The sequence below is a fragment of the Streptomyces sp. NPDC028991 genome, from assembly GCF_055564775.1.
This window is the reverse complement of sequence record NZ_JBVHVP010000028.1, coordinates 1-57,671: the sequence shown is the minus strand read 5'-3', so window position 1 is coordinate 57,671 and position 57,671 is coordinate 1. Positions and strand designations below refer to the sequence as shown.

48 protein-coding genes (1 of these 48 running past the window's edge) are annotated in these 57,671 nt (G+C 72.4%); 35 read left to right on the top strand and 13 right to left on the bottom strand.

Features of this window, described 5'->3' with window-relative positions; genetic code table 11:
- From ACZ4V1_RS32125 to ACZ4V1_RS32085, 9 genes are all read left to right on the top strand, one after another.
- Positions 1-99, top strand: the 3' portion of a protein-coding gene (locus ACZ4V1_RS32125) for a class I adenylate-forming enzyme family protein (protein WP_468343395.1). Its footprint begins 1,389 nt before the window's first position; 99 of the gene's 1,488 nt are visible here — the last part of the coding sequence; its start codon lies beyond the left edge, outside the window; its stop codon occupies positions 97-99.
- A 1-nt stretch (position 100) separates the two neighbouring features.
- Entirely contained in the window at positions 101-1,996 is a 1,896-nt protein-coding gene (locus ACZ4V1_RS32120) for a non-ribosomal peptide synthetase (RefSeq protein WP_468343392.1), read from the top strand.
- 56 nt (positions 1,997-2,052) lie between these two features.
- Complete coding sequence (locus ACZ4V1_RS32115) at positions 2,053-3,411, top strand: cytochrome P450 (protein ID WP_468343389.1); 1,359 nt, start codon at positions 2,053-2,055, stop codon at positions 3,409-3,411.
- Between the two features lie 54 nt (positions 3,412-3,465).
- A complete protein-coding gene (locus ACZ4V1_RS32110) occupies positions 3,466-3,678 on the top strand; it encodes an MbtH family protein (RefSeq protein ID WP_468343386.1) in 213 nt (70 codons plus the stop codon).
- The gene (fabG, locus tag ACZ4V1_RS32105) at positions 3,675-4,442 is read left to right on the top strand and encodes a 3-oxoacyl-ACP reductase FabG (RefSeq protein WP_468343383.1); all 768 of its coding nucleotides are present in this window, start codon (positions 3,675-3,677) and stop codon (positions 4,440-4,442) included. Before ACZ4V1_RS32110 ends, fabG begins: the two co-directional genes overlap by 4 nt.
- 134 nt (positions 4,443-4,576) lie before the next feature.
- On the top strand, positions 4,577-5,734 hold the full coding sequence (locus ACZ4V1_RS32100; RefSeq protein WP_468343380.1) for an acyl-CoA dehydrogenase family protein: 1,158 nt from the start codon (positions 4,577-4,579) through the stop codon (positions 5,732-5,734).
- Positions 5,735-5,768: 34 nt separating this feature from the next.
- Positions 5,769-7,379, top strand: coding sequence for a carboxyl transferase domain-containing protein (locus ACZ4V1_RS32095; protein ID WP_468343377.1), 1,611 nt, complete (start codon positions 5,769-5,771; stop codon positions 7,377-7,379).
- A 14-nt stretch (positions 7,380-7,393) separates the two neighbouring features.
- Positions 7,394-9,466, top strand: coding sequence for an acetyl/propionyl/methylcrotonyl-CoA carboxylase subunit alpha (locus ACZ4V1_RS32090; protein ID WP_468343375.1), 2,073 nt, complete (start codon positions 7,394-7,396; stop codon positions 9,464-9,466).
- 64 nt (positions 9,467-9,530) lie between these two features.
- A complete protein-coding gene (locus ACZ4V1_RS32085) occupies positions 9,531-10,328 on the top strand; it encodes a putative protein N(5)-glutamine methyltransferase (RefSeq protein WP_468343428.1) in 798 nt (265 codons plus the stop codon).
- 104 nt (positions 10,329-10,432) lie between these two features.
- Here ACZ4V1_RS32085 and ACZ4V1_RS32080 read toward each other — a convergent pair whose 3' ends face one another.
- A complete protein-coding gene (locus ACZ4V1_RS32080; protein WP_468343372.1) occupies positions 10,433-11,071 on the bottom strand; it encodes an FMN-dependent NADH-azoreductase in 639 nt (212 codons plus the stop codon).
- 164 nt (positions 11,072-11,235) lie between these two features.
- Here ACZ4V1_RS32080 and ACZ4V1_RS32075 point away from each other — a divergent pair, with 164 nt between their 5' ends.
- The 4 genes from ACZ4V1_RS32075 (at position 11,236) to ACZ4V1_RS32060 (ending at position 14,201) form a co-directional block, all read left to right on the top strand.
- The gene (locus ACZ4V1_RS32075; RefSeq protein WP_468343369.1) at positions 11,236-12,084 is read left to right on the top strand and encodes a shikimate dehydrogenase family protein; all 849 of its coding nucleotides are present in this window, start codon (positions 11,236-11,238) and stop codon (positions 12,082-12,084) included.
- Positions 12,085-12,539: 455 nt separating this feature from the next.
- Positions 12,540-12,959, top strand: coding sequence for an aspartate 1-decarboxylase (gene panD, locus ACZ4V1_RS32070; RefSeq protein WP_468343366.1), 420 nt, complete (start codon positions 12,540-12,542; stop codon positions 12,957-12,959).
- Positions 12,960-12,995: 36 nt separating this feature from the next.
- Positions 12,996-13,340 (top strand): GNAT family N-acetyltransferase, encoded by a 345-nt coding sequence (locus ACZ4V1_RS32065; protein ID WP_468343363.1) that lies wholly within the window; start codon positions 12,996-12,998, stop codon positions 13,338-13,340.
- A 222-nt stretch (positions 13,341-13,562) separates the two neighbouring features.
- A complete protein-coding gene (locus ACZ4V1_RS32060) occupies positions 13,563-14,201 on the top strand; it encodes an aspartate/glutamate racemase family protein (protein WP_468343425.1) in 639 nt (212 codons plus the stop codon).
- 687 nt (positions 14,202-14,888) lie between these two features.
- Here the strand turns inward: ACZ4V1_RS32060 and gndA are convergent.
- Complete coding sequence (gene gndA, locus ACZ4V1_RS32055; RefSeq protein ID WP_468343361.1) at positions 14,889-16,328, bottom strand: NADP-dependent phosphogluconate dehydrogenase; 1,440 nt, start codon at positions 16,326-16,328, stop codon at positions 14,889-14,891.
- A 334-nt stretch (positions 16,329-16,662) separates the two neighbouring features.
- Between gndA and ACZ4V1_RS32050 the strand changes: the two genes are divergently transcribed.
- A complete protein-coding gene (locus ACZ4V1_RS32050; protein WP_468343358.1) occupies positions 16,663-17,982 on the top strand; it encodes a transglycosylase family protein in 1,320 nt (439 codons plus the stop codon).
- A gap of 6 nt (positions 17,983-17,988) precedes the next feature.
- Here ACZ4V1_RS32050 and ACZ4V1_RS32045 read toward each other — a convergent pair whose 3' ends face one another.
- A complete protein-coding gene (locus ACZ4V1_RS32045) occupies positions 17,989-19,215 on the bottom strand; it encodes a DMT family transporter (protein ID WP_468343355.1) in 1,227 nt (408 codons plus the stop codon).
- A 227-nt stretch (positions 19,216-19,442) separates the two neighbouring features.
- Between ACZ4V1_RS32045 and ACZ4V1_RS32040 the strand changes: the two genes are divergently transcribed.
- The 6 genes from ACZ4V1_RS32040 to ACZ4V1_RS32015 all read left to right on the top strand — a co-directional run bounded on the left by ACZ4V1_RS32040 (position 19,443) and on the right by ACZ4V1_RS32015 (position 29,088).
- Positions 19,443-20,441: an IucA/IucC family C-terminal-domain containing protein gene (locus ACZ4V1_RS32040; protein WP_468343352.1), complete on the top strand. Its 999-nt coding sequence runs from the start codon at positions 19,443-19,445 to the stop codon at positions 20,439-20,441.
- A gap of 38 nt (positions 20,442-20,479) precedes the next feature.
- Positions 20,480-21,655, top strand: coding sequence for a glycogen synthase (gene glgA, locus ACZ4V1_RS32035; RefSeq protein ID WP_468343422.1), 1,176 nt, complete (start codon positions 20,480-20,482; stop codon positions 21,653-21,655).
- A gap of 77 nt (positions 21,656-21,732) precedes the next feature.
- The gene (gene glgC / locus ACZ4V1_RS32030) at positions 21,733-22,953 is read left to right on the top strand and encodes a glucose-1-phosphate adenylyltransferase (RefSeq protein ID WP_468343349.1); all 1,221 of its coding nucleotides are present in this window, start codon (positions 21,733-21,735) and stop codon (positions 22,951-22,953) included.
- Between the two features lie 181 nt (positions 22,954-23,134).
- Positions 23,135-25,747 carry a PA14 domain-containing protein gene (locus ACZ4V1_RS32025; protein WP_468343346.1) on the top strand — a complete coding sequence of 871 codons (2,613 nt, stop codon included), beginning with the start codon at positions 23,135-23,137 and terminating at the stop codon, positions 25,745-25,747.
- Positions 25,748-26,125: 378 nt separating this feature from the next.
- A complete protein-coding gene (locus ACZ4V1_RS32020; protein WP_468343343.1) occupies positions 26,126-27,466 on the top strand; it encodes a wax ester/triacylglycerol synthase family O-acyltransferase in 1,341 nt (446 codons plus the stop codon).
- Positions 27,467-27,570: 104 nt separating this feature from the next.
- Positions 27,571-29,088: an SDR family NAD(P)-dependent oxidoreductase gene (locus tag ACZ4V1_RS32015; RefSeq protein WP_468343340.1), complete on the top strand. Its 1,518-nt coding sequence runs from the start codon at positions 27,571-27,573 to the stop codon at positions 29,086-29,088.
- A gap of 392 nt (positions 29,089-29,480) precedes the next feature.
- Here the strand turns inward: ACZ4V1_RS32015 and ACZ4V1_RS32010 are convergent, their stop codons facing one another.
- Positions 29,481-29,924, bottom strand: a complete 444-nt coding sequence (locus tag ACZ4V1_RS32010) for a hypothetical protein (protein ID WP_468343337.1) — start codon at positions 29,922-29,924, stop codon at positions 29,481-29,483.
- 486 nt (positions 29,925-30,410) lie between these two features.
- On the opposite strand from ACZ4V1_RS32010, the gene ACZ4V1_RS32005 reads away from it, so the two are divergent.
- Entirely contained in the window at positions 30,411-30,587 is a 177-nt protein-coding gene (locus tag ACZ4V1_RS32005; RefSeq protein WP_468343334.1) for a hypothetical protein, read from the top strand.
- 56 nt (positions 30,588-30,643) lie between these two features.
- Positions 30,644-31,126, top strand: a complete 483-nt coding sequence (locus ACZ4V1_RS32000) for a GNAT family N-acetyltransferase (RefSeq protein WP_468343331.1) — start codon at positions 30,644-30,646, stop codon at positions 31,124-31,126.
- Positions 31,127-31,133: 7 nt separating this feature from the next.
- On the opposite strand, the gene ACZ4V1_RS31995 is transcribed toward ACZ4V1_RS32000, so the two are convergent.
- Entirely contained in the window at positions 31,134-32,477 is a 1,344-nt protein-coding gene (locus ACZ4V1_RS31995; RefSeq protein WP_468343328.1) for an amidase, read from the bottom strand.
- A 381-nt stretch (positions 32,478-32,858) separates the two neighbouring features.
- Positions 32,859-33,905 (bottom strand): LacI family DNA-binding transcriptional regulator, encoded by a 1,047-nt coding sequence (locus ACZ4V1_RS31990; protein ID WP_468343325.1) that lies wholly within the window; start codon positions 33,903-33,905, stop codon positions 32,859-32,861.
- A 230-nt stretch (positions 33,906-34,135) separates the two neighbouring features.
- On the opposite strand from ACZ4V1_RS31990, the gene ACZ4V1_RS31985 reads away from it, so the two are divergent.
- The 6 genes from ACZ4V1_RS31985 to ACZ4V1_RS31960 are packed head-to-tail and all read left to right on the top strand — an operon-like array spanning position 34,136 to position 43,707.
- Positions 34,136-35,425, top strand: coding sequence for an extracellular solute-binding protein (locus tag ACZ4V1_RS31985; RefSeq protein ID WP_468343322.1), 1,290 nt, complete (start codon positions 34,136-34,138; stop codon positions 35,423-35,425).
- 5 nt (positions 35,426-35,430) lie between these two features.
- Entirely contained in the window at positions 35,431-36,336 is a 906-nt protein-coding gene (locus ACZ4V1_RS31980; RefSeq protein WP_468343319.1) for a carbohydrate ABC transporter permease, read from the top strand.
- Positions 36,333-37,247, top strand: coding sequence for a carbohydrate ABC transporter permease (locus tag ACZ4V1_RS31975; RefSeq protein WP_468343316.1), 915 nt, complete (start codon positions 36,333-36,335; stop codon positions 37,245-37,247). Before ACZ4V1_RS31980 ends, ACZ4V1_RS31975 begins: the two co-directional genes overlap by 4 nt.
- Positions 37,248-37,305: 58 nt before the next feature.
- Entirely contained in the window at positions 37,306-38,601 is a 1,296-nt protein-coding gene (locus ACZ4V1_RS31970; protein ID WP_468343313.1) for a glycoside hydrolase 5 family protein, read from the top strand.
- Complete coding sequence (locus ACZ4V1_RS31965) at positions 38,598-40,652, top strand: endo-beta-N-acetylglucosaminidase (RefSeq protein WP_468343310.1); 2,055 nt, start codon at positions 38,598-38,600, stop codon at positions 40,650-40,652. Before ACZ4V1_RS31970 ends, ACZ4V1_RS31965 begins: the two co-directional genes overlap by 4 nt.
- A gap of 31 nt (positions 40,653-40,683) precedes the next feature.
- Positions 40,684-43,707, top strand: coding sequence for an alpha-mannosidase (locus ACZ4V1_RS31960; RefSeq protein WP_468343307.1), 3,024 nt, complete (start codon positions 40,684-40,686; stop codon positions 43,705-43,707).
- A gap of 48 nt (positions 43,708-43,755) precedes the next feature.
- On the opposite strand, the gene ACZ4V1_RS31955 is transcribed toward ACZ4V1_RS31960, so the two are convergent.
- Positions 43,756-45,177 (bottom strand): lipase maturation factor family protein, encoded by a 1,422-nt coding sequence (locus ACZ4V1_RS31955; RefSeq protein WP_468343304.1) that lies wholly within the window; start codon positions 45,175-45,177, stop codon positions 43,756-43,758.
- Positions 45,178-45,358: 181 nt separating this feature from the next.
- Here ACZ4V1_RS31955 and ACZ4V1_RS31950 point away from each other — a divergent pair, with 181 nt between their 5' ends.
- From ACZ4V1_RS31950 to ACZ4V1_RS31940, 3 genes are read left to right on the top strand one after another with little or no spacing between them, the layout of a single operon-like run.
- Positions 45,359-46,471, top strand: a complete 1,113-nt coding sequence (locus ACZ4V1_RS31950) for a DUF6777 domain-containing protein (protein ID WP_468343301.1) — start codon at positions 45,359-45,361, stop codon at positions 46,469-46,471.
- A 58-nt stretch (positions 46,472-46,529) separates the two neighbouring features.
- Complete coding sequence (locus ACZ4V1_RS31945; protein ID WP_468343298.1) at positions 46,530-48,620, top strand: SpoIIE family protein phosphatase; 2,091 nt, start codon at positions 46,530-46,532, stop codon at positions 48,618-48,620.
- Between the two features lie 41 nt (positions 48,621-48,661).
- Entirely contained in the window at positions 48,662-49,525 is an 864-nt protein-coding gene (locus tag ACZ4V1_RS31940; protein ID WP_468343295.1) for an Fpg/Nei family DNA glycosylase, read from the top strand.
- Positions 49,526-49,559: 34 nt separating this feature from the next.
- Here ACZ4V1_RS31940 and ACZ4V1_RS31935 read toward each other — a convergent pair whose 3' ends face one another.
- The 3 genes from ACZ4V1_RS31935 to ACZ4V1_RS31925 all read right to left on the bottom strand — a co-directional run bounded on the left by ACZ4V1_RS31935 (position 49,560) and on the right by ACZ4V1_RS31925 (position 51,607).
- Positions 49,560-50,210: a zf-HC2 domain-containing protein gene (locus ACZ4V1_RS31935; RefSeq protein ID WP_468343292.1), complete on the bottom strand. Its 651-nt coding sequence runs from the start codon at positions 50,208-50,210 to the stop codon at positions 49,560-49,562.
- Positions 50,211-50,398: 188 nt separating this feature from the next.
- Complete coding sequence (locus tag ACZ4V1_RS31930) at positions 50,399-50,911, bottom strand: hypothetical protein (RefSeq protein ID WP_468343289.1); 513 nt, start codon at positions 50,909-50,911, stop codon at positions 50,399-50,401.
- A 141-nt stretch (positions 50,912-51,052) separates the two neighbouring features.
- Positions 51,053-51,607, bottom strand: a complete 555-nt coding sequence (locus tag ACZ4V1_RS31925; protein WP_468343286.1) for a sigma-70 family RNA polymerase sigma factor — start codon at positions 51,605-51,607, stop codon at positions 51,053-51,055.
- A gap of 232 nt (positions 51,608-51,839) precedes the next feature.
- Here ACZ4V1_RS31925 and ACZ4V1_RS31920 point away from each other — a divergent pair, with 232 nt between their 5' ends.
- A complete protein-coding gene (locus tag ACZ4V1_RS31920) occupies positions 51,840-52,994 on the top strand; it encodes a CapA family protein (RefSeq protein WP_468343283.1) in 1,155 nt (384 codons plus the stop codon).
- An 18-nt stretch (positions 52,995-53,012) separates the two neighbouring features.
- On the opposite strand, the gene ACZ4V1_RS31915 is transcribed toward ACZ4V1_RS31920, so the two are convergent.
- Entirely contained in the window at positions 53,013-53,486 is a 474-nt protein-coding gene (locus ACZ4V1_RS31915; protein ID WP_468343280.1) for a MarR family winged helix-turn-helix transcriptional regulator, read from the bottom strand.
- Positions 53,487-53,543: 57 nt separating this feature from the next.
- Between ACZ4V1_RS31915 and ACZ4V1_RS31910 the strand changes: the two genes are divergently transcribed.
- Positions 53,544-54,359, top strand: coding sequence for an alpha/beta fold hydrolase (locus ACZ4V1_RS31910; protein ID WP_468343277.1), 816 nt, complete (start codon positions 53,544-53,546; stop codon positions 54,357-54,359).
- A gap of 101 nt (positions 54,360-54,460) precedes the next feature.
- On the opposite strand, the gene ACZ4V1_RS31905 is transcribed toward ACZ4V1_RS31910, so the two are convergent.
- Positions 54,461-54,922: a universal stress protein gene (locus ACZ4V1_RS31905; protein WP_468343274.1), complete on the bottom strand. Its 462-nt coding sequence runs from the start codon at positions 54,920-54,922 to the stop codon at positions 54,461-54,463.
- A gap of 109 nt (positions 54,923-55,031) precedes the next feature.
- On the opposite strand from ACZ4V1_RS31905, the gene ACZ4V1_RS31900 reads away from it, so the two are divergent.
- Complete coding sequence (locus tag ACZ4V1_RS31900; protein WP_468343271.1) at positions 55,032-55,868, top strand: polysaccharide deacetylase family protein; 837 nt, start codon at positions 55,032-55,034, stop codon at positions 55,866-55,868.
- Between the two features lie 102 nt (positions 55,869-55,970).
- On the opposite strand, the gene ACZ4V1_RS31895 is transcribed toward ACZ4V1_RS31900, so the two are convergent.
- On the bottom strand, positions 55,971-56,636 hold the full coding sequence (locus tag ACZ4V1_RS31895) for a class F sortase (protein WP_468343268.1): 666 nt from the start codon (positions 56,634-56,636) through the stop codon (positions 55,971-55,973).
- A gap of 332 nt (positions 56,637-56,968) precedes the next feature.
- Between ACZ4V1_RS31895 and ACZ4V1_RS31890 the strand changes: the two genes are divergently transcribed.
- Positions 56,969-57,463 carry a hypothetical protein gene (locus ACZ4V1_RS31890; protein ID WP_468343265.1) on the top strand — a complete coding sequence of 165 codons (495 nt, stop codon included), beginning with the start codon at positions 56,969-56,971 and terminating at the stop codon, positions 57,461-57,463.
- Positions 57,464-57,671 lie beyond the last annotated feature (208 nt).

Sequence of the window (57,671 nt, the reverse complement as noted above, 5' to 3'; positions counted from 1 at the left end):
CTGCCGGCGCTCGCCCTCGGCAAGCCCGACCGGCTGCGGCTGCGCGCCGAGGCCCGGGAGCGGCTCGCGGTCACCGACGCCCGATGGCCGGTGGCCTGACATGACGAAGCCGAACACGACGACGGGCGGCACGGCCGCGCCGTTCGGGACCGCCCCCGAGGAGAAGGACGGCATGGCCACCACCACACACGGCACGGAGCACGACAGCGGCCCCCACCAGGCCCCGGTCACCCCCGCCGAACTGCTGGAGCGGCGGGCCAAGGACCGTCCCGACGCCACCGCACTCGCCTCCGCCGAGGAGACCCTCACCTACGAGGAGTTCAACCGACGCGCCAACCGGCTCGCCCACCTCCTCCTCGCCCACGGCGCGGGCCCCGAGAAGCTGGTCGCCCTCGCCCTGCCGCGCTCGGTCGACATGGTCGTCGCCACTCTGGCGGTCGCCAAGACCGGCGCCGCGTTCCTGCCGGTCGACCCCGCCTACCCGGCCGACCGCATCGCCTTCGTCCTCAAGGACGCGGCCCCCGCACTGGTGGTCACCGCCCGCGCCTCGGCCGACCGGATCCCGCCCGGCCCCGGCGCCGGCCGCCTCGTCATCGACGAGCCGGACACCGCCGACCGGATCGCCGCGGCTCCGGACGCGAACCCGGCGCTCGTCGAGCTGGACGCGTCCCTCACGGCGGCCGGCCTCGCCTACGTCATCTACACCTCCGGCACCACCGGCACGCCCAAGGGCGTCGCCGTCACGCACGCCGGCCTCGCCGGTCTCGCCACCGCAACCGTCGAGCGGATGGCCGTCGACGCCGACAGCCGACTGCTCCAGTTCGCCTCGCCGAGCTTCGACGCGTACGTGTTCGAGCTGCTGGCCGCCCTCGAAGCGGGCGCCACCCTCGTCGTCCCGCCGCCCGGCACCCTCGCCGGCGAGACCCTGACCGAGGTCCTCACCACACTGGCCGTCAGCCACGCCGTGCTCCCGCCGGTCGCCGCCGGCGGCGTCCCCGCGGCGGAACTCGGCGCGGTACGCAGCCTGCTCGTCGCGGGCGAGGCGTGCACCGCCGAACTCGTCGAGCGCTGGACAGCACGGGACCGCCGCATGGTCAACGCGTACGGCCCGACCGAGGTGACCGTCTGCGCCACCATGACCGGACCGCTGACCGCGGCCGGGACCCCCTCGCTCGGTACCGCGATCCCCGGCGCCCGGACCCACGTCCTGGACGCCGAACTGCGCCCCGTGGCCATAGGGGAGACCGGCGAACTCTACGTCAGCGGCGACGGCCTGGCCCGCGGCTACCTGCGCCGCCCCGGTCTCACCGCCGAACGATTCGTCGCCGACCCCTTCGCGGCCGACGGATCCCGCATGTACCGCACCGGCGACCTGGTCTCCCCGCGGCCCGACGGCGGCCTCGACTTCCACGGCCGCGCCGACGACCAGGTCAAGCTCCGCGGGTTCCGCATCGAGCTCGGCGAGGTGTCGAGTGTCCTGACCGGGCACCCCTCGGTCGACCAGGCCGTGGCCGTCGTCCGCGAGGACCAGCCGGGAAGCCGGCAGCTCGTCGCGTACGTGATCGTCGGCCGGACCTACGGCAAGCCCGCCCCGACCGCCGCCGAACTGCGCGAGTTCGCGGCCCGCAGCCTGCCGGACCACATGGTGCCCGCCGCCTGCGTCACCGTCACGGCCTTCCCGACGACCCCCAACGGCAAGCTCGACCGCCAGGCCCTGCCGGCGCCCCAGACCACGGCCGACACGGCCGGAAGGGCGCCCGGCACCCCGGCGGAATCGGCCTTCGCAGCCATCTTCGGTGAGCTGCTCGGCGTGTCCGAGGTCAAGGCCGACAGCAACTTCTTCGCGCTCGGCGGCGACAGCATGCTCGCCATCACCGTCATCCTCAAGGCGCGGGAAGCGGGCTACTCCATCTCCCCCCGCGAAGTGATCAGCAACCCGACCGTCGAGGCACTCGCCGCGGTCGCGAGCGGCGCCGACACCGCGACGGACCGCTGAGGGCGACGCCCGGCCCCGCCGAACCCGCATACGCGCAACGCGGACTGGAGACCCCGATGACCGAGACCCCGACGACCGAGGCACCGATGACGACGACCGAGGCACCGAAGACCGCGGCACCCAGGACCGAGACCCCGAGGGCCGGAAACCTGACGCCCGTCCCCCCGCACCAGAGCAAGCCGATGGCCGACCCGGCCGAGCTGGAGAGCCTCGACCTCGCCGACCCCGTCCTCCACGCGGAACGGGACCTGACCGAGGTGTGGAGCCACCTCCGCGCCGAACGCCCCGTGTACTGGCAGGAGGCGCGCGGCTCCCAGCCCGGCTTCTGGGTGGTCAGCCGGCACCAGGACGCCATGGCCGTCTACCGCGACAAGGAGCACTTCACCACCGAGGGCGGCAACGCCCTGGGCACGCTGCTGACCGGCGGCGACTCCGCGGCCGGGACGATGCTGGCCGTGACCGACGGCGTCCGCCACTCCCAGATCCGCAACATCCTGATGAAGGCCTTCTCGCCGCGGATGCTGCACGACATCCGGGAAGGCCTGCGCGAGACCGTCGACGGCCTCCTCGTCGCCGCCATCGAGAAGGGCGAGTGCGACTTCGCGGAGGACGTCTCGGGCAGCGTCCCGCTCGGCGCGATCTGCGACCTGCTCGGCGTGCCGCGCTCGGACCGCAAGTACCTCCTCGGCCTCACCTCCCGCGCCTGGAGCTCCGACCACGCCGACGCCCCGCCGGAGGACAGCTGGACAGCCAAGAGCGAGATCCTGCTGTACTTCGCGGACCTGGCCGCCACCCGCAAGCACAGCGACCACGACGACGTCGTCAGCCTCCTCGCCAACAGCCAGATCGACGGCGAACGCCTCAGTGACGCCGAACTCATGGCGAACTGCTACGGACTGATGATCGGCGGCGACGAGACCGGCCGCCACGCCATCACCGGCGGCCTGCTCGCGCTGAAGCAGTACCCCGAGCAGTGGAAGGCGCTGCGCAGCGGCGAGGCCAAGCTCGACACCGCCGTCGAGGAGATCCTGCGCTGGACCGTGCCGTCCATCCACGGCGGCCGCGCCGCCACCGGCGACGTCGTCGTGAACGGACAGCTGATCAAGGCCGGCGACGTCGTCAGCGTCTGGATCTCCTCGGGCAACTTCGACGGCGACGTCTTCGCCGACCCGTACCGATTCGACCTGAACCGCACGCCCAACAAGCACCTCACCTTCGCCCACGGCGCGCACTTCTGCCTGGGGCACTACCTCGCCCGCATGGAGATCGAGGCGGTCCTCGACGGCCTCCGCCGCATGGTCACCGACATCGAGCAGACCGGCCCGGAGAGCTGGATCTACTCCACGATCCTGCACGGCATGCACTCCCTGCCGGTCTCCCTCAAGCCCGACCCCAACGGCATGCCCAAGGGCTGACCCGCCCGCCCCCTCGCGGCTCCCACCGCGACGCAGCCCCCGAAAGGCGCACTCATGACCCACCCCTTCGAAGACCCGGACGGCAGCTACCTCGTCCTCGCCAACGAGGAGGAGCAGTACTCCCTCTGGCCCGCGTCCGCCGCCGTACCGGCCGGCTGGCGCGGCGTCATGGGGCCGGCGGCCCGGGCGGCATGCCTGGACCACGTCGAGTCCGTGTGGCTCGACATGCGCCCCAAGAGCCTGATCGGGTCGATGGAGGGCGCGTGACCTCGGGCACCCCCCGTTCCGGTGGCGTGGCGGTCGTCACCGGAGCGGGCCGGGGCATCGGCGCCGCCACGGCGAAGCGCCTCGCGGCCGACGGCTCGGCCGTCGTCGCCCTCGACCTCACCGAGGGCCATGCGGCCGGCACCGTCGCCGCGATCCGCGCGGCGGGCGGGCGTGCCACGGCCGCCGGATGCGACGTCACGGACTCCGGTCAGGCCGACGCCGCGATCGATCGTGCGGTCGCGGAGTACGGACGGCTGGACGTCCTCGTCAACAACGCCGGCGTTCTGCGCGACAACATGCTGTTCATGATGAGCGACGACGACTGGGACACCGTCATCGACGTCCATCTGAGGGGCGCCTTCGTGTGCTCACGCGCCGCACAGCGGCACATGAGGCGACAGGCGTCGGGGAAGATCGTCAACCTGAGCTCGGTCGCCGCCGACGGCAACCGCGGCCAGGCCAACTACGCGACGGCCAAGGCGGGTGTGCAGGGTCTCACCCGCACCCTGGCGATCGAGCTGGGCCCGTACGGGATCAACGTCAACGCCGTCGCTCCCGGCTTCGTGGCCACGGCCATGACGGACGAGACCGCACGCCGCACGGGCGCCGATCCAGAGGTGTTCCGGCGGGCGGCGGCCGCCAGGTCGCCGCTGCGCAGGGTCGGCTCACCCGAGGACATCGCCGCGGTGGTGTCGTTCCTCGCCGGCGAGGACGCCGCCTACGTCACGGGCCAGACGCTCCACGTGGACGGCGGGCCCCAGTAGCCCGCCCCTGCGCGGGGCCGGCGTCCGCACCCGCCCACGTCGGCACCGCCACGCCCGCCACCCAGCCACACCTCCCCCCGAACGCCCGCCATCCCCGCGCCCGGCACTTCCGGCCAGGCCCCAGGAGGACCCCCATGCTTGATCACCGGCTCTCTTCCGAGTACGAGGACCTTCGCCACACCGTCGCCGCGTTCGCCCGGGACGTGGTCGCCCCGGAGATCGGCGCCTACTACGAGGAACGGCGGTTCCCGTACGAGATCATCGCGGAGATGGGCCGCATGGGCCTGTTCGGGCTGCCCTTCCCCGAGGAGTACGGCGGCATGGGCGGGGACTACTTCGCCCTCTGTATCGCCCTGGAGGAGCTCGCCCGCGTCGACTCCTCGGTGGCCATCACCCTGGAGGCGGCGGTCTCGCTCGGCGCGATGCCGGTCTACCGCTTCGGTACGGAGGAGCAGAAGCGGGAGTGGCTGCCGAAGCTCTGCTCCGGTGACGTGCTCGGCGCGTTCGGCCTGACGGAACCGGGCGCCGGTTCGGACGCGGGCGGGACGCGGACGACGGCCGTACGGGACGGCGATCACTGGGTCGTCAACGGGTCCAAGTGCTTCATCACCAACTCCGGTACGGACATCACGGGTCTGGTGACGGTCACGGCGGTCACCGGCCGCAAGCCGGACGGCCGTCCGCTGATCTCCACCATCGTCGTCCCGTCCGGCACCCCGGGCTTCACGGTCGCCGCCCCCTACTCCAAGGTCGGCTGGAACGCCTCCGACACCCACGAGCTCTCCTTCGACGACGTCCGCGTCCCGGTGGAGAACCTCCTCGGCGAAGAGGGCCGGGGCTACGCCCAGTTCCTCCGCATCCTCGACGAGGGCCGCATCGCGATCGCCGCCCTCGGGACGGGCCTGGCCCAGGGCTGCGTCGACGAGTCGCTCGCGTACGCGCGGACCCGCCAGGCGTTCGGCCGCCCGATCGGCGCCAACCAGGTCATCCAGTTCAAGATCGCCGACATGGAGACCCGGGCCCATATGTCGCGCCTGGCCTGGCGGGACGCGGCCTCCAGGCTGCTCCACGGTGAGCCCTTCAAGAAGGAGGCGGCGATCGCCAAGCTCTACTCCTCCGAGAGTGCGGTCGACAACGCCCGTGAGGCGACGCAGATCCACGGCGGATACGGCTACATGAACGAGTCGGCGGTGGGCCGGTTCTGGCGGGACTGCAAGATCCTCGAGATCGGCGAGGGCACGTCGGAGGTCCAGCGGATGCTGATCGCGCGGGAACTCGGAATGACGTCATGAGGAGGCGGACACCGACGGGCCGGGGCCGTACGCGATGACACACCGGGCACCTGTGTTGAAAAGTGCGGTGGACCCCGCGTCGGCGGCCTGGCAGGCGAACGAGGCAGCCCATCGCGAGCTGGCCGCGACCCTGCGCGACAAGCTCGCCGCGGCCGCGCTCGGCGGCGGCGAGAAGGCCCGCGCCCGGCACACCGCCCGCGGCAAGCTGCTGCCGCGCGACCGTGTGGACACCCTCCTCGACCCGGGCTCGCCCTTCCTGGAGCTGGCCCCGCTCGCGGCGAACGGGATGTACGGGGACGCGGCGCCGGCGGCCGGGGTCGTCGCGGGTATCGGGCGGGTCTCGGGCCGGGAGTGTGTGATCGTCGCCAACGACGCCACCGTCAAGGGCGGCACGTACTACCCGATGACGGTGAAGAAGCACCTGCGGGCGCAGGAGGTGGCGCTGGAGAACCGGCTGCCGTGTCTGTACCTCGTCGACTCGGGCGGCGCCTTCCTGCCGATGCAGGACGAGGTCTTCCCGGACCGGGAGCACTTCGGGCGGATCTTCTACAACCAGGCCCGGATGTCCGGCGCCGGCATCCCGCAGATCGCCGCCGTCCTCGGCTCCTGCACGGCGGGCGGCGCGTACGTCCCGGCGATGAGCGACGAGGCGGTGATCGTCCGAGGGCAGGGGACGATCTTCCTGGGCGGCCCGCCGCTGGTGAAGGCGGCCACCGGTGAGGTGGTCACGGCGGAGGAGCTGGGCGGCGGCGAGGTCCACTCCCGGATCTCCGGCGTCACCGACCACCTGGCCGAGGACGACGCGCACGCCCTGCGGATCGTGCGGAACATCGTGGCGACGCTGCCCGGGCGCGGCCCGCTGCCCTGGTCGGTGGAGCCGGCCGAGGAGCCGGCGGCCGACCCCGCCGGTCTGTACGGGGCGGTGCCGGTGGACTCCCGCACGCCCTACGACGTCCGCGAGATCATCGCGCGGATCGTGGACGGCTCCCGCTTCCAGGAGTTCAAGTCCGAGTACGGGCAGACGCTGGTCACCGGCTTCGCCCGCATCCACGGCCACCCGGTCGGCATCGTCGCCAACAACGGCATCCTGTTCGCCGAATCGGCCCAGAAGGGCGCCCACTTCATCGAGCTGTGCGACCAGCGCGGCATCCCGCTGGTCTTCCTGCAGAACATCAGCGGCTTCATGGTCGGCAAGGCGTACGAGCACGGCGGCATCGCCAAGCACGGCGCCAAGATGGTGACGGCGGTGGCGTGCACGCGGGTGCCGAAGCTGACGGTCGTCGTCGGCGGGTCCTACGGCGCGGGCAACTACTCGATGTGCGGGCGGGCGTACTCGCCCCGCTTCCTGTGGATGTGGCCGGGCGCCACGATCTCCGTCATGGGCGGCGAACAGGCCGCCTCCGTCCTCGCCACGGTCAAGCGCGGCCAGCTCGGTGACGCGTGGAGCACCGAGGAGGAGGAGCGCTTCAAGGATCCGGTCCGCGCCCAGTACGAGACGCAGGGCGACGCTTACTACGCGACGGCCCGGCTGTGGGACGACGGGGTCGTCGACCCGATGGAGACCCGGCAGGTCCTCGGGCTGGCACTGACCGCGTGCGCCAACGCGCCCCTGGGAGACCCCCAGTTCGGCGTCTTCCGGATGTGAGGGTGAGGACGTCCATGTTCGACACAGTGCTCGTCGCGAACCGAGGTGAGATCGCGGTCCGCGTCATCCGCACGCTGCGCGCGCTCGGCGTGCGTTCGGCCGCGGTGTACAGCGAGGCGGACGCCGACGCCCGGCACGTGCGGGAAGCGGACACGGCGGTACGGATCGGGCCCGCACCGGCCTCGGACTCCTACCTCTCCGTACCGGCACTCCTCGACGCCGCCGCCCGCACCGGCGCGCAGGCCGTCCACCCCGGCTACGGCTTCCTCGCCGAGAACGCCGCCTTCGCGCGGGCCTGCGCGGACGCCGGGCTCGTCTTCGTCGGCCCGCCGGCCGAGGCCATCGCCCTGATGGGCGACAAGATCCGGGCGAAGGAGACCGTGCGGGCGGCCGGCGTCCCCGTCGTCCCCGGCGCCGCCGACCCCGGCCTTGAGGCGGCGGCGCGTGAGCTGGGCGCGCCGGTGCTGATCAAGCCGAGCGCGGGCGGCGGCGGCAAGGGCATGCGGCTCGTCCGCGGCCTGTCGACGCTGACCGACGAGATCGCGGCGGCCCGCCGTGAGGCCCGCGCCTCCTTCGGCGACGACACGCTGCTCGTCGAGCGGTGGGTCGACCGCCCCCGGCACGTCGAGATCCAGGTCCTGGCGGACGCCCACGGAAACGTGATCCACCTCGGAGAACGCGAGTGCTCCCTCCAGCGCCGCCACCAGAAGATCGTCGAAGAAGCCCCGTCCGTGCTCCTGACCCCGGAGATCCGGGCGTCGATGGGCGCGGCGGCCGTCGAGGCGGCCCGCTCGTGCGGCTATGTCGGCGCGGGCACGGTCGAGTTCATCGTCCCGGGGGGCGACCCCGCCTCGTACTGCTTCATGGAGATGAACACCCGGCTCCAGGTCGAACACCCCGTCACCGAGCTGATCACCGGCGTGGACCTGGTGGAGTGGCAGCTGCGGGTGGCGGCGGGCGAACCGCTCCCCTTCGCGCAGGAGGACGTCACCCTGACGGGCTGGGCGATCGAGGCGCGGATCTGCGCGGAGGACCCGTCCCGGCGCTTCTTGCCCTCGGGCGGTACGGTCCTGGCCCTGCACGAGCCGGCGGGCGAGGGGGTCCGCACGGACTCCGGCCTCTCGGTGGGCACGGAGGTCTCTTCCCGCTACGACCCGATGCTCTCCAAGGTCATCGTCCACGCCCCGACCCGCGAGGCGGCCCTCCGCCGCCTGCGCGCCGCCCTGGCCGACACCGTCACCCTCGGTGTCCCCACCAACGCCGGCTTCCTCCGCCGCCTCCTCGCCCACGCGGACGTCGTCACCGGCGCCCTCGACACGGGCCTGGTGGAACGCGACGCGGAAAGCCTGGTCCCGCAGGGCGTTCCGCCGGAGGTGTACGCGGCGGCGACGTTGGTGCGTCACTTCCCCCGTCCCGCCCCTTCCCGGAACCCTGCCGGGGACTGGGCCGACCCGTTCGGGTCTCGTGACGGCTGGCGCCTGGGCGGCCGACCGGCCTGGACGCCGCACCACTTCCGTATCCCCGGCCACGAGCCGGTGCGCGTCCGGGTACGCGGCCGCGAATCGGCAGCACAGCTCGTGCTGGGCGACGCGGAACTCCCGCCCGGCGCAACCGGCGTGCTCGCCGCTGCCCTCGACAGCGATCCCCCGGCCCCCCACAGGGTTTCGGGAAGGGGCGGGGCAGGGGAACTCCTCCTGTACCTCGACGGCGTCACGCACCGCTTCACCGTCGCCCCCTCCCCGGAGGGGATCTGGCTGGGCCGGGACGGCGACTCCTGGCACGTCATGGACCACGATCCCGTCGCCGCCGCCCTCTCCGGCGCCCGGCACGGCGGGGCCGGCACGCTCGCCGCGCCCCTGCCCGGCACCGTGACCGTCGTCAGGGTGGCCGTCGGGGACGAGGTCGAGGCCGGGCAGAGCCTGCTCGTCGTCGAGGCGATGAAGATGGAGCACGTCATCCGCGCCCCGCACGCCGGCACCGTCACCGTACTCGACGTCACGCCCGGCACCGTCGTCGCCATGGACCGGATCCTCGCCGTGGTCAGTGCGACGGGAGCGGTTGAGGCGCAAGATCCACCCGTCGGATAATGCAGAGATATTGCCCTGACTCATGGGCAACCGCACGTCATCACTTGCCGTTCGAAAGGCTTCCATGTCGATTCCGTCGCTGGACCACTCCGAATCCGCCATCGTCTCCCGACTCCGCGCCGCGGGATGCGTGTTCGCGGAGGACGAGGCGCAGATGATCATGTCTGCGGCCGGTAGCGCCGCCGAGCTCGAAGAAATGGTGGAGCGCAGGGTCGTCGGTCTGCCACTCGAACAGGTCGTCGGCTACGCCGAATTCTGCGGTCTCCGCATCGAAGTGGGCGCCGAGGTATTCGTTCCGCGGCGGCGCACCGAGGTACTTGTCCACGAGGCCGCGCGGCTCGCTCCGGCGCGGGCGGTCGTCGTCGACCTGTGCTGTGGCTCCGGCGCGTTGGGCGTCGCGCTCGCCGCCTTGCTGGACGAGGCCGAACTGCACGCCGCGGACGTCGACCCCGCCGCTGTCCGCTGCGCTCGGCGCAACGTCGTCCCGGCTGGGGGAGAGGTGTACGAGGGTGACCTCTTCGAGCCTTTGCCGGCGAGGTTGAAGGGCCGGGTGGACGTCCTGCTGTCGAACGTCCCGTACGTGCCCACCACGGAGATCGAACTCCTTCCGGCCGAGGCCCGCGAATACGAGGCGCGGGTGGCTCTCGACGGCGGCGTGGACGGTCTCGAGGTCCTGCGGCGTGTCGCGGCCGAAGCATCGGAGTGGCTGGCTCCGGGCGGCGTCCTGCTGTTCGAGACGAGCGAGCGGCAGGCCGACGCGGCGGTGGCCGCCGTGACCGGCGCCGGTCTGCTCGTGCGGGTGGCCACGGACGACGAACTGGATGCCACCGTGATCGTCGCGAGCCGCTCGGACGCCTCCTGACGGGTGCCCGTGAGGGCCGGCCGATCGGGCCGGCCCACCGGGCCAGGGCTGCGAGGCCGGGAGCTGCCGGGGCTCGGAGCTGCGAGTCCGGCAGCCGCCGGGGCTCAGAACTGCCGGGCGTACTCCTCGGCTTCCTTGTGGGCGCGGGCGAGGGACGCCTCGGCCTGCGGGCGGAGCGCGGCCATGGCGGGGTTGGCGGGGGCCATGGTCAGCTCGGGGACGACGAAGTCGACGTCCAGGCCGAGCGAGCCGCCGAGAATGGTCTTCAGGTAGGGCGTGACGTGGTCCATGCCCTCGCGGGGGCTGCCGGGGCCGTAGCCGCCGCCGCGGCTCGCGACCACCACGGCGCGGCGGCCGCGCGTGGGCACCTGGTCGGGGTTGCCGAAGAGGACGCGGCCGACGACGAAGACCTGGTCGACCCAGGCCTTGAACGCGGACGGAACCGAGTTGTTGTACATCGGCACCGTGAACAGGTAGGCGTCGGCCCCGTGGAACTCCTCGATGAGGGTGTCCTGGAGGGCTATGGCCGCCGCCTGGGCCTCGGTGCGCTCCTCGGGGGCGGTGGTGCGAGCGGTGACCGCGTCGGGGGTGAGGTGGGGCAGGGGGTCGGTCGCGAGGTCGCGGTGGACGACGGTGAGTTGGGGGTTCTCCTTCTGCCACGCGGTCAGGAAGGTGGCCGCGACGTCGCGGGAGACCGACCGGTGGGGGACGGCGGAGGAGTCGATGTGCAGCAGGTAGGTCATGTTCGCATTTCATTTTCGGATCGGGTGGAACAGCTCCATGGTCCCCCAGTCGCGGAGGAAGAGCCACGCCCTGACGACGCTCCGGCATCCCCCGACTTGACAGTTTTTTCGATCGAAGGGCCCTCGGACGGACCGCGGGGCACCTGGTGGGAAAGAAGGAATCCATGGAATGCGACTCTCCTCATGCTCTGTCGATTACGGGGGAAACTCGGCTCTATGCCGTACTCGGTGACCCCGTGGCCCAAGTGCGGGCACCGGCCCTCCTCAACCCGCTCTTCGCGCGACTTGGCCTGAATTCGGTGCTGTTTCCGGTTCATGTACGGCCGGATTCCTTCGACGAGGTCTTCCGAGGGCTGCGGAGTACCGACAATCTGGACGGGATACTCGTCACCATTCCGCACAAGGCGGCTGCCATGCGCCTCGCGGACGAGGTCAGCCCGGCTGCCGCGGCCTCCGGCGCCGTCAACGCGCTGCGGCGTGAACCGGACGGTCGCTGGACCGGTGAGAACTTCGACGGCATCGGATTCGTCACCGGACTGACCGAAGCCGGGCACCGTCCCGACGGAATGCGGGTCTCAGTGGTCGGTGCCGGAGGTGCCGGCAGCGCCGTCGCGGCGGCCCTGCTGGCGGCGGGCGCGGCGCGGGTGGCCCTGTGCGACCCGGACGCCGCAAAGCTGGACGCGCTCCTCACGCGGCTCGGCGCGTACTGGCCGGGCCGGGCGACAGGGGGCCGTACGCCCGTGTTCACGGACGCGGACCTGGTGGTCAACGCGACCCCGCTCGGCATGCGCCCCGGCGATCCGCTCCCTTTCTCCCCGCAGGACCTCCCGGCGCGGTGCGTGGTCGCCGATGTGATCATGAAGCCGAGGGAGACCGAGCTGCTGCGGGCCGCCGCGGCCTCGGGCCACCCCGTCCTGTACGGAGCGCCCATGCTCGACCACCAACTCGACCTCTACCGGCACTTCTTCCGGCTGGACAGGACCGTCGTGGACAGGGGACGGCGCGGTGAGTGAGATCCGGCCGCGGACAAGGAGCAGTCGCTCGCGCAGGCGTACGAGGCGGGGGTGGTGTGCCCCGACGAGTTCTTCCTGCACCCCGATCCGTACGTCGGCCGTGAGGACTGGAGCGCGGCGAGGGTGGCCTACATGCTTGCCCGAACGGCCCGCGAACACCCCGAGAAAGTGAGCAAGCGACTCGCCCTATTACGCTCATGCGGCTGTTGTGCCCTCGGGTAAGTCGGCATCTGATCGGCATCAGTCCCCGCACATTCCGAGGCGGGTGTCCGAACAGGCGCTTGGTCGGCGGCGTCACACCAGTCTGGATCGCTCAGCAGCGCAGGCAGGCAACCGTCTCGCCTGATCGAACCGATGTTCATGACGATCTTCGAGCCCGGTGCGTGCCAGTGTAAAGTGAAGAGTGCCCTTGACCTGCAAAAAGCAGGCAGGGAGCCGTCTTCTAGGAGTCCAACATGCTGCGCACCATGTTCAAGTCCAAGATCCACCGCGCCACCGTCACCCAGGCCGACCTGCACTACGTGGGATCGGTGACCATCGACGCCGATCTGCTCGACGCCGCCGATCTGCTGCCCGGCGAGCTGGTGCACATCGTGGACATCACCAACGGTGCCCGACTGGAGACGTACGTCATCGAGGGCGAGCGAGGGTCCGGAGTCGTCGGGATCAACGGCGCCGCCGCTCACCTCGTCCACCCGGGCGACCTGGTGATCATCATCAGCTACGCTCAGGTCACCGGCGCCGAGGCGCGGTCGTTGCGGCCGCGGATCGTGCACGTGGACGGCGACAACCGTATCGTCGCCCTGGGTGCCGACGCGTCCGAGCCGGTGCCGGGCTCGGACCAGGAGCGCAGCCCGCAGGCCGTGTCGGCCTGACGCACCGAACCTGCGCGGACGACGAGGAGCGTGGCCGTGAGCGACATCGACATCCGTGACGACCGGGCGGCGGGCCGCCTGGAGGCTATCGGCGGCGGTGAGGTCGTCGGCCGCATCGAGTACTTCGTCCTGGACGCCCCCGAGCGCGCCCTCGTCCCCGTGCACACCGTGGTCGAGCCGGCCCACGAGGGCCAGGGCATCGCGGGCGCGCTCGCGCGTGAGCTGTACACCGTCGCGCGCGGCGAGGGCGTCGCCGTCGCCCCGCTGTGTCCGTACGTCGTGAAGTGGGCCGAGCGCCACCCGGACGAGGCTCCCGCGGCCGCTCCCGAGCTGCTGCGCGCGGCGAACGAGTGGCTCGTGGCGCATCCCGAAGGATTCTGAACGAGATCTGCGAGCTCTGCGAGGTCTGCCAGGTATCCGAAGCAGCCGAGGGCTCCGAAGTCTTCGAGGCCGGGAGGCCGGGAGGCCTTCGAGGGCCGCCAGGTTTCCGACGCCTGGGAGGGCTCCGAGGAACCGGCACTCCGAGGAACCAGACCCCCGAGAGGGCCCCGGACTCCGAGAGCTGTGTGGGTCACGAGGAACTACTACGACAAGGAGGCCCGCGTGCTGGCGCTGCTGCACACGTCGCCCGTTCACGTTCCGGTCTTCGACGCCCTGCGTGACGAGGCACACCCGGGCCTGGAACTGCGCCATCACGTCGTCGCCGAGTTGCTCGACCGGGCGCGGCGCGAAGGGCCGGAGGCGGTGACGGACGACGTGCGGGCCGTGCTCCGGCAGGCCGTCGCAGAGGGCGCGCGGGCCGTTCTGTGTACCTGCTCGACCATCGGCGGTGTCGCCGAGGCGGCCGCCGACGGTGCCGGGGTACCGGTCCTGCGGGTAGACCGGCCGATGGCCGCCGCCGCGGTGGCCGCGGGTCCGCGCGTCGTCGTCCTCGCCGCCCTGGAGAGCACGCTCGCGCCGACCGCGGCACTGATCGGTGAGGAGGCCCGCACCGCCGGCCGTCCGGTGGCGGTGCGGAACCTCCTGGTCGGCGGTGCCTGGCAGCGGTTCGAGGGCGGCGACAACGAGGGGTATCTGCGCCTGGTGGCGGACGCGGCCGACGCCGTCCGTGACGCCGACGCGATCGTCCTGGCCCAGGCGTCCATGGCACCGGCCCGGGAACTGACGAAGGCCTCCGTCCCGGTGCTGGCCAGCCCCGCGCCGGGACTGGCCGCCGGGGCGGCGGCAGCGCGCCTCGGATAGTCTCCGTCGCCGCCCGTGTCGTCTTCGTGTCGCCCGGCACGGCGAGGGTTCGCCTGGGCCGCCCGGGTTTGGCCGTTCGTGCGGGGGAGTGAGTGGGGAGGCGGCGGTCGGGTAGGCGGGGGACAAGTCCAGAGCCGATGTCGACCGATTGGCCGGAGGACAGCAGTCATGACGAACCCGTATCCGGATCCCGTCCCGCCCGGGCCCACCCCGGGACCCGCTCCCGGTCCGGACCCGGAGCCACAGCCGCACCCGGACCCGGTGCCGCCCCCGGGCCCCGCTCCGGCGCCCCCGCCGCCCGGCCCCGGTCCGGAACCGACACCCCCGCCTCCGCCTCCGGGCCCAGGCCCGGAACCCACGCCCCAGCCTCCGGGGCCCGGCCCGCAGCCGCCCCCGCCGCCCCCGCACCCGGGTCCCCCCGAGCCCTCACCGTCGCCGATCCCGCCGGGGCCGGAGCCGGTGCCCAACCCGGAACCGGGGCCGCCACTCACCTGAGCCACGGGGAACGGCCGCACGGACATGCGGCAAACAGACATACAAGGAGACGGGGACGGGGACGGGGACTAGGGCTTGGGACCAGGGCTGGGACTGGGACCGGTGGGTGATGGGCTGGGCTGGGCTGGGGGGGGGTGTGCGACCGCACGGCCCGCCCATCGCCCGCCCTGACCCGTCACCCACCACCTACGACTACGCGGTGACCTCCGACCGGTCCCCGCCCCACACCGTGTGGAACGCACCGTCCCGGTCGGTCCGGCGGTACGTGTGTGCCCCGAAGTAGTCCCGCTGCCCCTGCGTCAGAGCGGCCGGCAGCCGCTCCGCCCGCAGGGCGTCGTAGTAGGCGAGGGCGGCGGCGAAGCCGGGCGTCGGGACGCCCTGCCGGGTCGCGGCGATCAGGACCTCGCGCCAGTCGTCCTGCGCGTCGGCGATCTCCCGCGCGAACGTCCCGTCCGACAGCAGGCTCGGCAGGTCCGGCCGGGCGTCGTAGGCGGCGCGGATGCGGTCCAGGAAGGCCGCGCGGATGATGCAGCCGCCGCGCCAGATCGCGGAGACCGCGCCCAGGTCGATGTCCCAGCCGTACTCCTCGCTGCCCGCCGCCACCTGGTGGAAGCCCTGCGTGTACGACACGATCTTCGACGCGTACAGTGCCTGCTCCACCCGGTCGGCGAAGGCGGCCGCCTCCGCCTGGCCCAGCGGCGACGCCTCGGGGCCGGCCAGGCCGCGCGACGCCTCCCGCAACGCGGCGTGCCCGGACAGGGAACGGGCGAAGACCGCCTCCGCGATGCCGGACACCGGAACGCCCAGGTCCAGCGCGATCTGCACCGTCCAGCGGCCCGTGCCCTTCTGCTCGGCCTGGTCGACCACCACGTCCACGAACGGCTTGCCCGTCGCCGCGTCCACGTGGGACAGCACTTCGGCGGTGATCTCGATCAGGTAGGAGTCCAGGCGGCCGGTGTTCCAGGTGCGGAAGATGTCCGCGATCTGCGCGGGGGAGTAGCCGGCGACGTCGCGCAGCAGCTGGTATGCCTCCCCGATCAGCTGCATGTCGGCGTACTCGATGCCGTTGTGCACCATCTTCACGAAGTGCCCGGCGCCGTCCGGACCGACGTGCGTCACGCAGGGGGACCCGTCCGCCGCCTTCGCGGAGATCTTCTCCAGCAACGGGCCGAGCGAGTCGTACGACTCCTTCGAGCCGCCCGGCATGATGCTCGGGCCGTGGAGCGCGCCCTCCTCGCCACCCGAGATGCCGGTGCCGACGAAGTGGATGCCCTGCTCGCGCAGTTCGCGCTCCCGGCGCCGGGTGTCCGCGAAGTGGGCGTTGCCCCCGTCGATGATCATGTCGCCGGGCTCCAGCAGCGGGGCGAACTCCTGGATCACCGCGTCGGTCGGGTCACCGGCCTTCACCATGATCACCAGACGCCGCGGGCGCTCCAGCGCCGCCACGAACTCCTTGGCGGTCTCGGTCACGACGAAGTCGCCCTCGCTGCCGAACTCCTCCGCCAGCGCGTGCGTGCGCGACGCGGTCCGGTTGTGCACCGCGACCGTGTAGCCGTTGCGGGCGAAGTTGCGGGCGAGGTTGCGGCCCATGACCGCGAGACCCGTGACGCCGATCTGCGCTGTAGTGCTCATTGGGTTGGCTCCTAGTGACCTTGGTGTCTGTGGTGCCCTGTATCCGTGGGTCCGTGGGTCCGTGGGTCCGTGGGTCCGTGGTGCCCGCCAGTATTGCCGGTCTGCCCGCTCGACCATCCTGACGTGCCGGTACGCCGGCCGCACCTTCTTCCGTGCCGACGGACACCAGTACGCACGGCAGGACCCGGTGGCTCAGTGGGTGGGCGTCGCATCCGGCCAACGACCATTCCTTCTTGGCCACTTGGCGTGACCAACCGGCCGATTGCCGTCTTGTCATGGCCTGTTGGTGACGCTTACTTTTGCCACTCCTGACGCAATGTCGAGGGGGACCTCCATGGCCGTACGCGGCCGGCACCGCCGGTATCAGCCGAACAGGATCAACCGAGCCTCACTGACCGTCACCGCGGGCGGCGCGGGACTGGCACTCCCGCTCATCGGTACCGGCACGGCGCACGCGGCCGACGTGGAGACCTGGGACAAGGTCGCCGCCTGCGAGTCCACCAACGACTGGGACATCAACACCGGCAACGGCTACTACGGCGGGTTGCAGTTCACCCAGTCCACCTGGGAGGCGTTCGGCGGCACCGAGTACGCCCCGCGCGCGGACCTGGCCACCAAGGACCAGCAGATCGCCATCGCCGAGAAGGTGCTCGACGGGCAGGGCCCCGGCGCCTGGCCGGTGTGCTCCGAGCGCGCCGGGCTGGCCCGGGGCGGCGACGCCCCGGCAATCCGTCCGGCCGGAGGGCCGGGGGCCCAGAGGAGCGCGGAGAAGTCGGCCGCCGAGGCGTCCGCCAAGGCTTCGGCCAAGAAGCCCTCCGCGAAGGCCGACTCGGTGAAGGACGTCCAGCCCCAGACCACACCGCAGTCCCGGGCCGGCAAGGCCAAGATGTACACGGTGGTCACCGGCGACACCCTGTCCGGCATCGCCGACACCCAGCGGGTCCGCGGCGGCTGGCAGGGGCTGTACGACGCCAATCGCGAGGCGATCGGAACGGACCCCGACCTGATCCTGCCGGGCCAGCGCCTGGCACTGCGCGGCGAGGGGACCGCCGCGGCCTCCCGCGCCGGGTCGGGGACGGCCGCGAAGCCCGAGGCGACGGCGGCCAAGCCGAAACAGGAGCAGAAGCAGGGGAAGCAGCCGAAGAGGTCGTCGCCGGACAGCGGCAAGGACAAGCAGGACAAGCATGACAAGCAGGACAAGAATGAGAAGGCCGAGAAGGCGCGCAAGACTGAGAAGGCCACCGCCCGGCCCGGCGTCGTCGCGCCCGTCGACGCTCCCACCGGCACGCCCTACCATCAGGCGGGCTCTTCCTGGTCGAAGGGCTATCACACCGGCGTGGACTTCCCTGTCCCCACCGGCACCTCGGTCAAGTCGGTGGCGGCGGGCCGGGTCGTCAGCGCGGGCTGGGGCGGCTCCTACGGGTACCAGGTGGTAGTCCGGCACAGCGACGGCCGCTACTCCCAGTACGCGCACCTCTCGGCGATCTCGGTGAAGGACGGCCAGTCGGTGGGCGCGGGCCAGCGCATCGGCCGCTCGGGCTCCACCGGCAACAGCACGGGCCCGCATCTGCACTTCGAGGTGCGGACGGGACCCGGCTTCGGATCGGACGTCGACCCGGTGGCGTATCTGCGGGCCGGTGGCGTCAGGCTCTGAGTGGCGTCAGGATCTGATCCGCACCCGGTTCCGGCTCAGGACGGGCGGCGGGACGAACAGACCGCCGTAGAAGGGGCCGTAGGAGAGCGGTGCGTCGTCGCTCTCCGGCGGTTCCCGGTCCCTGTAGCCATCCTCGTACCGCTCCTCGGCGGGGACGGCGTCCGCAACCGCCGGTGATGCCGGGGAGGGTACGAAGATCTTGTCGGGCAGCGGGGTGACCCGCGTCCCGCCTCCGTCCCGAAAGTCCGGGCCATCCCGCATGTCCCGCATACCCCGCGTATCCCGGACACCTCGACCGTCCGAGGCATCCCGCACGTCCCGGACCAGCGCGTCCTCGGCCGGTGCGGCCCCGGAACCGGCGGGCCGGGCCACCGTCGGGACCGCCACGGCCTCCTCGGCGCCCTCCCGTGCGATCCGTTCCGTCGTCAGCAGGATCAGGCCACCCGCGGCCACCACACCGCAGCTCAGCGCGAGCACGGTGCCCGTCGTCCCGTAGCGGAAGGTTTCGCCGAACATCGTGATGCCGACCACCGCGGCCACCACCGGGTTCACGACCGTCAGCGTGGCCAGCGGGGCCGCGAGACCGGCACCCCGGTAGGAGGCCTGCGACAGCAGCATGCCCGCCGTGGCGAGCACGCCGATCACGGCCATGGACGGCAGGTCGGCGGCCGACACCCCGCCGGTCCAGTCGACCGCGACCGTCTTGGTGAAGACCGAGGACATCCCGAAGGCTATGCCGGACCCGGTCGCCAGCAGGATGCTGCGGACCGCCGGGTGCCGATGCGCGGCGCGGCCGGCGATCATCAGAGCCACGACCACAGCGCCGGTGACGACGGCCGCCCCGACCCGCTGCCCCGTGTCCAGCGACTGCGCGTCGGACGCGCCGACCAGGGACAGCAGACCCGCGAGACCCACCGTCGCCATGAGCGCGCCCCGCCAGGCCGTCGCACCGGCCTTGCGGCCCACGAACAGCGCCGCCATGGGCAGCGCGAACACGATGGTGAGCGCGCCCAGCGGCTGCACCAGGCTCAGCGGGCCGAGAGCGAGGGCCACGACGTGCAGCAGGCCACCCAGAGCGTTGAGTCCGACCGCCGCCCACCAGCCGGGCCGGCGCAGCGGAGCGTACTGAGCACCCGGCGAGGACGCCGCGACCTGCTCCTGTACGATCGCTCCGCCCGCGTACGCCACGGCGGAGACGAGCGACAGCAGCACGGACAACGCGAGGGCGCTCATCGGCTGCTCCTCTGCGTGAGGCGGGGGCCCTGGGCCCGGCGCGGCGAACGGTCGTCTTCCATGGACAACACGATGCCGTCTCAGGGGCTTCCCGTCGTCGTCCCTGAGCACTCATTGGGTCCTACTGCCGATGGAGTATGACGGCGGTGCCGTCCTCCCCAGGGTGGGTGCCCGAAGGGCCGGACCCCTTACCAAAGTCCCTAGGGGCCTTGATACTACTGCTCTCCGTGGACCCCGACGTGAACTTCGACTCCGGCCTCGACTCCGGCCTCGACTCCGGCCTCGATCCCGGCCTCGCCGCGCTCCGCCCGCTCGGCGGCTTCTTCGTGCTGCGTGCCTCGCAGCCGTCGCCGACCGAGCCGTTCCCCACCCTCGCACACGCCTACGCACCGGTGGACGGAGGAGCGGCGCCGGACATGCACGCACGGGCCAGGGAGGATCCGCTCGCCCGCCGTGTCAGGAGGGTCGCCGCCGCACTCGGCGCCCCCGAGATCCGCGTCGCCGCCTCCGTGGCCCACCAGGGGCTGGCGGCCCGCCTGTGGTCGGTGGCACTCGGATGTGCCGTCCTCTGCGACGGAGTCCCCGACCTCGCCCCGCGACTGCTGCGCTGGGACCCCGACGCAGGCGCCCCCGACGACCTGTGGCTCGACGGGGTGCGACCACTGCCCGGTGACGCCGGCACCCTCGCGGAGGCCGTGCTCGACGGCCACCTGACACCGCTGGCGGTGGCCCTGCACGCCCGGTACCGCGTCGCGACCGGTCTGCTGTGGGGCAACGCCGCCTCCGCGCTGGCGGGCGCCGGCCGGGAACTGGAGCGCTGGGCCGGCCACCACGGCCGTGCCGACCTCGCCGCCCGCGCCCGCTCGCTGACCGCCGGCCTGCTCGGCCATCCCGTGCTCGCCGGTACCGGCACCCTCACCGTCACCGGTGGCCCCGGCTCCGTCACCGGTGGCCCCGGCTCCGGTGGCCCCCGCACCGGCTTCCGGCGCCGCAGTTGCTGCCTGTACTACCGGGTGCCCGGCTCAGGGATCTGCGCCGACTGCTGCTTCTCCCGGCCGCCGGGACCTCCTCGGCGGACCACGTCTCCTGGGCCGCTGGCGTCTCCTCGGCCGCCCACGTCTCCTGTGTCGCCAGGGCCTCCTCGGCCGCCCACGTCTCCCGGGCCGCCGGGAGCTCCCCGGTCTCCGCAGCCCCGGCGCTCTTCCCCAGGCGCTCCATCTGGGTGACCATGAGAGGACCAGCCGCCGAGCACGGGAGGTTCCGGGTGCGTGTGGGACTGCTGACCCGGGAGTACCCGCCGGACGTGTACGGCGGCGCGGGCGTCCACGTGGAGTTCCTCGCCCGGGAGCTCGCCCGCCTCGTCGACCTGGACGTGCACTGCTGGGGCGAGGGCCGCGCCGACGGCGTGCTGCGCCACCGGCCCTGGTCGGCGCTCGACGGCACCAACGACGCGCTGCGCACCTTCTCCGTGGACCTCGCCATGGCCGCCGCCCTCGAAGGCCGTGCACTGGTCCACTCCCACACCTGGTACGCGGCGCTCGGCGGCCACGTCGCCAAGCTCCTGCACGGCATCCCGCACGTGATGACCGCCCACTCCCTGGAGCCCCTGCGCCCCTGGAAGGCCGAGCAGCTCGGCGGCGGTTACGCGCTGTCCGGCTGGGCCGAGCGCACTGCCGTCGAGGCGGCCGACGCGGTGATTGCCGTGTCCGGCGCCATGCGCGAGGACGTGCTCGGCTGCTACCCGGCGCTGGACGCCTCCAGGGTCCACGTCGTGCACAACGGCATCGACACCGCCCTCTACCGGCCCGACCCCGGCACCGACGCCCTGGACCGGATCGGCCTGGACCGCTCCCGCCCGTACGTCCTGTTCGTCGGCCGCATCACCCGCCAGAAGGGCGTGCCGCACCTGCTGCGCGCGGTGCGGGACATCGACCCGGCCGCGCAGGTCGTGCTGTGCGCCGGTGCCCCGGACACCCCCGAGATCGACCAGGAGTTCCGCGAACTCTTCGCCGGACTGAGCCGCGCCCGCGAGGGCGTGCACTGGATCCCGCGCATGCTGCCGCGCCGGGAGGTGATCCAGCTCCTGACCCACGCCGCGGTCTTCGTCTGCCCCTCGGTGTACGAGCCCCTCGGCATCGTCAACCTGGAGGCGATGGCCTGCGGCACACCGGTCGTGGCCTCCCGGGTCGGCGGTATCCCCGAGGTCGTGGCGGACGGCGGGACCGGGGTACTCGTTCCCCGTGGCGGTGGCACGGACGACGGCGGGGACGACGACTTCGAGGCGGGCCTCGCCCGGGCCCTGGACTCCGTCCTCGGCGCCCCGGAGACCGCCCGGCGGATGGGAGAGGCGGGCCGGGAGCGCGCGGTGCGGGAGTTCGGCTGGGACGCCGTCGCCCGCCGCACGGTCCGGCTCTACGAGGAGATCCTCAAGCAGGCGTAGTACGAGGAGACCTCGAACAGGCTTAGGCCGCCCCGCCCCGGGGTGGCCGAGGGTGGACGAGGGTGAGGGGAGCGGCCATGCGTCGTGGAGGTCCTTCGGTACTCGGGATCGTGCTGGCGGGCGGAGAGGGCAAGCGACTGATGCCCCTGACCGCGGACCGCGCCAAACCCGCGGTCACCTTCGGTGGCACGTACCGGCTGGTCGACTTCGTACTGTCCAATCTGGTCAACGGCGACATCCTGCGGATCTGCGTGCTGACGCAGTACAAGTCGCACTCCCTGGACCGGCACATCACCACCACCTGGCGGATGTCCAGCCTGCTCGGCAACTACGTGACCCCCGTCCCCGCCCAGCAGCGCCTGGGCCCGCGCTGGTACCTGGGCAGCGCCGACGCCATCCTGCAGTCCCTGAACCTGGTGTACGACGAACGGCCCGAGTACGTCGTGGTCTTCGGCGCCGACCACGTGTACCGGATGGACCCGCGCCAGATGCTCAACCAGCACATCGAGTCCGGCGCCGGTGTGACCGTGGCCGGTATACGGGTCCCGCGCGCCGAGTCGCCGTCCTTCGGCGTGATCACGCCGGGCTCCGACGGGCAGACCGTCACCGGCTTCCTGGAGAAGCCCGCCGACCCTCCCGGGCTGGCCGACGACCCCGAGTGCGTCTTCGCCTCGATGGGCAACTACGTCTTCACCACCAAGGCCCTCATCGAGGCCCTGCAACGGGACGCGGAGGACGGGAACTCCGTCCACGACATGGGCGGCTCGATCCTGCCCCAGCTCACCGACCGGGGTGAGGCCGCGCTGTACGACTTCAGTGCCAACCACGTGCCCGGGGAGACCACCCGGGACCAGGGCTACTGGCGGGACGTCGGCACCCTCGACGCCTACTACGACGCCCACATGGACCTGATCGCCGAGCGGCCCGCGTTCAACCTCTACAACCGGGACTGGCCGATCTACACCCACTCCACCCAGCTCTCGCCCGCCCGCTTCAACGCCGGGGGCATCGCCAGCGAGTCGATCATCAGCGCGGGCTGCCTGATCCGCGGGCAGGTCACCCGCTCGGTGCTCTCGCCGGGCGTGGTGGTCGATCCGGGAGCGGTCGTGCAGGGCTCGGTGCTGCACGACAACGTGCACATCGGCCGGGGCGCGGTCGTGCGCGGGGCGGTGCTGGACAAGAACGTCGACGTGCCGCCGGGCGCGACGATCGGCGTCAACCCGGAGCGGGACGCCGAGCTTTACACCGTCTCCAGGGACGGCGTGATCGCGTTGGGCAAGGGGCAGCGGGTGCCGTAGCGGGCGGGTGAGGGCCCCGGGCCGCACCGTGTGCCCGGGGCTGTTGTCATGTCCCTGGACGCCAAGCGGAATCCGTGTTGTCATGCCTCTGCACCTCTGCTGTACATCGATGTATGACATCGATGTCCGGAACAACAGAGCCTGAGCCATCAGCCACCACCCGTTCTCGAGGAGAGGGTCAGTGCGCACCAAACGACTCAGAGACCGACTGGCATTACTGCTCGCCGCCGCACTCGGCGTCGCCGGACTCGCCGCCGTGCCCCACGCGAACGCGGCCGACGATGCCGCCGCCGAGATCCACGGCCTGAAGGGCGAGTACTACACCCAGTCCGCCCCCGGCGCCTTCGACTTCCATGAACTCAAGGCCACCGGCTTCGACCCGCAGGTCGACTTCAACACGCTGGAGCCGCGGCTGAACTTCGCCACCGGGCAGTCCGACGACGTCAGCGTCCGCTGGACCGGCAAAGTGGTGCCGGAGAAGACCGGCGCCCACACCTTCTCGATCATCGGCGACAACGGCTTCCGCCTCTGGATCGGCGGACAGCTCGCCATCGACCACTGGGTCGACGACTGGGACCGCGAACAGACGGCCCGGCCCATCGAGTTGACGGCCGGCGAGTCCTACGACATCAAGCTCGAGTACTTCGAGCACTACGGGGGGTCGAACCTCCACCTGCGCTGGACCGAGCCCGGCGGCGGCAAGGAGCCCGTCCCGCAGTCGGCGTTCCGCCTGCCCGACGGCTTCGACTACAACGGCGCGACGGCGACCACCGTCCAGGCCACCGGCCGCACCCTCAGGCTCGACTTCGCGAGCCCTCTCGCCGCGGCCCCCGCCGGCCTCGCCGACCACCTCGAAGCGGTGATCGGGGGCGCCAAGTGGCCCCTGGGCGAGGCCGAGGTCGACCCGGCCGACCCGACCGCCCTCCTCGTCGCGCTCGACCAGCCCGTCGTCGGCAACAAGGCCGGCGACGCCCCCGGCACCGCCGACGTCCGCTACGACGGGGACGGCGGCCTCACCGACACCGAGGGCAACGTTGTCAAGGCCTTCTGGAGCAGCGGCGGCAACCGGTCCACGTACGAGCTGCGCACCGACTGGGCCGAAGAGGTCGGCCCGGACAACGCCCACCCGGAGTACCCGCGCCCGCAGCTGACGCGGGACGCCTGGCGCAACCTCAACGGCCGCTGGCAGTTCGCCGCCGCCGAGGCGGGCGAGCAGCCGCCGGTGGGCAAGAACCTCAAGGAGCGTATCCTCGTCCCGTACCCGGTGGAGTCCCAGCTCTCCGGCATCCAGCGGCACGAGGACCGCATGTGGTACCGCCGGACCTTCACCGTGCCCCGCGACTGGCACATCGGCTCGGGCCAGCGGCTGAAGCTCAACTTCGGCGCCGTCGACTGGCAGTCCGAGGTGTACGTCAACGGCACCAAGGTCGCCGACCACAAGGGCGGCTACGACAAGTTCAGCGCCGACGTCACCGACGCGCTGAAGCCGGGCCGCACCCAGGAACTGATCGTCGGTGTCTACGACCCGACCGACGCGCGGGGCGCCGAGAACCCGCCGATCGGCAAGCAGAGCCTGGACCCGAGCGGCATCTGGTACACCCCCAGCTCCGGCATCTGGCAGACGGTCTGGATGGAGCCGGTCGCCCGGGACCACGTCGACTCCCTGAAGCTGACCCCGAACGTCGACGCGGGCACCCTGACCGTCGAGCCGAAGGGCGTGCGCGACGGCGTACGGGTCAAGGCGACGGCGTACGCCGGACACCGCAAGGTCGCCACGGCGAGCGGACGCACCGGCGAACCGCTGACCCTGAAGATCCACGACCCGCGCCTGTGGTCGCCCGACGACCCCTTCCTCTACGACCTCGAGGTCACCGTGGGGCACGACCGCGTCGAGAGCTACTTCGGGATGCGCTCCATAGCGGTCGAGAAGGTGAACGGCGTGCCGCGCACGATCCTCAACGGCGAACCGGTGTTCATGATGGCCACCCTCGACCAGGGCTTCTGGCCGGACGGCGTGCACACCGCCCCCACCGACGAGGCCCTCGCGTACGACCTGAAGCTGCACAAGCAGCTCGGCTTCAACTCCGTGCGCAAACACATCAAGGTCGAGCCGGACCGCTGGTTCTACTGGGCCGACAAGCTGGGCCTGCTGGTGTGGCAGGACATGCCCTCCATGACCCCGGGGGTGAACCCGGACGCCGCCTCCCGGGCCGAGTTCGAGCGTGAGATGAAGGAGATGATCGACGAACACATCAGCCACCCGTCGATCGTCATGTGGGTCACCTTCAACGAGGGCTGGGGCCAGTACGACATCAAGCGCGTCGCCGAGCAGGCCAAGGCCTGGGACCCGACCCGCCTCGTCAACAACCAGTCCGGCCTGAACCTCGGGGCCGACGGAGGCGCCGGCGACATCATGGACGAGCACGGCTATCCGAGCCCCGCGCTGCCGCCCTCCCCGGACGGCGAACGCGCCCTGGTCACCGGCGAGTACGGTGGCCTCGGTCTCGCGGTGCCCGGACACGCCTGGTCCGTGCAGCAGTCGTACGTCGACGTGGACCCCCAGACGTACACCGACGACTACCTCACCAAGCTCGACGAGGTACGCGCCCTGGTCTGCCGGGGCAGCAACGGCGCGGTCTACACCCAGATCTCGGACGTCGAGGGCGAGCTGAACGGCCTGACGACCTACGACCGCAAGGTCCTCAAGCCGGACGTCGAGCGGGTGAAGGCCGCCCACGAGGCCCTGATCCACGACGCGTCCCAGCCCACCCCCGCGGGCTGCCCGGCCGCCTGACACCCGGCGCCTGCGTGCCTGTGCGTGGCCGGGGTGGTGGCGGCGTCCGCGCCGCTCACCGCCCCGGCCACTCGTATCCTGTGCGCGCTCCGCTCCCAGGAGGCCCGTGACGACCGACGCTTCGCGCCCCATCGGGCCGCCGGGTCCACGGTCGGCCCGCAGCCGTCCGGGTGGGGTGCCTCCGCACGGGCGGCGCCGCCACCGCCCACCTGAGCACAGGCGCCCCATGAGTCCCCGCAGTCCCGCGACCCGCGCAGGAGCGTGACTTTAATCTGTTGTTAACTGTGCGTAGCTTGATCGTACTTGACCGTAATCGGCGGAGGGCGATTGACTGCTTGTCCACCCGTCGTCCATGCGTCGTCCTTGCGAGGCAAGCCCTTGACTGCCGATCCGCTCGCTCCCCTCGACCTGGCGTTCTGGAACATCGAGTCCGCCGAGCACCCCATGCACCTCGGCGCGCTCGGGGTCTTCTCGGCCGGCTCGTCCACCGCGGGCGCCCACGCGGCCGACCTGCTCGCCGCCCGCGCGCCCGCGGTGCCCGGACTGCGGATGCGGATCCGGGACACCTGGCAGCCGCCGCTCGCCCTGCGGCGGCCGTTCTCGTTCGGCGGCGCGGCCCGTGAGCCCGACCCCGGCTTCGACCCGCTCGACCACGTCCGGCTGCACGCCCCGACGACGGACTTCCACGCCCGGGCCGGCCGCCTCATGAGCCGCCCGCTGGGACGCGGCCGGCCGCCGTGGGAGGCGCATGTGCTGCCGGGCGCGGACGGCGCCTCCTTCGCCGTGCTGTTCAAGTTCCACCACGCCCTCGCCGACGGACTGCGGGCCCTGACCCTCGCGGCCGGGGTCCTCGACCCGATGGACCTCCCCGCGCCCCGGCCCCGCCCCGATCCCCCCACGCGCGGTCTCCTGCCGGACGTGCGCGGACTGCCGGAGAGGGTGCGCGGCGCCCTGTCCGACGCGGGCCGCGCCCTCGACATCGGCGCCGCCGCGGCCCTGTCCACCCTCGACGTGCGCTCCTCGGCCGCGCTGACCGCCAAGTCGTCCGGCACCCGGCGCACCGCGGGCGTGGCCATCGACCTCGACGACGTGCACCGCGTACGCAAGACCGTCGGCGGCACCGTCAACGACGTCCTGATCGCGGTCGTCGCCGGCGCCCTGCGCCACTGGCTGGACGAGCGCGGCGACGGCAGCGAGGGCGTCGCGCCGCGCGCCCTGATCCCCGTCTCCAAACGCCGCCCGCGCTCCGCCCACCCCCAGGGCAACCGGCTCTCCGGGTACCTGATGAGGCTTCCCGTCGGCGACCCCGACCCGCTGTCCCGGCTCGGCACGGTCCGCGCCGCCATGGACCGCAACAAGGACGCGGGGCCCGGCCGCGGCGCCGGTGCCGTCGCCCTGCTCGCCGAGCACGTCCCGGCGCTCGGCCACCGGCTCGGCGGGCCGCTGGTCGGCCAGGCCGCCCGGCTCTGGTTCGACATCCTGGTCACCAGCGTGCCCCTGCCCAGCCTCGGCCTGCGGCTCGGCGGCCACCCGCTCACCGAGGTCTACCCGCTGGCGCCGCTGGCCCCCGGCCACTCCCTGGCGGTGGCCGTCTCGACGTACCGCGGACAGGTCCACTACGGCCTGGTCGCCGACGCGAAGGCGGTGCCGGACCTCGACCGGTTCGCCCTGGCCCTGTCCGAGGAGGCGGAGACATTGCTCACCGCCTGCGGTCCCTGAGGCGAACGGGTTTGGCTCCGTGCCCCGGCGCTGAATAAAATCCGCTGTTCGAAAGCGGACGCGTCTCGGAGCGCCGCGACGGTGACCAGGGAACGGCAGCGGCGATGACGGTGACACAGGACGGTTCGGCGACCACGGACGAGGTGGCGCACGAATCCGGAGACGAAGCGGGGTACGGCCCCGGCATCGACCCGGAACGGCTCGCCGTCTGCCTGAGCGTGCTGGAGGAACTCGACGGACTCGACCTCGACCACCCGGACGCGATCCGGGTGCGCAGGGCCACCTCGCACATCTACCGGATGGTCAAGCAGCGCCGCCGCCAGGAGCGCCGGGCCGCCAAGACCGCCCACGACAAGGCGGTGACCGAGGCCACCGCCACCGGCTCCGCCGAGCGCATCGACGACGAGACCGAAGGCATCCTGCCCTCCTCCCGCACCGAGGAGGGCAGCATCGCCGGGATACTCCAGCGCCCCCGCTCCTGCTACATCTGCAAGCAGCGGTACGTCGAGGTCGACTACTTCTACCACCAGCTCTGCCAGAGCTGCGCGGCCGAGAACCGGGCCCGCCGCGACGCCCGCACCGACCTCACCGGCAAGCGCGCGCTGCTCACCGGCGGCCGGGCCAAGATCGGCATGTACATCGCGCTCAGGCTGCTGCGCGACGGGGCGCACACCACGATCACGACCCGCTTCCCCAAGGACGCCATCCGCCGTTTCAAGGCCATGGACGACTCCGCGGACTGGATCCACCGCCTGGAGGTCGTCGGCATCGACCTGCGCGACCCCGCCCAGGCCGTGGCCCTGGCCGAGCAGGTCACCGAGCAGGGCCCCCTCGACATCCTGATCAACAACGCCACCCAGACCGTGCGCCGCCTGCCCTCCGCGTACGCCGCGCTCGTCGAGGGGGAGAGCGCCCCGCTGCCCGCCGGTGAACTGCCGCCCCACCACGTCATCGGCGCCTTCGACTCGGGAGCGGTGGACGGACTGGCCGCGCTGCCCGTGGGCGGCACCGGGCTCGACGCGCAGAAGGTGGCCGACCTCGCGCTGGTCGCCGGCAACGCGAGTGTGGTCCGGCACCGGGAGGGCACCGCCATCGACGCGGGCGGCCTGGTCCCCGACGTCGTCGACAGCAACACCTGGGTCCAGACCATCGAACAGATCTCCCCGGTGGAACTGCTCGAGACCCAGCTGTGCAACTACACGTCGCCCTTCATCCTCATCAGCGCGCTGCGGCCGGCGATGGCCGAGGCCGCGCGCAAGGCGTCCGCGGGGCGCGCCTACGTCGTCAACGTCTCGGCGATGGAGGGCGTGTTCGCCCGCGGCTACAAGGGCGCGGGTCACCCGAACACCAACGCGGCCAAGGCCGCCATGAACATGGTGACGCGGACCAGTGCCCAGGAGATGTTCGACACCGACGGCATCCTGATGACCTCGGTCGACACCGGCTGGATCACCGACGAGCGTCCCCACTACGACAAGCTGCGTCTGGCCGATGCCGGATTCCACGCTCCGCTGGACCTGGTCGACGGCGCCGCCCGCGTCTACGACCCGATCGTGCGCGGAGAGGCGGGCGAGGACCTGTACGGCGTCTTCCTCAAGGACTACGCACCCGGCAAGTGGTGACGGGCCGGCCGGGCGGGCCGCGGTAGGCCGGACGGACGGACGGCGGCAGGCCGGGCGGACGGAGTGCAGACCGGGCGCCGTCGGCGGGGGAGGGGCAGACCGGACCCGTCGACGGGGTGCAGACCGGGCGCCGTCGGCGGGGGAGGGGCAGGCCGGGCCCGTCGACGGTGGCAGGCCGCGTCAACGCCGGTGAGCCGTCGGCCCGTCGGCGGTACACCCGCTGTCCGTCCGCGGGGCGCCGTCCGGCTCCGGGCCGGGCGCCGGTGTGCCCGGTGCGCCGGTCACGCGTACTTCGTGGTGCGACCCCGTACGGGTCCCCAAGGGCCTGCCGCCCGTCGGGGCACCGCGCGGCCTCCTTGATCTCGGGCACACCCAGGGCCTGTCCGGGGGCCTCAGTCGACGGCGCCGAGCCGCGAGTTCCGTGCCGCCGTCAGTTCCAGCACCGTGCGCCAGTCCTCGAGGACCCCGGCGTCGAAGACGGCGGTGCGGGCCTCCTCGTCCGCCTGGTGCAGGCTGAGCAGGTCGTCGTCGTGGGCCCACGCCTCCGGGTGGGCGTGCCGCCGCAGCAGGCGGGCGACGCGCGCCCCGAGCAGCGGCCGTACCGCGTCGGCGGTCCGGCCGGCCGGGTTGCCGGGCCACAGCAGCCGGCCCACGGGCGACACCAGGCCGGCGACCTGGAGCTCCTTGTCGGCGGGGCGGCGCCGGCGCAGCAGTGCGGCGGTCCGCAGCGCGTGCCCGTGCAGGTCCACCGGTCCGCTGCCGTGCTCGGCGGGGGACCGTTCGCCCCGGCAGGCGTACAGCAGGTCCATCAGCTCCTCGACGCTGCGCAGTTCCATGCCTCGGTCCTCCCACGAGACAGCCGTTGCCGACCCGCAGCAGACCATGGCGAGCTTGCGCCGCAGCCAACGGCAACTTAACTGCGCGACCCGTCGCCGCCGACTATGCCGCAGACACTCGAAGATACGGTCGGCGATGTGGGCCGAATGGGTGAGTTGCGCACGGTGCAGAAGCGGGTGAACCCGGGCAGGCCGGTGCCAACTACGCGCGGAGCGAAGGGCAATGGTTCCCCCATGTTTTGAGCCCCATAGAGCGCACCCCCGCTCATTTGGTTAATCTGGAGCGGACGGGCGACAGCACAGGGCACCAACCCACACCCAGGGTCCGTCATGGGACAAGCCGGTTCACAACGGCCTGCTCTCGCACGAGTAACCGGCGCCACCGCGTCCGAACTGCATTCGACTGAGACCCGAGCGGACGCCAGGTGCCGGACAGGAGACTGGCCGGAAGGCCCCGAGGGTGACCCGACACATAAGGAGTGCGCGGTGACACCGGAGACGACGACGAATCCAGAACAACGCCCCGAGGAACGCACCAAGCGTGCGGGCCGTCGGCCCGGAGAGATCGGCAGCCTCGACGTGTGGGCGCGGTCCGCCCCCATCCGTCTGGCGGGCTACGAGGAGGACCTCGCCGAGCCTCACATCCTGCCCAGCGTGGACTGACCCGCGGCGCCACCCGCGGGAGCCGGCGGACGCATGGGCGTGCGAGACTCACGCCCATGCTCATCAGGGAAGCGACGGCCGACGACTGGCCGCACATCTGGCCTTTCTGGCACCGCATCGTCGCGGCCGGCGAGACCTACGCCTGGGACCCGGACACGTCCGAGGAGGACGCCCGGGCCCTGTGGACGAACCCCGCCAAGCGCGTCTACGTCACCGAGGACGACACCGGCGCCGTCGTCGCCTCCGCCTACGTCACGCCCAACTACGGCGGCCCCGCCGACCGCATCGCCAACGCCGGCTTCATGGTCGACCCCGACCGGGCCGGCCGCGGCACCGGCCGGGCCCTGGCCGAACACGTACTGGCCGCCGCCAGGGCCGGCGGATACCGGGGGATGGTCTTCAACGCCGTCGTCGAGACCAACCCGGCGGTGAAACTCTGGACGTCCCTCGGCTTCACGATCCTGGGTACGGTGCCGGACGCCTTCGACCACCCGCGGCACGGGCGGGTCGGCCTGCACATCATGTACCGCGCCCTGTAGGCGCCGTTCAGGCCGGTGGGGCCGTCCGCCGCCAGGGGCGCAGCGCCTCGATCCGCCCCGCCAGCTCCAGCAGGGCCGCCTCCGACCCCGGGGGCCCGGCCAGTTGCACGGCGCAGGGGGCGCCCGAGGGCAGAGTGCCGAACGGCACCGTCATCGCGGGCCAGCCAGTCAGGTTCCACGGCGGAGTGAAGGGCGAGTACGCCGAGTTGGCCAGGATGTTTCGCAGCCATCCCCGCTCGTGCCAGGGCCCGGCCTTGAGGGAGCGGCGGGCCAGCGCCGGGGTGAGCAGGACGTCGTACTCGGCGAAGAACGGTGCCAGGCGCTCGCGCAGCGCGTTCCGGCCCTCGCCGGTGGCCACCGTGCGCACGAAACGCCGCCCCAGGGCCGCGTGCACCCGTGTGCGCCTGGCCAGCAGCCGCCGGTCCAGTTCCCGTGCGTCCACGGACGTGCCGGCCGTCCAGTGGGTCAGGGCGGTCAGACCCAGCGACGCCGGGTAGGACGGGTCCGCCCGCCGCACCTGGTGCCCCGCCTTCATCAGCACCCCGGCCGCCTCGCGGACGGCGTCGGCGTACGGGCGGGAGACGGCGACGCCGGCCAGGGGGCTGCGCAGGGAGGCGGCGACGCGGAGGGCGCCGGAGTCGTCGCGGCCCGGCGGCTCGCCGTCCGCGAGGACGGCGAGCATCAACCGCGCGTCCTCGACCGTCGTGGCCAGCGGCCCGTTCTCGGACATGCCGAACCAGCCGCCGTCGCCTGTCGCCGCCGGTACCACCCCGTGGCCCGGCTTGATGGTGACGAGACCGCAGTTGGCCGCCGGTATGCGCAGCGAGCCCATGCCGTCGTTGCCGAGCGCGACCGGTACCATCCCGGCGGCGACCGCGGCCGCGCTGCCGCCCGACGAACCGCCCGCCGTGCGGGCCGGGTCCCACGGATTGCGGGCGGTGCCGTGCACGCCGTCCGTGGTGCCGAACACGCACAGCTCGGGCACGTTCGTCAGTCCCACCACGACCGCGCCGGCCGCCCGCAGGCGGGCAACGGTGACGTGGTCGGCCACGGCGGGCGTGTCCGGCGTCGCGGCGGAGCCGTTGCGCGTGGACTCACCACGCACCGCCAGATTGTCCTTGACCGCCACCGGCACGCCGGCCAGCGGCAGTTCACCCAGATCCCCCCGGGCGCCGACCTCCTCGGCCTCGGCGAGCGCCGCTCGGGCGCGCACGGCACGGAAGGCGCCGACGCGGCCGTCGAGCCGCTCGATCCGAGCCAGATGCTCCGCCGCCACCTCACGGGGTGTGGCCCGCTTCTCGCGTACGGCGGCGGCGATCTCGACGGCGGTGCGGCCGGCCCAGTCGGTCACGGAAGGCTCCCAGGGATGGCGGTGAGACGGGATTACTGGCGAGTACGAAGGATGCACTCTGCCCGCCCGGAGGCCTCCACGTCGAGAGCTCGGACCCGCCGACCGCACCGTTCACGCCGAGCGGTCCGAGTCCTGCCGCCCGAGGCCGATGGCTCCTGGCCTGACCGCCCCGAGGCCGACCGCCCCAGGCCCCGACGGTCCGAGCCTTGCCGCCCCGAGGCCGACCGCCCCAGGCCCTGACGGTCCGAGCCCTGCCGCCCCGAGGCCGACCGCCCCCGGGCCCCGACGGTCTGAGCCCTGCCGCCCCGGGCCCGACCGCCCCAAGGGGCCCCGACCACCCCGCCGCAGGCCCGGCCGTTCCCTTCAGGTCAACCGTTCCCTTCAGGTCAACCGTGCCGGCCCCGTGCTGTCCCGTTCGATCAGTCGTGGCACCGGTACCCGCACCGTCCGTGCCGGGCCGCCGTCCAGCAGGGCGGTCAGTTCCGTCGCCGCCGTGCGGCCGAACTCCACGCTGTCCCGGGACAGCGCGGACAGCCAGGGCTTGACCATGCGGCACAGCGCCGAGTCCTCCCAGGCCACCACGGACACGTCCGCCGGTACGGAGAAGCCGAGTTCGGCCGCGGCGGCGACCCCGGCGACGGCCATCACGTCGTTGTCGTAGATCAGGGCGGTCGGCGGAGCGGGGGCCTCCAGGACCCGACGGGTGACGGCGGCGCCCTCCGCGTCGGAGTAGTCGGTGGTCACCGACTGCACCTCGGACAGGCCGCAGCGTTCCGCCTCGGCGCGCAGGGCCCGGATGCGGCGCTCGGTGTGGGCGAGGCCCGGCAGCCCGGCGATGTGCACGATCCGCCGGTGGCCGAGTGCGTGCAGCCCGTCCACCAGCGCGGCCATGGCGCCCGCGTCGTCCGCCCACACCGACGACAGGCCCGGGTGGCGTTCGTCGGGGGCCCCGCCGATCAGCACGGCGGGCAGACCGAGTTCGTCGAGCAGGTCCGGGCGCGGGTCGTCCGTGCGCGGGTCGACCACCAGGACGCCGTCCACGCGGTGCTCGGCCCACCAGCGCCGGTAGACCGCGCACTCGTCCTCGACGTCCTGCGCGACCTGGAACAGCAGGCCGAGATGACGCCGTGCCAGGACCTCCTGGATGCCGGAGACCAGTTGCAGGAAGAAGGAGTCCACGCCGAGGGTGTGCGCGGGCCGTGCCAGCACGAAGCCGACCGTCGCCGCGCCCTCCCCGGACAGTGCGCGGGCCGCCGTACTGGGCCGCCAGCCGAGCTGCTCGGCCACCCGGCGCACCCGGTCCCGGGTGATCTCGGAGACCCCCGGCCGGTCGTTCAGCGCGAAGGAGACCGCGCTCTCGGAGACCCCGGCCCGCCGTGCGATGTCCTTCATCGTCGGCCGGCGCGCGGCAGGCCGCTTGGCCGGCATGCGCGCCCCTTTCCTCGGTGCGTGAGTTGAAGCGCGAGCTAAAGCGCTTGAGTGAAGTGATCCTAAAGCGCATTAGCAGTTCGTGGCAAGTCGTTGCCCGCACTCGCTCTGACCTGGACTAATGCTGTTCAACTGGCTTTAGTTCCACTGAATCCATTGACTTTCCGGGAACCCGCCGTGCATGGTCGCTGGCATCCAGCCGCCGACGTCCTTCAGGGAGACGTGTCACCGTGCCCACATCGCGCAGAAGCTTCGCTGTCGCAGCCGTAGCCGCCCTCGTCCTGCCGCTCGGCGCTTGCGGGTCGGGAGGGGACGGCGGCTCCTCCGACGCCTCCGGCAAGGTCGAGGGCGACATCACCTTCCAGACCTGGAACCTGCGGGCGAACTTCAAGCCGTACTTCGAGGACCTGATCGCGGACTTCGAGAAGAAGTACCCCGGCACCCACGTCAAGTGGATCGACCAGCCCGCCGAGGGCTACGCCGACAAGATCAGCGCCGACGCCGCCGGCGGCACCCTGGCCGATGTCGTCAACGTCTCTCCGGACCTCGCCGCCCCGCTCGCCCAGGCCGGGCTCGCCCTCGATCTGGACAAGGCCGCGGGGCAGTACAAGAAGGAGTACCTGGAGGCCGCCTGGGCCAGCCAGCAGGTACCGGGCCTGGAAGGGACCTACGCGTTCCCCTGGTACCTCAACACCGGCCCGCTCTTCTACAACAAGTCCCTGTTCGAGAAGGCCGGTCTCGACGCCGACAAGCCGCCGACGACCTACGACGAACTCTTCGACACCGCCCTGAAGCTCGCCCGGAAGACCGACGGCGAGGTGGCCACGCTCGCCAACGTGCCCACCATCGAGGACTTCGGCCGCTACGGCGTCCCGCTGATGAACGAGGAGGGCACGGCCTTCGCGTTCGACGACGCCAAGGGCGTCGAACTCCTCACCCGCTACAAGGAGCTGTACGACGCCGGCGGCCTGGACTCGCAGGCGCTGACGGCCACGCCGGAGTCGTCCGGGAAGAAGTTCCTGACCGGCGCGGTCGCCATGAACCCCGGCAGCGCGCTCGACCTCGCCAACTTCAAGAAGCAGGCCCCGAGCCTGTACGAGAACATCGGCATCACCGACCAGATCACCAGCACCGGCCACGTCAACATGTACGTGATGGGCCTGCTGGTGAACTCCCGCAGTGAGCGCAAGCCCGCCGCGGTGGCCTTCGCCCGCTTCGTCACCGACGCCGCTCACCAGATGTCGTTCGCGAAGCAGGTCGCCGTCTTCCCCAGCAGCGCCGGCTCGCTGGACGACCCGTACTTCACCAAGGAGGACGGGACCGACGAGACCCGGGTCCGGGTGGCCGCCGCCAAGTCGCTGAAGACCGCGGTCAACTACACGCCAGTGCTCTTCAGCGAGCAGATGAAGACCGAGCTGCGCAACGAGGTCGCCAAGGCGCTCCAGGGCAAGCAGAGCCCCGAAGAAGCTCTTGACAACGCTGTCAAGGCCTGTGACCGGCTCCTGAAGCAGCAGGGCTGAGGGTCATGGCGAGTTCCACCGCGCCCTCCGGCACACGCCGTGTGCGGCGCCAGCTGCCCGCCAGCCCCTGGCTGTTCGCCGCTCCCGGACTGCTGATCGCCGGCGCGTTCATCCTCTACCCGTTCGTCTCGACGCTGGTCAACTCCTTCACCGACCGCCGCACCCTGGTCCCGGGTGAGTTCGTGGGCCTCGCCAACTTCCGCGAGCTGCTGAACGACGACATGTTCTGGATCGGCCTGCGCAACAGCACGCTGTACGTCCTCGGGGTCGTACCCGCGCTCGTTCTGCTGCCCCTGCTGCTCGCGATGCTCGTGCAGAAGACCATCCCCGGCATCACCTTCTTCCGGTCCGCCTTCTACACCCCGGTCGTCGCCTCGATCGTCGTCGTCGGACTGATCTGGGTGTGGATGCTGGACGAGCGCGGGCTGGTCAACTCGGTGCTGGAGACCATCGGCGTCGGCCGGATCGGCTTCCTCAGCGACCAGTGGCTGATCCTGCTCAGCGCCATGGCCGTCACGGTCTGGAAGGGCCTCGGCTACTACATGATCATCTACTTGGCGGCGCTGGCCAACGTCCCCCGCGAACTGCACGAGGCCGCCGCCGTGGACGGAGCGGGCGCCCTGCGCCGCTTCGTCACCGTCACCGTGCCCGCGGTGCGCTCCACCATGGTCCTCGTCGCGGCCCTCGCCTCGGTCGCCGCGTTCAAGGTGTTCTCCGAGGTGTACCTGATGGCCGGCCCGGACGGCGGACCGGCGGGCGAGGACACCACCCTCGTCATGCTCGTCCAGCGCACCGGCACCGGCCTGACCGGCCGCGTCGGCTACGCCTCGGCCATCTCCGTCGTCGTCTTCGTCGTCACCCTCGTCCTGATGCTGCTCGTACTGCGCGCCGACCGGAAGGAGGAGTCGTGAGCGTCCTGGAGAAGGTCCGGCCAGCCCCGAAACGGCCGGCCCCGGCCCCGGCCCGGGAACCCCGGATCACCGACCAGAACGGCCGACGGGTACGCGTCTGGGAACTCGTCCTGCGCTACCTGCTCCTGCTCGGCGTGCTGGCCCTGACCATCGGCCCGTTCGTGTGGCAGCTGTCGACCTCGCTGAAGGGCCCGACGGAGGACATCTTCAGCTCCCCGCCGAAGTTCCTGCCCGCCGAGCCCACCCTGCACAACTACGAGCGGGTCGCCGAGACCATCCCCGTCTGGGACTACGCGCTGAACTCGCTGAAGGTCGCCGTCGCCAACGTGGTGACCAACTGCGTCGGCGCCGCGCTCGCGGGCTACGCCCTGGCCCGGCTGCGCTACCGCGGCCGCCGCGTCGCCACTCTGGTCTTCATCCTGACCATGCTCGTCCCGGTGGAGGGCATCATCATCGCCCAGTTCACCACCATGCGGGAGCTCGGCCTCAACAACACCCTGGTCGGCGTCCTGCTGCCCGGCTGCGTCAGCGCCCTCAACGTCCTGCTGATGCGCAACGCCTTCCTCAACCTCCCCTACGAGATCGAGGAGGCGGCCTACGTCGACGGCGCCAACGTCTGGCAGCGGTTCGTGCGCATCGCCCTGCCCGCCGTGAAGGGCACCCTGGCGGTCGTCGCGATCTTCGCCTTCATGGGAGCCTGGGACGACTTCCTGTGGCCGCTGATCGTGCTGAGCGACCCGTCCAACTTCACGCTCACCATCGGCCTCAACTACCTGCACGGCACCTTCGCCAACGACGAACGCCTCGTCGCCGCGGGCACGATCATCGCCGTGGCGCCGCTCATCGTCCTCTTCGCCTGCCTCCAGCGGTACTTCTTCCGCGGGGTCGGCGAGGGCGCCGTCAAGGGCTGATCCACCCACTTCCCCTGCCTCAGGGCTGCTCCGCCCCTCCCCCTCACAAGGACACCGCATGCCTACTGCCGTGCGCTTCGGCGTCAACTACACGCCCAGCGACGGGTGGTTCCATTCCTGGCTCGACTTCGACCCGGACTCCGTACGCGCCGACCTCGACTCCATAGCCGCGCTGGACGTGGACCACATCCGGGTCTTCCCGCTGTGGCCCTACTTCCAGCCCAACCGCACCCTGATCCGCGACCGCGCGGTCGCCCACCTGGTGGAGCTGGTCGACGCGGCCGGCGAGCGCGGCCTCGATGTCAACGTGGACGGCCTCCAAGGCCACCTGAGCAGCTTCGACTACCTGCCGGCCTGGACCCGCACCTGGCACCGGCGCAACCTGTTCACCGACCCCGAGGTCGTCGACGGCCAGGCCACCTACCTGCGCACCCTCGCCGCCGCCCTCGCCGGCCGGCCGAACTTCCTGGGCATGACCCTCGGCAACGAGGTCAACCAGTTCTCCGCCGGACCCCACCCCGACCCGGACCGGGCGAGCGCCGAGCAGATCGACGCCTGGCTGGAGCGGATGCTCGCCGCCTGCGAGGAGGGCGCCCCGGGCCGGATGCACCTGCACGCCGAGTACGACGCCACCTGGTACCAGGACGACCAGCCCTTCACCCCGGCCCAGGCCGCCCGGCGGGGCGCCGTGACGGCCGTGCACTCCTGGGTCTTCAACGGCACCGCCCAGCGCCACGGCCGCACCTCCGTGCCCAGCGAGCACCACGCCGCCTACCTGATCGAGCTGAGCAAGGCCTGGGCCGACGCCCCGCACCGCCCGGTCTGGCTCCAGGAGGTCGGCGCCCCGGCCCCCCTCGTGCCCGCGGAGCACGCCGCCGCCTTCACCGAGGCCACCATCGCGAACGCCCTGGACTGCCCCGGCCTGTGGGGCGTCACCTGGTGGTGCTCCCACGACGTGTCCCGGGCGCTGGCCGACTTCCCCGAGCTGGAGTACGGGCTCGGCCTGCTCACCAACGACCGCCGCCCCAAGGACACCGCACAGGTCCTGGCCCGCGCGGCCCGCGAGGCGCGTGCGGGAGCCCACTCCGCCCCCGCCCCGCGCACCACCGCCCTGGCCGTCCCCGCCGACCCGGCCGCGCGCTCGGCCTGCGCCCCCGGCGGCGCGGTCTTCGACGCCTTCTTCCGGCTGGTGGCCGACGGGGCCCGCCCGGCCACCGTCCTCGACACGCGTGCCGCCGACCCCGCGCACCTCGCGGCGCGAGGCATCACCGAGGTCGTCACGACCGACCAGGTACTCCCCGCCCCGCAAGGGCCCGACGGAACACCGGTTCACCAAGGAGGCACCCGCTCGTGACCCCCACCCGACGCACCGTCCTGCTCGCCGGAGCCGCGGCCGCACTGTGGCCCGCGCTGCCCGCGCACGCCGCCCCGAAGGACCCCGGCGAGGCCGGCAAGGCCGGCACGGCGCTCCAGCCGTACGCCTCCTACTGGTTCCCCGACTCGCTGCCCTCCGGCACTCCGGGCGACGGGATCACCTGGCGCAGCCTCAAGGAGTGGCGCGCGGCCGACGACCCCGACCTCGCCTTCAACAGGGCCTCCGTACCGCTCGCCGACCGCTTCAGCCCGACGCCCGCGAACACCACGGCCCGCGCCGGGCAGGCCCGCGTCCAGTCCCTGGTCTCCTTCGGGCCCACCGCGAGCAACCCCGCGCAGGGCTCGGCCACCGCCGACTACTACGCCCTCACCCACTGGGCCTACGTCGACGAACTCGTCTTCTGGGGCGGCTCCTCGGGCGAGGGCCTGGTCCTCGCCCCGAACGCGCCGGTCGTCGACGCCGCGCACCGGCACGGCGTGCCCGTCCTCGGCAACGTCTTCCTGCCGCCCGCCGCCTACGGCGGACAACTGCGCTGGACCCGCGACCTCGTGCAGAAGGACGCCGCCGGACGCTACCCGCTCGCCGCGCAACTGGTCGCCGTCGCCGAGGCGTACGGCTTCGACGGCTGGTTCGTCAACGCCGAGACCGGTGGAGGGGACGCCGCGCTCGGCGCGGACATGCGCGGCTTCCTGCGCGAGCTGAAGTCCCTCGCCGCGGCCAAGGGCCAGCGTGTGACCTGGTACGACTCGATGACCGTGGACGGGGCGGTGAGCTGGCAGGGGGCGCTCAACGACCGGAACCAGGCGTTCTTCGAGGCCGCCGACGACATGTTCGTGGACTTCCGCTGGACGGCCGACCGGCTGGCCTCCTCCGGGGAGCGGGCCGAACGGCTGGGCCGCAGCCGCTACGAGCTGTGGGCCGGCGTGGACGTGGAGTCGAACGGCTGGAACACGTCCGAGAACTGGGACGCGATCGTGCCGCGAGACGCCGCGCACATCACGTCGATCGGTCTGTACCGGCCCGAGTGGACCCGTAACCACCTGCCCGGGGACCGCCGGACGCCGGGGGACTTCCACGCCGCCGACGACCGGTTCTGGACGGGCGCGTCGCTCGACCCGTCCCGCCCGGACGGCGGAGACGGCGGGGACGGCTGGCGGGCGCCCGCGGTGTCGGTCGCCGACCGGTCGACGGTGACGTCGCTGCCGTTCGCCACCGCGTTCAACACCGGGCACGGACTGCGGTGGTACGAGCAGGGCACCGTCACCTCGGACATGCCCTGGAACCACCTCGGCCTCCAGGACCGGCTGCCGTCCCGGCGATGGGTGGTGCGCACGGAGGGCGAGCCCCCGACGGTCTCCTTCGACTTCGCGGACGCCTGGCGGGGCGGCAGCAGCGTCCTGGTCGACGGTGAACTCGACCGGCCGGCGGTCCTCGACCTGTACGCGACACGGCTGCCGCTGGGCGCCGACACGGTGGTCGAGCTCACGCACCGCACGGACGCGGGCGCTGTGAACGTCGAACTCGCCGTCGCCACCGCCGAGGCCGGTGAACCGGGCGCGGCACCGCCGTACCACTGGCTGCCGCCAACGGCCGCGCGGACTGCGAAGTCGGTCAACGGCTGGCAGACGGCCACCGTGCCGCTCACAGGCCTGTCCGGCACGCTGCACGCGATCGGCGTGCGGCTCACGGCCTCCGACGGCCCCGTGCGGTGGCGGGCCGGCGGACTCGCCGTCCGCACCGGCGCGGCGACGGCGCCCGCCGCCCCCGCCGCCGCGCGTATCACCGCCGCGAACGGCGGCGACCTGCGGTTCGCCTGGCACCACCCCCACGGCGACGACGTACGGCATTACACCCTCCACCGAGTGCTGCCCGACGGCACCCGCCGTTTCCTCGGGGGCACCTGTCAGCGGGCCTGGTTCGCCGGTGGCCTGCGCCCCGAACCGAGCGAGCGCGCCGCACGATTCGAAGTGCGTGCCGTGGGGGAGCTGTACACCACGTCGGCCCCCGTCACCGTGACCCACCCCTGGTAACCACCCGCCCCACCGACCCCGGAGCACCCGCATGCATGACGACCGCAATCTGGTCGAAGCCCGCCTCAAGCGCGTCCTCGACGAGCGCATCCGCCCTGCCGTGTACCCCGAGTCCGTGCCGCTGGACGTCGCGGTGTGGAACGCCCCCGGCGAGCCCGTGCCGGTCGCCGAGGGACTCGCGTCCGACCCCGAGCCCGTCGAGGCGGGCGCCCGCTGGGGCGCTCCCTGGGGCACCAGCTGGTTCCGCGTCACCGGCACCGTGCCGAAGGAGTGGGCCGGGAAGACCGTCGAGGCGATCCTCGACCTCGGCTTCGACGAGAACATGCCCGGCTTCCAGTGCGAGGGCCTGGTCTACCGGCCGGACGGCACCCCGGTGAAGGGCCTCAACCCACGCAACCAGTGGGTGCGCGTCGGCGCTCCCGCCGAGGGCGGCGAGGAGGTACGCCTGCATATCGAGGCGGCCTCCAACCCCGTCATCCTCGACTACCACCCCTTCGTGCCGACGCGGCTGGGCGACAAGGACACCGCCGGCCGCGAACCGCAGTACACGCTGACCCGCATGGACCTCGCCGTTCTCGACGAGACGGTGTGGCACCTCGTCCTCGACCTGGAGGTCCTCGGCGAGCTGATGGCCGAGCTGCCGGTGGAGTCGCCGCGCCGCTGGGAGATCCTGCGCGCCGTCGACAAGGCGCTGGACGCCGTCGATCTCCAGGACGTGAACGGCACGGCGGAGCAGGCCCGTGCCCGCCTCACCGGCGTCCTCTCCGCCCCCGCCGTCCCCTCCGCGCACCGCATCAGCGCGGTCGGCCACGCGCACATCGACTCGGCGTGGCTGTGGCCGCTGCGCGAGACCGTGCGCAAGGTGGCCCGCACCACCTCCAACATGACCGCCCTCCTCGAGGACGAGCCGGACTTCGTCTTCGCCATGTCGCAGGCCCAGCAGTGGGCGTGGGTGCGCGACCACCGGCCCGAGGTGTGGGCGCGGGTGAAGAAGGCCGTGGCGGACGGCCGCTTCGTGCCGGCCGGCGGCATGTGGGTGGAGTCGGACACCAACATGCCCGGCTCGGAGGCGATGGCCCGGCAGTTCGTGCACGGCAAGCGGTTCTTCCTCGACGAGTTCGGTGTCGAGAACGACGAGGCGTGGCTGCCGGACACCTTCGGCTTCGCGGCCGGGCTGCCGCAGATCATCAAGGCGGCCGGCACCAAGTACCTGCTGACGCAGAAGATCTCCTGGTCGCAGACGAACAAGTTCCCGCACCACACCTTCCGCTGGGAGGGCATCGACGGCACCCGGATCTTCACCCATTTCCCGCCCGTCGACACCTACAACTGTGCCATGAAGGGCAGCGAGATCGCGCACGCCGCCCGCAACTTCAAGGACAAGGGCGTCGCACGGCACTCCCTCGCCCCGACCGGCTGGGGCGACGGAGGCGGCGGCACCACCCGCGAGATGATCGCCAAGGCGGCCCGGCTGCGCGACCTCGAAGGCTCGGCGACGGTCACCTGGGAGACCCCGGGGGCCTTCTTCGAGAAGGCCGAGGCCGAGAACCCCGAGCCGCCCGTCTGGGTCGGCGAGCTCTACCTCGAACTCCACCGCGCCACCCTCACCAGCCAGGCCAGGACCAAGCAGGGCAACCGCCGCAGCGAACACCTCCTGCGAGAGGCCGAGCTGTGGGCGGCCACGGCGGCCGTGCGCGCCGGGTTCCCGTACCCGTACGACGACCTGGACCGCATCTGGAAGACGGTCCTGCTGCACCAGTTCCACGACATCCTGCCCGGCTCCTCCATCGCCTGGGTGCACCGTGAGGCACGCGCGACCTACGACCGCGTCGCCGGCGAGCTGAACCGGATCATCGACGCCGCGCAGCGCGCCCTGGCCGGCGAGGGCGACACCCCGCTCGTCTTCAACTCCGCCCCGCACACCCGGGCCGGCGTCCAGGCGGGCGCCGCCGCAGCGCCCGCCGCCGAGGGCCGCACCGCCCTCACCCCGCGCCCCGACGGCGGGCACGTCCTCGACAACGGCCTGCTGCGCGTCGGGATCGACGGCCGGGGGCTGGTCGTCTCGGCGTACGACATCGACGCCGACCGCGAGACGATCGCTCCCGGCGAGGCGGGCAACCTGCTCCAGCTCCACCCCGACTTCCCGAACATGTGGGACGCCTGGGACGTCGACGAGTTCTACCGCAACACGGTCACCGACCTCACCGACGCCGACGAGGTCGTCCCCGGCGACGACGGCGCCTCCGTGCGGATCACCCGTTCCTTCGGCTCCTCCCGCGTCACCCAGGTGCTGACGCTGGCGCCGGGGGAGCGGCGCCTCGAGGTGGACACCGAGGTCGACTGGCACGAGACGGAGAAGTTCCTCAAGCTCGCCTTCCCGCTCGACGTGCACGCCGAACGGTACGCGTCCGAGACCCAGTTCGGGCACTTCCACCGGCCGACCCACACCAACACCAGCTGGGAGGCCGCCAAGTTCGAGGCCTGCAACCACCGCTTCCTCCACCTGGAGGAGCCCGGCTGGGGCGTGGCCGTCGTCAACGACTCGACGTACGGCCACGACGTCACCCGCACCGTCCGCACCGGCGGCGGCGCCGGTACGACCACCACGGTCCGGGTGTCCCTGCTGCGCGCCCCGCGCTTCCCCGACCCCGAGACCGACCAGGGCGTGCACCGGTTCCGGCACGCGCTGGTCCCGGGCGCGGGCATCGGCGACGCCGTGCGCGAGGGCTGGCGGATCAACCTGCCCGAGCGGCGGGTGACGGGCGCCGGGGAGGTCGCGCCGCTGGTGTCGGCCGACCGGGACGCGGTCGTGGTCACCGCCGTCAAGCTGGCCGACGACGGCAGCGGTGACGTGGTGGTCCGCTTCCACGAGGCCCACGGCGGCCGGGTGCGGGCCACCCTGACGGCCGGCTTCCCGGTCGCCGGGGTGGCGGTGACCGACCTGCTGGAGCGGCCGCTCGCCGAGGAGGGGTCCGCCGTCGAGGCCGACGGCGACCGGATCGCCGTACGGCTGCGTCCGTTCCAGCTCATGACCCTGCGGCTCGAGCGCGCGTAGCAAGGGGGACGGGCCCGGCCTGCCCACCGGGCCGGGCCCGTCCCCCCGTCACGATGGCCGGCCGGTGTCCACCAGCCGGGTCGGCGGCAGGTACTCCCGCACGTAGGTCCGCTCCCAGCACGCGCCCGTCTCGCGCAGCTCGCGCCATGTCGTGTACCGGTACCGGAACAGCCGGGCGCGGACGAAGCGCGGCGGCGCGTCGGGCGGGAACGGCGAGCGGCGCAGCAGCTTCAGCGTCGCGCGGTCGTTCTCCAGCAGCCGCTCCACCAGGGTGCCGAACCACGAGCCGGCGTAGGAGGGCGACAGCGCGGCGAACCACATCAGCCAGTCCAGCCGCAGGTGGTACGGCGCGAACTGGCGCGGCCAGCGTCGCGGGTCACCGGGCTTGCCCTTGAACTCGTACTCCCGCCAGTCCCCGTCCTCGCGGGCCGTCTCGTCGGCGGTGCCCTCGATCACCACCTCGTAGCGGACCCGGCTGACGGTTCCGAAGGCCCCGTAGGTGTTGACCAGGTGGAGCGAGTCGAAGGAGCGGTTCATCACCTGGCGCCGGGAGAGCATGTTGCGCACCGGCCGGTGGCTCAGGAACACCAGCAGTGCCGCCACCGCGAGGACCACGGCCTCGTACCAGAGCGGCGCGGCGGACACGGACGGCGGATCGGCGGGGAACCGGACCGCCGACAGGGCCAGCACGATGGTGATCCAGTTCAGCCAGGAGAAGTTGCCCGACAGCACCAGCCAGAGCTGGGTCGCGATCATCAGCGCGGCGGCGGCCGTCGCGACGGGCTGCGGGGTGAACAGCAGGAAGGGCACCACGAGCTGCGTGACGTGGTTCGCGGCCACCTCGACACGGTGCAGGGGCCGGGGGAGGTGATGGAAGAACCAGCTCAGCGGGCCCGGCATCGGCTGGGTCTCGTGGTGGTGGTCCAGGCAGGTCAGCTTCCGCCAGCACTCGTCGCCCCGCATCTTGATCAGCCCCGCCCCGAACTCGACCCGGAACAGCAGCCAGCGCAGCAGGAACAGCACGACGATCGGCGGCGCCACCTCGTCGTTGCCGAGGAACACGGCGACGAAACCCGTCTCCAGCAGCAGCGACTCCCAGCCGAACGAGTACCAGGTCTGCCCGACATTGACGATCGACAGATACAGGACCCACGGCACCAGCCACAGCAGCATCGCCCCCCACAGCGGCAGCAGTGAGTCCAGCCCCGCCACCAGTGCCGCCGACACCGCGCAGCCCGCCCACGCCACGCTCGCGAAGAGACGGTCCGAGTAGCGCAGCTGGAACAGGCTCGGCGCCCGTTTGAACGGCACCCGCTCGACGAACCGGGGCACCGGTGTCAGGCCGCGCTCGCCCATGAGCGGACGGAACTGCAGGGCCGCCGTCAGGAACGCGACCAGATACACGACGGCCAGGGCCCGCTGGAAGACCAGCCGGCTCAGCCAGTAGTCGGGTGCGGTGAACCACTCCACGGCCGCGCTCCTAGCGTGCGTCCTGCTCCGGAGTGTCACTCCCCGGTGTGTCACTCTCCGTACGTCGCCGCTCCGGTTGCGTGACATGAGCGAGCGAAGCAGACAATAGTGGCCGGTTGTCTGAATTGTTGTTGACGGTCCTTCCCGTGGATTGTTCTTCCCCGACCGACAGGAGCGCGCGGTGCGGACATCTCTCGGCCCCTCCGTCGCCGCCTGCCTGCTCTCGGTGGCGCTCCTGGGCGGCACCACCGGCTGCGGTGTCGCCGGTGCCGACGGCGATCCGGCCGCCGACGCGGGCGGAGCACTCCACCTCCAGCCGGCCGCCGCCCGGGGCCCGGACCCGTTCACGGACTCCACGGCCGTCTCGACGGCTACCCCGCCCCCGGCCGCCCGAACGCAGCGGTCCGCGTCCGCGGCCGGCACGTCCGTCGCGCTCGACGGGCCGCGCGCCCTCTCGGGCGGGACGCCCGGCCTCTACGGCGGCATCCAGCACGTCGGCAGCTGCGACGTCACCCGGCAGATCGGCCATCTGGCCGCGCACCCGGCCCGTACCCGCGCCTTCGCCGGGGCCGCCGGTGTCTCCACCGGGACGGTCCCCGACTACCTGCGCAAACTCACCCCGGTGGTGCTGCGCGCCGACACCCGGGTCACCAACCACGGCTACCGGGACGGCCGGGCCACCGGATACCAGGCGGTCCTCCAGGCGGGCACCGCCGTCCTCGTCGACGACCGGGGAGTGCCGCGCGTCCGCTGTGCCTGCGGCAACCCGCTGAAGGCACCGGCCGCGGCCGGCGGCGAGTCCGTCACCCGCGGCCTGCCCTGGCCCGGCTACCGGCCCGCCGAGGTGATCGCCGTGACTCCGGCACCCCGGGCCATCACCGGCCTCACCCTCGTCAGCACCGTCGGCGACGCCTGGATCGAGCGGCGGCTCGGCCACGACACGCGCCACGACCGGCCCGTCCCCACTCCCGCGTGGGCCGCCGGTACACCGACCCGGGCTCCCACTCCGACTCCGACTCCGGCTCCGTCCTCGCCGCCTCCCGCCACCCCGGCGGCCGACGCGCGCAGCTCCTCGCCGAGCCCGGGGGAGATGCACGAAGAGGTGTACGAGGAGCCCCAGGAAGGGGCGTACGAGGAGAGGTACGCGGAGACGTACGACGAGAGGTACGACGAGAGGTACGAAGAGGCGTACCCGGACGACGTACCCACCGAGGAGACGACCGAGTTCGACCCGGACAGCGCTCCGGACGCTCCCGACCTGCCCGGCGGCGGCACTTCCGCGGATGTCTTCTGACAGCCCGAAGAAGCCGAACAAGTCGAAGAATCAGGCAAATCCTGGCAAGGTGGGGCCCATGGCTGATCGGGGAGCGAGTGCCCTGTCACTCCCGGACGACTGGCCCGCCCACCCGGACCCGATCCTGGCGCTCAACCGCATGGGCAGCTTCGACTGGGACCTGGACACGGGACTCTTCCACATGGACGCGCAGGCCTACGAGGTGTTCGACCTGCGCCCCGAGGAGTACGACGGGCGCCCCGAGTCGCTGGCGGTGCGGGTTCCCGCCGCGGAGGGCAGCCGCCTGGACGCACTGGTCGCCCAGGCCATGAAGGACGGCAGCGAGAACTACGGCACCTACTTCCGCCTGCGCTGCCGCGACGGCACCCTGCGCTGGACCCGCACCCAGGGCTACATCCGGCGCGACGAGACGGGCCGCCCCCGCCGGATCATCGGCATCGTCCGCGACGCCACCCAGGAGGTCGCCGACATCGAGGCCCGCCGCGAGCAGGCCGCACAGAACGAGGCCCGCCGCCGGCTCACCAACGTCGTCCAGCTCGCCACGGCCGCACTCGCGCACGCCCGCACGGTGGACGATGTCATCGAGGTCCTGCGGGACACCCACGGCCTCACCCGCCTGGGCGCCACCAGCCTCGTGATGGGCCTCGTCGAGGCCGGCCGCATCCGGCTGGTCGCCGACGGTCCCGACAACAGCTTCGTCCCCGGCACCCGGGTCACCCGGATCGACGAGCCGTACCCGATGAGCGAGGCCGTACGGACCCTCAGCCCCCGCTTCATCGAGTCGCCGGAGGACTTCGCGGAGCGCTACCCCTCGCTGTGGCAGAGCATCACCCACCTGAACATCACCGCGGCCGCCTACCTGCCGCTGATCGCCCAGGCCCGGCCGATCGGCGCGATCGGGCTCCTCTACAGCGACCGGCGCGGCTTCTCGGCGGAGGACCGCAACGTACTCGTCGCGCTCGGCAGCGGCATCGCGCAGAGCCTGCAACGGGCCATGCTCTACGAGCAGGAGATGGACCTCGCCGAGGGCCTTCAGCAGGCCATGCTGCCGCGCACCATCCCCAGCGTGCCCGGCTGCGACGTCGCCGTGCGCTACCGCGCGGCCACCATCGGCGGTGCCCTCGGCCGGGACATCGGCGGCGACTGGTACGACCTGATCCCGCTGCCCGGCGGCCGGGTGGGCGCCGTCATCGGCGACGTCCAGGGCCACGACACGCACGCCGCCGCCGTCATGGGCCAGCTGCGCATCGTGCTGCGCGCCTACGCCGCCGAGGGCCACCCCCCGGCCACGGTGATGGCGCGGGCCTCCGTCTTCCTCCACGAACTGGACACCGACCGCTTCGCGACCTGCCTGTACGCGGAGGCCGACCTGGGCACCGGGGTGGTCCAGGTGGTCCGCGCCGGGCACATCGACCCACTGCTGCGCCACAGCGACGGCACCTGCCGCCGCGTCCCTCTCGAGGGCGGGCTGCCGCTCGGCCTGTCCGCCGAGTTCGGACGCCTCGCCTACCCGGTCGCCACCGTGGAGCTGGACCCGGGCAACACGCTGCTGCTGTGCACCGACGGCCTGGTCGAGCAGCCCGGCGCCGACCTCGACGAGGGGATAGCGGTCCTGACGGCGCTGGTCGCCTCCGGCCCCCAGGACGTGCGCGACCTGGCCGACCGGCTCATCGACGTGGCCGAGGAGCGCCGCGGCGACGACGACGTGGCGCTGCTCCTGCTGCGCCGCCACGGAACGGGCGCCCCGAGGACCTTCGGCCGGCTCCAGCAGCACGTGTCCCCGGGCGACCCCGAGGCCCTCACCGAGGCCCGGCACATGATCCGCGCCGCCGTCCGCGCCTGGGGAGCCGCGGGGCAGAGCGACGAGATCGAGCTGGTCGCCGACGAGCTGGTCACCAACGCCCTCATGCACACCGAGGGCTCCGCCGTCGTCACCCTGCGGTTGCTCACTGGCACCGATCGCCGGCTGCGGGTGGAGGTCGAGGACTCCTCCAGCGCCCTGCCGCGCCGCCGCGAGGCAGGGGACTCCGGTGTCTCCGGACGCGGATTGCTCCTGGTCGAGGCGCTCGCCGACGACTGGGGCGTGGAGGCGCGCGGCGGCGGCAAGTGCGTGTGGTCCGAGTTCCTGGTGTCCCACCGCGCGGGCTGAACCCCACTGGCGCTGCCGGTCTGCGGTGGCACTCTGGACGTATGCCCGAACTGCCCGAGGTCGAGGCGCTCAGGGACTTCCTGACCGAGCACCTCACCGGCCGCGAGATCGTCCGTGTCCTGCCCGTGGCGATCAGCGTCCTGAAGACGTACGACCCACCGCTCACCGCCCTGGAGGGCCACCGGGTGACCGCGGTGCACCGCCACGGCAAGTTCCTCGACGTCGAGACCGCCGACGGCCCGCATCTGGTGACCCATCTGGCCCGCGCGGGCTGGCTGCACTGGAAGGACGCTCTCCCCAGCGGTCTGCCCCGCCCCGGCAAGGGCCCGCTCGCCCTGCGGGTCGCCCTGGAGACCGGCGCCGGCTTCGACCTGACGGAGGCGGGCACACAGAAGCGGCTCGCCGTGTACGCCGTGGCCGATGCGCGGCAGGTGCCCGGCGTGGCCCGGCTCGGCCCCGACCCGCTCGCCGACGACTTCGACGAGGCGCGATTCGCCGCGCTCCTCCACGGCGAGCGGCGGCAGCTCAAGGGAGCCCTGCGCGACCAGAGCCTGATCGCGGGCGTGGGAAACGCGTACAGCGACGAGATCCTGCACGTGGCGCGGATGTCCCCCTTCAAGCTGGCCGCGTCGCTCACCGACGAGGAGACGGCACGGCTGTACGCCGCGCTGCGGGGCACGCTCACCGAGGCGGTCGAACGCTCCCGGGGCGTCGCCGCCGGCCGCCTGAAGGCCGAGAAGAAGAGCGGGCTGCGCGTGCACGGCCGCACCGGCGAGCCCTGCCCGGTGTGCGGCGACACCGTTCGCGAGGTCTCCTACAGCGACTCCTCGCTCCAGTACTGCCCGACCTGCCAGACCGGCGGCAAGCCGCTGGCGGACCGGAGGCTGTCCCGACTGCTCAAGTAGCGCCGCCGGCGCTTCCCGCTCCGTCCTTCGCCGGTCATCCGGCGGGCAGCGTCACCAGGTGTTCCCCGTCCGCGGTGCGCACCTCGTAGCGGGCGATCTGGTCGGGATGCAGGGCGGCCCCGCCGTGCATGGTGCTGGGCCGGTCGTCGTGCCCGGGGGCGTTCCAGCTGGTGACCGTCTGCTCCGTGCCGTCGCGGCCGACGGCGACCAGCCGGCAGGATCGCGGCCCCGCGCCGTCCTTCACCTCGAGTTGCACGTCGGTACCCCAGGCCTCGTCCTCGGTGGTGACCTGCGCCCACACCCCGGACCGCTCGTCGGTCGCGGTGACCCGTACGGCCGGGTCGCCCTGCGCCGCGTGGATGACGACGCCGGGACCGGCCACGGCACACACGACCGCGGCGGCCACGGCGTACAGCACTCGCCTGCGGCCGGCCCGTTGGCGTGCCGCCACCTCGGACAGCAGGCGGTCCAGCAGGCTCGGGCCGGGCCTGGTCATGGGATGGACGAGGCGTGGCGTCGCCTGCCGGTACAGCATCAACTGCCGGGTGGCGGGGCCGAATTCGGTCACCTGAGCCGCGCACCCGGGGCACTCCATGAGGTGGTCCTCGAAGCGGAACGCTTCCGCCTCGTCCAGCACGCCGAGCGCGTAGGCGCCGACGTCACGATGCCTTTCCAGGGACCTCATGCCGAATCCTCGTGCCGTTGGGTGCGGGTGGGGTTACTGCGTGCTCCCACCCGTACGCACCGGACGGCCGAATCACTCAAGCCACGACAGAATCGCGGCCAAGGGGTTCGGAGCGGCCGAGCCCGTGGATTGGTCCGTCCTCGAAGAAGTTCGTGAAGCGGGCCGGGCTCCCGGGAACCGGACGGGCCCTAGAAGAGGTGGATGGCCAGGTGGCCGAGCGGCAGCCCCAGCTGCCACGCCGGCGTCCACACCTTCGGGCCCTCGTCCTCCCCGCTCACCGCTCCGCCCGGGACCGCGTTCAGGTCGGGGGCGAGCAGCTCGGTCTCCTGGAGCCAGCGCCAGGCCTCCCGGGCCAGCTCCAGGTCCGGCGAGTACCGGCCGGCGGCCACCGCGTCGGCCGTGGCCTCGGCCAGTCTCGACCGCACCCACTCGTGCCACGGCTGGTCGTAGGCGGTCAACGACAGCCAGGTCTCCATCCGGGTGATGACCCGGATGCCGCCGAGTTCGTCGTCGGTGTCGGACAGGAAGACGGTCAGCGCCAGGGCGTCGCGCCCGGCGCGGAACTCGAAGGACGTCGGCGGCATCAGGTCGCCGGTCCGCAGCAGCTCGTCGGCGATGTACTCGGCGTACAGCCACGCCATGGGAACGGTCAGTTCGCCCCCACCGGTGCCGTCCGTGCTCTCTTGACCTCTGTGCAGCATCCCTTCCTGCCTTCCTCCGGTGCGTGCGCGTCGCCCGACCCGGGTCATGGGCCCCCGTCCGGAACACGGATGAGGACAGCCGATTACTCAACCGGGGTCCAGGGCAAGGCGCTTTACGGAGGCTTGACCATGCGGTCGGTTTCACCGCAGGTCGGCGGCGTATCCCGGTAGCACCCTGCGCAGGGCGCGCAGCGCGTAGTACGCGCGGGACTTCACGGTACCGGGCGGGATGCCCAGGGCTGCCGCGGCTTCCGCCACACTCGCCCCCTGGAAGTACACCAGCACCAGGACTTCACGGTGCTCAGGAGTGAGTGTCTTCACAGCTTCGCGCACGTCCAGGGCCGCGGCGGCGCGTTCGGCGTGATCGGCGCAGACCGGCGCGTTCTCCAGTACGGCGTCGCCGACCTCCGCAGGGCGCGCCTGCCGGGCCCGGCGCGCGTCGATCGCGAGGCGCCGGGCCACGGTGAGCAGCCAGGGCCGCACCGAGTCGAAGTCGTCGGCGCGCAGGGCCTCGGGGTGCTGCCAGGCGCGGACCAGGGTCTCCTGCACGAGGTCCTCGGCACGCTGCCGGTCGCCGTCGCTGAGCCGCAGCAGCAGCGCGAACAACGGCCGGCCGTGCTCGCGCTGCAGTGCGGCGAGCTCGTGCTCGGCGGTCGTCCCGTTCGTCCTGTCCGTCAGGGTGATTCCGGCCGTCATGGCCGTATGGCATCGCAGGGCGCCGCTCGGGGACAGGGCGCGCGCACGGGTGTGCGACGGACGGTCGATCGCGTCGACGAACGGTTCGACGAACGGTCGGCGCACCCCGTTCGCGCACGCCGGACGGGCTAATGGGCGTGTCGGAGTCGCCCTGGACGCCGTGAGCCTCATTTCCTGTTTGTCAGTAAATGTGACTATTCATCGGTGTGTGCGACCCCAGCGGAGCGAACGGATGATCACACGCAGTCGGCAGGTGGCCCTGGCCCTGACCGCCCTTCTCACCGTGGGCGCGGCCTGCCAGGCCCGCGACCACGAACCGCCGAAACGGCCGGCCCCGGCCCCGTCCGCCGCCGACACCGGCGTCTTCACCCTGGTCGCGTCCGGCGACGTACTGCCGCACGACTCGATCATCGAACGGGCCCGCTTCGACGCCGGCGGCACCGGCTACGACTTCCGCCCCATGCTCTCCGGCGCCGGGCCCGTCGTCTCGCGCGCCGACCTCGCCCTGTGCCACATGGAGACCGTGTACGGCGCGAAGGGCGACTACAGCGGGTACCCCCTCTTCAAGTCCCCGCCGGAAGTGGCCGAGGCCCTGGCCGCCACCGGCTACGACGGGTGCTCCACGGCCTCCAACCACAGCGTCGACGACGGCGCCGACGGCATCCGCCGCACCCTGGACGCCCTCGACCGGGCCGGTGTGCGGCACGCCGGCACGGCGCGCACCGAGGCCGAGGCGGGCACCACGACGATCCTGCGCGCGGGCCGGGCCGACGTCGCCCACCTCGCCTACACCCTCCACACCAACGGCCACCCGATTCCCGAGGAGCAGCCCTGGGCGGTCGGCCTGATCGACGAGGAGCGGATCGTCACGGACGCCCGGGCCGCTCGGCAGGCCGGCGCGGACATCGTCGTCGTGTCCCTGCACTGGGGCACCGAATGGCAGGACGAGCCCGACCGGGACCAGTTGACCCTGGCCCGGAGTCTGACCGCGGCCCGGACCGGCGACCGCCCCGACATCGACCTGATCCTCGGCACCCACGCCCATGTCCCGCAGGCGTACGAGAAGGTCAACGGCACCTGGGTGATCTACGGGATGGGCGACCAGATCGCGGGCGAGATGATCAACGACGAGGGTGCCCGCGATCCGCGCGGCAACCAGTCGACCATCGGCCGCTTCACCTTCGCCCCGCCCGCCAGGTCCGGCGAACGCTGGCGGGTGACCAGGGCCGAGTTCGTCCCGCAGCTGTTCGACGTCGACGCCGGCCGGGTGGTGAACCTCAACCGCGCACTGGACAAGGGCGCCGACGTGCGTGCCGTGCGCGACCGTATCCGCGACGTCGTACTCAGCCGGGGCGCGGCCGGGGACGGCCTGGTGATGGGGAAGTAGGCCGGGCGTCCTGGCCGCTCAGGCGTCGTCCACGTGATCCAGGGCCGTGAGCATCGCCCCGAGCACCCGCAGGCAGGTGGCGACGTCGGCGTCGCTGAGGTCGCCACCGACCTCGCGCAGCAGCCGGTGCTCCCGGTCCAGCACGTCGGCGATGGTCTCCTCGCCCCGCCCGGTCGGCCGGATCAGCGACGACCGGCGGTGCGCGGGGTTCGGGATGCTCTCCACCAGGCCCAGTGCCGCGGCGTCGTTGACCATGCGCTGCACGAACTGCCTGCTGATCGCCTGGGCGCGGCCCATCTGCGGCACGGTCATCGGCCCGTTGCGGTGCAGCAGCGTCAGCACGGCGCGGACGCCGACGGACAGGCCGTCGGCCTCCAGGCCCTGCTCGACGCTGCGCTGCGCGCGCCGGTAGAGGGGGCCGACCAGGTCGTAGACCTCGGTGAGGCGCTGGGCGAGCGCGTCCGGCGGGAGGGGGGCGTCGGTATCCTTCACCTCGCCATCATGACACCCAGGTTGCCAAAATCCCTCCAAGATGACACCTTGGTTGTCATGAATGCCGCTTCGGACCTGCGTTACTTCACGTCCTCGGACGGCGAACTCGCCTACCGCGACACCGGGGCCGGGGACCTCGTGGTGCTGCTCCACTCCGGGTTCGTCGACCACCGCCTGTACGACGCCCAGGTTCCGGCCCTTGCCGCCCACCACCGCGTGATCGCTCCCGACGTACGCGGCCACGGCTTCTCGGCCAACGCCACCAGGCCGTTCCGCTGGGCGGACGACCTGGCCGAGCTGCTGCGGCACCTCGACGCAGGGCGCGCCGTGCTCGTCGGTGTCTCCATGGGCGGCGCGATCGCCACCGACACCGCCGTGGAATACCCGGAACTGGTCCGCGCGGTGGTCGCCTGTGGCGCCGCCACCAGCGATTTCGAGTACACCGATCCCTGGTACCGGGAGATCCAGGCGGAGTACGCCCGCACCCTGGGGGCCGGTGACCTCGAGGGCTGGCTGGCCGCGTTCCTGCGCGTGGTGCCCGGCCCGGACCGGACGGCACAGGACATCGAACCCGGCATCCTGCGCCGGCTGAGCGAGATGGCCCTCCACACGATGTCCAAGCACAGCCCCGGCGAACCCGACCTGCACACGCCGATGACCGACACGTGGTCCCGGGTACCGAAGATCGACGTCCCGGTCCTCGCCGTCAACGGATCGCTCGAACCGGACGACCTGACCGGCGCCGCCGAACGGCTGGTCCGCACCGTCCGGGACGGCCGGCCCGTGACCGTCGAGGGCGTCGGTCACTACGCGAACCTGGAGAAACCGCAGGAGTTCAACAGGATCCTGCTCGACTTCCTGCGCACCCTCTGACGCCGCGCCGGTTCCGACTTCCGCTACGAGTACCCGAGGTGGATCACCGGTCCGATCGCGAACCACACGGCCAACCGCACCTCAGGTCCGCGGGTCCGCCACTACGGCACGACTGTCACGGGCCAGCGCCCCGCCTTCACCAGCCGCACCGCGACGGAACCGACGATCCGGTGCCCGGCCTGCTCGGAGGCGCCCACCACCACGGCGTCGGCCTTCAGTTCGTCGGCCGCCCTGACCAGCCCGTTGTAGGGGTCGCCGCGGAAGGTGTGGAACTCCCAGCGCACGTCGAATATCCCCTTGGACCGCTCGGTCGCCTCCCGGATCTGGGCCACCAGGTCCTCGGCGATCTCGTCGGTCGTCTCCGCCACCGGTGCTCCGAGCGCCGCGCCCGACGTCAGCACCGGCTGCACGTACACCACGGCGAGCAGCGCGCGCTGCCGCCGGGCCAGACCGCCGGCGTAGGCCGCCGCCCGGAGCGAGGAGTCGGAGCCGTCCACCCCGGCCACGATGACCTTCGGCCCGTCCGTGCCCCGTTCGAACTGCTGGGAGTGCTGTTCCGTCACGCGGCGAGGTTATCCGGTCGCCCGTGATCTTGGGCCGTGCGGGTGGTTTCATGCCGCCGCACCGGTGTTGCTCAGGTGCGGCGGACCGTGGCCGGGCGACTGATGAGTCATGAAGAAGGATCAGTTGCTGACACGACGCCGCGCCCTGCTCGCCGGCGCCGCGGCCGTGGGAGCGGCAGGCACCGCCGGCGCGCTCGCGGTGGCCCTGGGGGACGGACCGGCCCGACCGCTCGCCCCCGCCCCGGGTGCCCCGGCACGCCGTCCGCTCAAGCCCTCCGCCTACCGCCTTCAGCCCTTGACCGGATACGGCGCGCCACGTGCCTCGCCCGCGCGGCCCCCGGTGCGCAGCGAGCCGATCCTGCGTGTGTCGGGCCGGGGGCGCACGATGCTGCTCACGTTCGACGACGGACCCGACCCCCGCTACACCCCGGACATCCTGGACACACTGGCGAAGTACGACGTGCGTGCGACGTTCTTCGTGTGCGGCGAGATGGCGGACTACAACAGGGATCTGCTGTCCCGGATGTCCGACGAGGGGCACGTCGTCGGCAACCACACCTGGTCCCACCCGTTGCTGACCCGTCTCGGCCGGCGCCGCATCCGCTCCGAGATGGAGCGGACGAGCGAGGTCGTCGAGCAGGCCTACGGCGAGCCGCCCCGCTGGTTCCGGGCCCCGTACGGAGCGTGGAACCGCGCCGCCTTCCAGCTCGGCGCCGAACTGGGCATGGAACCCCTCGCCTGGACCGTGGACACCCTCGACTGGACCACCCCCGGCACCGGGACCATCGTCGACCGGGTGGAGGACGGCGCCGCCCCCGGTGTCGTGGTGCTCTCGCACGACGCCGGGGGCGACCGCTCGCAGAGTGTCCGCGCCCTGCGCTCCTACCTGCCCGAGCTGCTGGACTCCGGCTACCACCTCACCGTTCCCCGGAGGCCGTACGTCTGACACCCGCCCCGCGCGCCCGGCCGGGGCTCCGCTCGGTGGGCCCCGGCCGGCGGATATCGGCCGGGGCGTCTCGGCCGGCGGATATCGGCCGGCGGATATCGGTCAGCGGATCTCGGTCAGGCGGGCGAAGGCGACGACGTTCCCCTCGTAGCCGTTCTGCTTGGAGAAACCGCCACCGCAGGTGATGACCCGCAATTCGGGGCTGCCCTTGGACGCGTAGACCCGGTCGCCGGGGAAATTGTCCTTTTCGAACACCTCGATGCCGTAGATCTCGAAGACCGCCGTCTTTCCGTCCTGGCGGTGCACCTCGACCTTGTTTCCCTGTTTCAGGGCCCCGAGCCCGTAGAAGACCGCGGGGCCCTGTTTGTTGTCGACATGGCCTACGACGACCGCGGTGCCCTTTTCCCCGGGGGTGACCGCGCCGGTGAACCAGCCGGCCAGATTGGGGTCCTCGGGCGGCGGTGCCCCGATCCAGCCGTCCACGTCGAGACCGACCGGCATGATCGGCGCGTCGACCTGGATGGCGGGGATGCCCACCCGGTCGGGCACCGAGTAGGGCAGCGGCGTCAGGCCCGCGGCCGCGGCGTCGCCGCCGGCGACGCGGGTGTCCGAGGCGGCGGCCGACGCCGGCTGCGGCGGGCCCGCGTCGAATTCCCCCGAACCGTTCCGGATGAGCGCGAGCCCGGTCAGCAGAACAAGCGCTATCACGCCCCAGGGAGCGCGCTTCCTCCGCTGCTCCTCCTCTTCGGCCAACTCGGACGCATACATTCGCCATCCCCTCTCGACCCGGCCGTCGCCGTGTCATCCGCGCATACGAGCACGCTAAGCGCGGTGCGCCCGACCGGCGACGGGGCGGCGGCGAACGGGTGGCACCCACGCCCCTCCGTGAGCCATCCGGGATTTCCCCGGCAGGAAATCTCTGACGGTCCGTGACCTGCGGTGATATCCACTCGCGCGGTACCGGCCCGGCAGTCGCCCTCACCAGGACGGACCATTCCCGAAATGCGGCCCCGCACCGGGCAACTGAGGGTCTTTCTGGGAGGCGCTTTCTCGCCGATCGACCGGGGACGGGACCCGGGGCGTCTTCCGCGGAGGATCACATGCGAAACACTCGTGCCCTCGCGGCAGCCGGCGCCGCGGTCGCTGTCCTCGGGCTGGCCGCCCCCACGGCCACCGCCGGCGGCGACCACAACCAGCCGAGCAACATCGTCGCCCTGCCCAGCGTGATCGCCCGCGGCGGTCAGATGACCGTCACGGTCGACGGCTGCCCGCAGGGCGGCACGATGACCTCGGACGCCTTCCGGACGACCCACCTGACCCCGGTCAAGGGCGCCAACGAGACGTCCAAGGGCACCGCCACCATCAGGGAGGACGCCCGGCCCGGCTCGTACGACATCACCGTCAACTGCTCGGGCAGGCGACTGACGCGTCCGGCCGCCTTCACCGTCATCGGCGGTGTGCGCGGCGGTATCGGCGGCAGCAGTTCCAGCGGGGCGACGCCGACCGACATCGCCATCGGCGGCGGGCTCGTCGTGGCGGCCGTCGCCGGTGGCGGCCTGTTCTGGATGCGCCGCCGCGCCGAGCGGCGGATCTGACCCGTCCCCGTCCGTCACCGTACGGGCTCCGCCTTCGGGGGGCGGGCCCGTCCGGCGCCCACGGACCGCGCACAGGCCTTCGGATCGCGCGCACGTGTCGCACAGCCGGATCGCGCGTCGCACGCCGACAAGGGTTTTTTGCGCGGCCCACTTTGGGGTTTGGGGGGAAGACCCCTTTTGTGTGAAACCCGACAAATCCCCTACCCCC

Coding starts and splice junctions, on each gene's coding strand:
- ACZ4V1_RS32075 (WP_468343369.1), top strand. CDS start 11,236: ATGGAATGCGACTCTCCTCATGCTCTGTCGATTACGGGGGAAACTCGG.
- panD (WP_468343366.1), top strand. CDS start 12,540: ATGCTGCGCACCATGTTCAAGTCCAAGATCCACCGCGCCACCGTCACC.
- ACZ4V1_RS31930 (WP_468343289.1), bottom strand. CDS start 50,911: ATGCTGCACAGAGGTCAAGAGAGCACGGACGGCACCGGTGGGGGCGAA.
- ACZ4V1_RS32015 (WP_468343340.1), top strand. CDS start 27,571: ATGACGGTGACACAGGACGGTTCGGCGACCACGGACGAGGTGGCGCAC.
- ACZ4V1_RS31890 (WP_468343265.1), top strand. CDS start 56,969: ATGCGAAACACTCGTGCCCTCGCGGCAGCCGGCGCCGCGGTCGCTGTC.
- ACZ4V1_RS32080 (WP_468343372.1), bottom strand. CDS start 11,071: ATGACCTACCTGCTGCACATCGACTCCTCCGCCGTCCCCCACCGGTCG.
- ACZ4V1_RS32010 (WP_468343337.1), bottom strand. CDS start 29,924: ATGGAACTGCGCAGCGTCGAGGAGCTGATGGACCTGCTGTACGCCTGC.
- ACZ4V1_RS31935 (WP_468343292.1), bottom strand. CDS start 50,210: ATGAGGTCCCTGGAAAGGCATCGTGACGTCGGCGCCTACGCGCTCGGC.
- ACZ4V1_RS31925 (WP_468343286.1), bottom strand. CDS start 51,607: ATGACGGCCGGAATCACCCTGACGGACAGGACGAACGGGACGACCGCC.
- ACZ4V1_RS32100 (WP_468343380.1), top strand. CDS start 4,577: ATGCTTGATCACCGGCTCTCTTCCGAGTACGAGGACCTTCGCCACACC.
- ACZ4V1_RS31895 (WP_468343268.1), bottom strand. CDS start 56,636: ATGTATGCGTCCGAGTTGGCCGAAGAGGAGGAGCAGCGGAGGAAGCGC.
- ACZ4V1_RS32000 (WP_468343331.1), top strand. CDS start 30,644: ATGCTCATCAGGGAAGCGACGGCCGACGACTGGCCGCACATCTGGCCT.
- gndA (WP_468343361.1), bottom strand. CDS start 16,328: ATGAGCACTACAGCGCAGATCGGCGTCACGGGTCTCGCGGTCATGGGC.
- ACZ4V1_RS31945 (WP_468343298.1), top strand. CDS start 46,530: ATGGCTGATCGGGGAGCGAGTGCCCTGTCACTCCCGGACGACTGGCCC.
- ACZ4V1_RS31940 (WP_468343295.1), top strand. CDS start 48,662: ATGCCCGAACTGCCCGAGGTCGAGGCGCTCAGGGACTTCCTGACCGAG.
- ACZ4V1_RS31970 (WP_468343313.1), top strand. CDS start 37,306: ATGCCTACTGCCGTGCGCTTCGGCGTCAACTACACGCCCAGCGACGGG.
- ACZ4V1_RS31990 (WP_468343325.1), bottom strand. CDS start 33,905: ATGCCGGCCAAGCGGCCTGCCGCGCGCCGGCCGACGATGAAGGACATC.
- ACZ4V1_RS32090 (WP_468343375.1), top strand. CDS start 7,394: ATGTTCGACACAGTGCTCGTCGCGAACCGAGGTGAGATCGCGGTCCGC.
- ACZ4V1_RS31980 (WP_468343319.1), top strand. CDS start 35,431: ATGGCGAGTTCCACCGCGCCCTCCGGCACACGCCGTGTGCGGCGCCAG.
- ACZ4V1_RS32050 (WP_468343358.1), top strand. CDS start 16,663: ATGGCCGTACGCGGCCGGCACCGCCGGTATCAGCCGAACAGGATCAAC.
- glgC (WP_468343349.1), top strand. CDS start 21,733: ATGCGTCGTGGAGGTCCTTCGGTACTCGGGATCGTGCTGGCGGGCGGA.
- ACZ4V1_RS32115 (WP_468343389.1), top strand. CDS start 2,053: ATGACCGAGACCCCGACGACCGAGGCACCGATGACGACGACCGAGGCA.
- ACZ4V1_RS31920 (WP_468343283.1), top strand. CDS start 51,840: ATGATCACACGCAGTCGGCAGGTGGCCCTGGCCCTGACCGCCCTTCTC.
- ACZ4V1_RS32110 (WP_468343386.1), top strand. CDS start 3,466: ATGACCCACCCCTTCGAAGACCCGGACGGCAGCTACCTCGTCCTCGCC.
- ACZ4V1_RS32120 (WP_468343392.1), top strand. CDS start 101: ATGACGAAGCCGAACACGACGACGGGCGGCACGGCCGCGCCGTTCGGG.
- ACZ4V1_RS31910 (WP_468343277.1), top strand. CDS start 53,544: ATGAATGCCGCTTCGGACCTGCGTTACTTCACGTCCTCGGACGGCGAA.
- ACZ4V1_RS31900 (WP_468343271.1), top strand. CDS start 55,032: ATGAAGAAGGATCAGTTGCTGACACGACGCCGCGCCCTGCTCGCCGGC.
- ACZ4V1_RS32085 (WP_468343428.1), top strand. CDS start 9,531: ATGTCGATTCCGTCGCTGGACCACTCCGAATCCGCCATCGTCTCCCGA.
- ACZ4V1_RS32045 (WP_468343355.1), bottom strand. CDS start 19,215: ATGAGCGCCCTCGCGTTGTCCGTGCTGCTGTCGCTCGTCTCCGCCGTG.
- ACZ4V1_RS32095 (WP_468343377.1), top strand. CDS start 5,769: ATGACACACCGGGCACCTGTGTTGAAAAGTGCGGTGGACCCCGCGTCG.
- ACZ4V1_RS31960 (WP_468343307.1), top strand. CDS start 40,684: ATGCATGACGACCGCAATCTGGTCGAAGCCCGCCTCAAGCGCGTCCTC.